The organism is Nocardia sp. NPDC127579, assembly GCF_042672005.1.
Lineage (GTDB): Bacteria > Actinomycetota > Actinomycetes > Mycobacteriales > Mycobacteriaceae > Nocardia.
This window is the reverse complement of record NZ_JBHXVZ010000010.1, coordinates 230,687-288,357: the sequence shown is the minus strand read 5'-3', so window position 1 is coordinate 288,357 and position 57,671 is coordinate 230,687. Positions and strand designations below refer to the sequence as shown.

The 57,671-nt window shown below is 66.9% G+C and carries 47 protein-coding genes (2 of these 47 running past the window's edge); 9 read left to right on the top strand and 38 right to left on the bottom strand.

Annotated features, from left to right (window positions below; all coding sequences use genetic code 11):
* A protein-coding gene (locus ACFVMC_RS29355) for a hypothetical protein (protein ID WP_379215597.1) crosses the window boundary here: on the top strand, positions 1–715 show its 3' portion. Its footprint begins 1,397 nt before the window's first position; the window shows 715 of its 2,112 coding nt (coding positions 1,398–2,112); its start codon lies beyond the left edge, outside the window; the stop codon is at positions 713–715.
* Between the two features lie 13 nt (positions 716–728).
* Here the strand turns inward: ACFVMC_RS29355 and ACFVMC_RS29350 are convergent, their stop codons facing one another.
* The 10 genes from ACFVMC_RS29350 to ACFVMC_RS29305 all read right to left on the bottom strand — a co-directional run bounded on the left by ACFVMC_RS29350 (position 729) and on the right by ACFVMC_RS29305 (position 12,484).
* Positions 729–2,135, bottom strand: a complete 1,407-nt coding sequence (locus tag ACFVMC_RS29350) for a C40 family peptidase (protein ID WP_379215595.1) — start codon at positions 2,133–2,135, stop codon at positions 729–731.
* Complete coding sequence (locus tag ACFVMC_RS29345) at positions 2,132–2,989, bottom strand: hypothetical protein (RefSeq protein WP_379215594.1); 858 nt, start codon at positions 2,987–2,989, stop codon at positions 2,132–2,134. Before ACFVMC_RS29345 ends, ACFVMC_RS29350 begins: the two co-directional genes overlap by 4 nt.
* An 81-nt stretch (positions 2,990–3,070) precedes the next feature.
* Positions 3,071–5,554, bottom strand: a complete 2,484-nt coding sequence (locus ACFVMC_RS29340) for a hypothetical protein (protein ID WP_379215592.1) — start codon at positions 5,552–5,554, stop codon at positions 3,071–3,073.
* Positions 5,551–8,082 (bottom strand): ATP-binding protein, encoded by a 2,532-nt coding sequence (locus ACFVMC_RS29335; RefSeq protein ID WP_379215590.1) that lies wholly within the window; start codon positions 8,080–8,082, stop codon positions 5,551–5,553. Before ACFVMC_RS29335 ends, ACFVMC_RS29340 begins: the two co-directional genes overlap by 4 nt.
* On the bottom strand, positions 8,082–8,552 hold the full coding sequence (locus ACFVMC_RS29330) for a hypothetical protein (RefSeq protein WP_379215588.1): 471 nt from the start codon (positions 8,550–8,552) through the stop codon (positions 8,082–8,084). The genes ACFVMC_RS29335 and ACFVMC_RS29330 overlap by 1 nt, the downstream gene beginning before the upstream one ends.
* 5 nt (positions 8,553–8,557) lie before the next feature.
* Positions 8,558–8,737: a hypothetical protein gene (locus tag ACFVMC_RS29325; RefSeq protein WP_379215586.1), complete on the bottom strand. Its 180-nt coding sequence runs from the start codon at positions 8,735–8,737 to the stop codon at positions 8,558–8,560.
* 102 nt (positions 8,738–8,839) lie between these two features.
* Positions 8,840–9,844, bottom strand: a complete 1,005-nt coding sequence (locus ACFVMC_RS29320; protein ID WP_379215584.1) for a conjugal transfer protein — start codon at positions 9,842–9,844, stop codon at positions 8,840–8,842.
* Positions 9,845–9,919: 75 nt separating this feature from the next.
* A complete protein-coding gene (locus ACFVMC_RS29315) occupies positions 9,920–11,038 on the bottom strand; it encodes a GAF domain-containing protein (protein WP_379215583.1) in 1,119 nt (372 codons plus the stop codon).
* A 108-nt stretch (positions 11,039–11,146) separates the two neighbouring features.
* Positions 11,147–12,061: an ROK family protein gene (locus ACFVMC_RS29310; protein ID WP_379215581.1), complete on the bottom strand. Its 915-nt coding sequence runs from the start codon at positions 12,059–12,061 to the stop codon at positions 11,147–11,149.
* Positions 12,062–12,094: 33 nt separating this feature from the next.
* Positions 12,095–12,484 carry a hypothetical protein gene (locus ACFVMC_RS29305; protein ID WP_379215579.1) on the bottom strand — a complete coding sequence of 130 codons (390 nt, stop codon included), beginning with the start codon at positions 12,482–12,484 and terminating at the stop codon, positions 12,095–12,097.
* A gap of 317 nt (positions 12,485–12,801) precedes the next feature.
* Here ACFVMC_RS29305 and ACFVMC_RS29300 point away from each other — a divergent pair, with 317 nt between their 5' ends.
* On the top strand, positions 12,802–13,482 hold the full coding sequence (locus ACFVMC_RS29300; RefSeq protein ID WP_379215577.1) for a MerR family transcriptional regulator: 681 nt from the start codon (positions 12,802–12,804) through the stop codon (positions 13,480–13,482).
* Between the two features lie 42 nt (positions 13,483–13,524).
* Here ACFVMC_RS29300 and ACFVMC_RS29295 read toward each other — a convergent pair whose 3' ends face one another.
* From ACFVMC_RS29295 to ACFVMC_RS29280, 4 genes are all read right to left on the bottom strand, one after another.
* Positions 13,525–16,140, bottom strand: a complete 2,616-nt coding sequence (locus tag ACFVMC_RS29295) for an AAA family ATPase (protein WP_379215575.1) — start codon at positions 16,138–16,140, stop codon at positions 13,525–13,527.
* 290 nt (positions 16,141–16,430) lie between these two features.
* A complete protein-coding gene (locus tag ACFVMC_RS29290) occupies positions 16,431–16,607 on the bottom strand; it encodes a hypothetical protein (protein ID WP_379215573.1) in 177 nt (58 codons plus the stop codon).
* A gap of 180 nt (positions 16,608–16,787) precedes the next feature.
* The gene (locus ACFVMC_RS29285; RefSeq protein WP_379215572.1) at positions 16,788–17,525 is read right to left on the bottom strand and encodes a MerR family transcriptional regulator; all 738 of its coding nucleotides are present in this window, start codon (positions 17,523–17,525) and stop codon (positions 16,788–16,790) included.
* A 69-nt stretch (positions 17,526–17,594) separates the two neighbouring features.
* Positions 17,595–17,837 carry a WhiB family transcriptional regulator gene (locus tag ACFVMC_RS29280; RefSeq protein ID WP_379215704.1) on the bottom strand — a complete coding sequence of 81 codons (243 nt, stop codon included), beginning with the start codon at positions 17,835–17,837 and terminating at the stop codon, positions 17,595–17,597.
* Positions 17,838–17,985: 148 nt separating this feature from the next.
* Here ACFVMC_RS29280 and ACFVMC_RS29275 point away from each other — a divergent pair, with 148 nt between their 5' ends.
* A complete protein-coding gene (locus tag ACFVMC_RS29275; RefSeq protein WP_379215570.1) occupies positions 17,986–18,342 on the top strand; it encodes a DUF1707 domain-containing protein in 357 nt (118 codons plus the stop codon).
* A gap of 4 nt (positions 18,343–18,346) precedes the next feature.
* Here the strand turns inward: ACFVMC_RS29275 and ACFVMC_RS29270 are convergent, their stop codons facing one another.
* Entirely contained in the window at positions 18,347–20,752 is a 2,406-nt protein-coding gene (locus ACFVMC_RS29270; protein WP_379215569.1) for a tetratricopeptide repeat protein, read from the bottom strand.
* A 192-nt stretch (positions 20,753–20,944) separates the two neighbouring features.
* The gene (locus tag ACFVMC_RS29265; RefSeq protein WP_379215567.1) at positions 20,945–22,456 is read right to left on the bottom strand and encodes an amino acid permease; all 1,512 of its coding nucleotides are present in this window, start codon (positions 22,454–22,456) and stop codon (positions 20,945–20,947) included.
* Between the two features lie 89 nt (positions 22,457–22,545).
* Between ACFVMC_RS29265 and ACFVMC_RS29260 the strand changes: the two genes are divergently transcribed.
* Positions 22,546–23,574, top strand: a complete 1,029-nt coding sequence (locus ACFVMC_RS29260) for an SPFH domain-containing protein (RefSeq protein ID WP_379215565.1) — start codon at positions 22,546–22,548, stop codon at positions 23,572–23,574.
* Here the strand turns inward: ACFVMC_RS29260 and ACFVMC_RS29255 are convergent.
* From ACFVMC_RS29255 to eccA, 16 genes are all read right to left on the bottom strand, one after another.
* A complete protein-coding gene (locus tag ACFVMC_RS29255) occupies positions 23,566–28,482 on the bottom strand; it encodes an NAD-glutamate dehydrogenase (protein ID WP_379215563.1) in 4,917 nt (1,638 codons plus the stop codon). The genes ACFVMC_RS29260 and ACFVMC_RS29255 overlap by 9 nt on opposite strands.
* A 26-nt stretch (positions 28,483–28,508) precedes the next feature.
* The gene (locus tag ACFVMC_RS29250; protein ID WP_379215562.1) at positions 28,509–29,192 is read right to left on the bottom strand and encodes a hypothetical protein; all 684 of its coding nucleotides are present in this window, start codon (positions 29,190–29,192) and stop codon (positions 28,509–28,511) included.
* Between the two features lie 10 nt (positions 29,193–29,202).
* A complete protein-coding gene (locus tag ACFVMC_RS29245) occupies positions 29,203–30,231 on the bottom strand; it encodes a discoidin domain-containing protein (protein WP_379215560.1) in 1,029 nt (342 codons plus the stop codon).
* 74 nt (positions 30,232–30,305) lie between these two features.
* Complete coding sequence (locus tag ACFVMC_RS29240; protein ID WP_379215558.1) at positions 30,306–30,659, bottom strand: helix-turn-helix domain-containing protein; 354 nt, start codon at positions 30,657–30,659, stop codon at positions 30,306–30,308.
* Between the two features lie 14 nt (positions 30,660–30,673).
* Positions 30,674–32,296, bottom strand: coding sequence for a type VII secretion protein EccE (gene eccE / locus ACFVMC_RS29235; protein WP_379215557.1), 1,623 nt, complete (start codon positions 32,294–32,296; stop codon positions 30,674–30,676).
* The gene (gene mycP / locus ACFVMC_RS29230) at positions 32,293–33,651 is read right to left on the bottom strand and encodes a type VII secretion-associated serine protease mycosin (protein WP_379215555.1); all 1,359 of its coding nucleotides are present in this window, start codon (positions 33,649–33,651) and stop codon (positions 32,293–32,295) included. Before mycP ends, eccE begins: the two co-directional genes overlap by 4 nt.
* Complete coding sequence (gene eccD, locus ACFVMC_RS29225) at positions 33,651–35,150, bottom strand: type VII secretion integral membrane protein EccD (protein WP_379215553.1); 1,500 nt, start codon at positions 35,148–35,150, stop codon at positions 33,651–33,653. The genes mycP and eccD overlap by 1 nt, the downstream gene beginning before the upstream one ends.
* Entirely contained in the window at positions 35,147–36,163 is a 1,017-nt protein-coding gene (locus ACFVMC_RS29220; protein WP_379215551.1) for a MinD/ParA family protein, read from the bottom strand. The genes eccD and ACFVMC_RS29220 overlap by 4 nt, the downstream gene beginning before the upstream one ends.
* Positions 36,164–36,641: 478 nt before the next feature.
* Positions 36,642–37,475, bottom strand: coding sequence for an ESX secretion-associated protein EspG (locus tag ACFVMC_RS29215; RefSeq protein WP_379215550.1), 834 nt, complete (start codon positions 37,473–37,475; stop codon positions 36,642–36,644).
* Positions 37,472–38,635 (bottom strand): PPE family protein, encoded by a 1,164-nt coding sequence (locus tag ACFVMC_RS29210; RefSeq protein ID WP_379215548.1) that lies wholly within the window; start codon positions 38,633–38,635, stop codon positions 37,472–37,474. The genes ACFVMC_RS29215 and ACFVMC_RS29210 overlap by 4 nt, the downstream gene beginning before the upstream one ends.
* A 30-nt stretch (positions 38,636–38,665) precedes the next feature.
* A complete protein-coding gene (locus ACFVMC_RS29205) occupies positions 38,666–38,986 on the bottom strand; it encodes a PE domain-containing protein (protein WP_379215547.1) in 321 nt (106 codons plus the stop codon).
* A gap of 126 nt (positions 38,987–39,112) precedes the next feature.
* Complete coding sequence (locus tag ACFVMC_RS29200; protein WP_379215545.1) at positions 39,113–39,406, bottom strand: hypothetical protein; 294 nt, start codon at positions 39,404–39,406, stop codon at positions 39,113–39,115.
* Between the two features lie 39 nt (positions 39,407–39,445).
* The gene (locus tag ACFVMC_RS29195; RefSeq protein WP_379215543.1) at positions 39,446–39,757 is read right to left on the bottom strand and encodes a hypothetical protein; all 312 of its coding nucleotides are present in this window, start codon (positions 39,755–39,757) and stop codon (positions 39,446–39,448) included.
* A gap of 134 nt (positions 39,758–39,891) precedes the next feature.
* Positions 39,892–43,905 carry a type VII secretion protein EccCa gene (gene eccCa / locus ACFVMC_RS29190; protein ID WP_379215542.1) on the bottom strand — a complete coding sequence of 1,338 codons (4,014 nt, stop codon included), beginning with the start codon at positions 43,903–43,905 and terminating at the stop codon, positions 39,892–39,894.
* Positions 43,905–45,452 (bottom strand): type VII secretion protein EccB, encoded by a 1,548-nt coding sequence (gene eccB / locus ACFVMC_RS29185; RefSeq protein ID WP_379215540.1) that lies wholly within the window; start codon positions 45,450–45,452, stop codon positions 43,905–43,907. The genes eccCa and eccB overlap by 1 nt, the downstream gene beginning before the upstream one ends.
* A gap of 3 nt (positions 45,453–45,455) precedes the next feature.
* Positions 45,456–47,216 (bottom strand): type VII secretion AAA-ATPase EccA, encoded by a 1,761-nt coding sequence (gene eccA / locus ACFVMC_RS29180; protein ID WP_379215539.1) that lies wholly within the window; start codon positions 47,214–47,216, stop codon positions 45,456–45,458.
* 349 nt (positions 47,217–47,565) lie between these two features.
* Between eccA and ACFVMC_RS29175 the strand changes: the two genes are divergently transcribed.
* Together ACFVMC_RS29175 and ACFVMC_RS29170 are read left to right on the top strand one after the other, a co-directional pair.
* Positions 47,566–48,786 (top strand): fatty acid desaturase family protein, encoded by a 1,221-nt coding sequence (locus tag ACFVMC_RS29175; RefSeq protein WP_379215537.1) that lies wholly within the window; start codon positions 47,566–47,568, stop codon positions 48,784–48,786.
* Positions 48,783–49,727 carry a patatin-like phospholipase family protein gene (locus ACFVMC_RS29170; protein WP_379215535.1) on the top strand — a complete coding sequence of 315 codons (945 nt, stop codon included), beginning with the start codon at positions 48,783–48,785 and terminating at the stop codon, positions 49,725–49,727. Before ACFVMC_RS29175 ends, ACFVMC_RS29170 begins: the two co-directional genes overlap by 4 nt.
* Before the next feature lie 39 nt (positions 49,728–49,766).
* On the opposite strand, the gene ACFVMC_RS29165 is transcribed toward ACFVMC_RS29170, so the two are convergent.
* From ACFVMC_RS29165 to ACFVMC_RS29140, 6 genes are all read right to left on the bottom strand, one after another.
* Positions 49,767–51,122 carry an adenylosuccinate lyase family protein gene (locus ACFVMC_RS29165; RefSeq protein WP_379215533.1) on the bottom strand — a complete coding sequence of 452 codons (1,356 nt, stop codon included), beginning with the start codon at positions 51,120–51,122 and terminating at the stop codon, positions 49,767–49,769.
* Between the two features lie 15 nt (positions 51,123–51,137).
* Positions 51,138–52,856 carry an ABC transporter permease gene (locus tag ACFVMC_RS29160; RefSeq protein ID WP_379215531.1) on the bottom strand — a complete coding sequence of 573 codons (1,719 nt, stop codon included), beginning with the start codon at positions 52,854–52,856 and terminating at the stop codon, positions 51,138–51,140.
* Complete coding sequence (locus tag ACFVMC_RS29155; protein ID WP_379215529.1) at positions 52,853–53,908, bottom strand: ABC transporter ATP-binding protein; 1,056 nt, start codon at positions 53,906–53,908, stop codon at positions 52,853–52,855. The genes ACFVMC_RS29160 and ACFVMC_RS29155 overlap by 4 nt, the downstream gene beginning before the upstream one ends.
* 12 nt (positions 53,909–53,920) lie before the next feature.
* Positions 53,921–54,955, bottom strand: coding sequence for an extracellular solute-binding protein (locus ACFVMC_RS29150; protein ID WP_379215527.1), 1,035 nt, complete (start codon positions 54,953–54,955; stop codon positions 53,921–53,923).
* Positions 54,956–55,067: 112 nt separating this feature from the next.
* Positions 55,068–55,667 (bottom strand): hypothetical protein, encoded by a 600-nt coding sequence (locus tag ACFVMC_RS29145; RefSeq protein ID WP_379215526.1) that lies wholly within the window; start codon positions 55,665–55,667, stop codon positions 55,068–55,070.
* A 269-nt stretch (positions 55,668–55,936) separates the two neighbouring features.
* Complete coding sequence (locus ACFVMC_RS29140; RefSeq protein ID WP_379215525.1) at positions 55,937–56,086, bottom strand: hypothetical protein; 150 nt, start codon at positions 56,084–56,086, stop codon at positions 55,937–55,939.
* Between ACFVMC_RS29140 and ACFVMC_RS29135 the strand changes: the two genes are divergently transcribed.
* The 3 genes from ACFVMC_RS29135 to ACFVMC_RS29125 all read left to right on the top strand — a co-directional run.
* Entirely contained in the window at positions 56,085–56,501 is a 417-nt protein-coding gene (locus ACFVMC_RS29135; RefSeq protein ID WP_379215523.1) for a hypothetical protein, read from the top strand. The genes ACFVMC_RS29140 and ACFVMC_RS29135 overlap by 2 nt on opposite strands.
* Before the next feature lie 120 nt (positions 56,502–56,621).
* Complete coding sequence (locus ACFVMC_RS29130) at positions 56,622–57,482, top strand: MHYT domain-containing protein (protein WP_379215522.1); 861 nt, start codon at positions 56,622–56,624, stop codon at positions 57,480–57,482.
* 91 nt (positions 57,483–57,573) lie between these two features.
* A protein-coding gene (locus ACFVMC_RS29125) for a cytochrome P450 (RefSeq protein ID WP_379215520.1) crosses the window boundary here: on the top strand, positions 57,574–57,671 show its 5' end (the start). Its footprint extends 1,228 nt past the window's final position; the window shows 98 of its 1,326 coding nt (coding positions 1–98); the start codon lies at positions 57,574–57,576; its stop codon lies beyond the right edge, outside the window.

The following is a 57,671-nucleotide window of genomic DNA, read 5'->3' as shown; positions in this document are numbered from 1 at the left end:
CGATGACATCGCTTCCTCGCGGATGCGACGGGACATGCACGAATGGAATCAGATCGCCCGAACCAACTATCTGGCGAAGGGACGCAGCCGCCTGGGCGGACGGTCGCGCATCGAGTCCGCCTGGGACGTCGCGAATGTGCTCGACGGTCTCCTCGACAACCAGGTGCCGCCGATCTTCATCCCGGGTGTGATGTACAAGCTGGGGGCGAGCCACGACCAGATCAACGATGGGTTCCATGCGCTGTCGGTACAGAAGGCCACCACCATGGTGGCTCAGCACGCGTTCCCGCCGCTACAGAAGGCCGTGGCCGCGGCTCGGGCTGCCGCCCACTATCGTGACAACCCACTGAAATCAGAGGCGCTGGCCGCCCAGGCAGCGGTCGCGGCGGACAACTTCCTCACGCACACCGACGAGAACGCCGCGAAGATAGTCCATGCGAATATCGACCGGAACTTCGTCCAGCGGATCACCAACGTCTGGGACGACGAGGACGCCATGAAGGGCCGCGGTCCGAACGCGGTCCAGCTGACGGATTGGGAAGCGGCGAATCAAGACACACTGTGGGCGATCGGTATAGAGGCCGCGAATCGACACCGAGCGGCCGCCCACGCGTACCGCTCGAATACTCGCGACAAGCACTCCTACGACGAGTTCATGAAATCGACGAGACGGATCAACAACCTCGACCACGAGGGCCGGGATCCGTGGGATTGATCTACCCGGTGAACTACTCGCCGGTCCACCGGCGGGCTTCATAGCTGTCCGGCAGGTCGACAAGACCGATCGGCTTGTCCTGATTCGACGCGGCGATGCACTGACCGTTGCCGATATACATGATCACGTGCTCGGCCGTGCCGTTCACGATGCGGTCGCTCGGGAAGATCAGATCACCGGGCTGGAGTGTGCCGGTCACCGGGTCCAGCGATTTGTACTGCGCATCGGCATTGTGCGGCAACATGACTCCCGCTTGCGCGGCCGCGTACCGCACCAGTCCGGAACAGTCGAATGCGTTCGGCCCGTCCTCGCCCCACACATAGGGCTTCCCCTGCTGGGCCATCGCCGCATCGATGGCGACCTGCGCCTTCGGTGACATCGGGCTGGTGTACTCCTGACCGGAGATATTGGCGATCCACTGGTTGGTGAGATTCTCGATCGCGGCCGCGGTCTCCTCGCTGCCGGCGGCGCTTCCGCCGACGATCTCCTGTGCCTTGGTCAGAGCCTGCGTGAGGATCTCGCGGGCCTTCTGCTGCCCGGCTTTGGTGTAGACCTCCTCCCCCAGCGCCGCCAGCGCGACATTGGTTTCCCGGAGCAGACTATTGATCGCTTCCCGGCTCACATTGTTGGCACCGGCGAGGGTGGAGATGTAGAAGTCCAGATCGGCGTCGAGATTGTTGAATGCCTTGGGCGCGTAGGTCTGCCACCGCTGACGATCCTCGATCGCCGCGGCGCCCTCGCCCGACCCGGCATCGGTCAGACCCAGTTCCTCCCGCAATGCGATCACGTCCGGGTCCGTCGAAGCACCGTCACCGTAGACCTCGGCGAGCAGCTTCAACGCTTCCAGCGCGCGCTGCGACTCCGGCGACAACCCCGCGGCCGCGCCGGTGTCCCCTCCACCGCCGCCCGCCAAACCCGACAGCGCCGACGACAGCATCGGCAGCACCGACGAGGCCAGCATCGCCGCCATCGGTGCCATCTCGATCAGGTTTTCCACGTCGAACGGCGACTCGCCCTCCTCCCCGTTCTCGGTGGGCGGGACCGTACCCACACCGGTCGGCGCGGGTGGCGGTTCGGCGGCCGGATCAGGCTGCGGCGCCGGAGGTTCCGGGGCCGCAGCCGGCGGCGCCGGATTCGGCGTCCCGGCGGGGTCGGCCGCCGCATGCTCGGTTTCGGCTTCCGTACCCGCCTGCTCTGCCTCCGATTCGGCCGCAGGCCCGGGTTCCGGCTCGGTGAGCCCATCGGAGTTCGTGCCCGGCGGCGTACCCGACGCGGGCGCCACAGCTCCCGAACCCGACCGCAGTGGATTACGTTGCCCCGACCACGGAGTCGTGCCGCCGCCGGATGCCGAATCGCCCTCCGGCGCGGCCGCGTCCTCCTCCGGCTCGGCCCCGACCTGCCACAGTTCCGCACTAGTCATGACGCACCACCCAATACACGTTTGACCCGGACGTCGCTGCCGGTCGGCATCGCCTCCTGGGTAATCCGGTCGGTTGTCGGATCACTGCTCACGATCTGGCCCGAGCCGAGAGCGACGCCCACCCGGGTGGGCGCGTGGTCGCGGTAGTCCCAGAAGACGAGATCTCCGGCCGAGACCGCCGAGAGGTCGACACGCTGCCCACAGATACCTTGTCCAGCAACCGTTTTCGGCAGCAGGACCGGCTCTGTCAGTGCGCAGGACCCCGCCGTCTCGGGGGCCACCACCGGAATCGTCGCTCCCTCGCTCGCGCTCGTTCCCCCGGCGGTGGCCCCTTCACAACGTCCCGTCATCGCGACCGCCGACGCCCGATAGATCACATACCTCGACAATGTGGCCGCCGCCCCGGTCCCCGACCCGACGGACGCCTGCGCCAGATCGCGCGCGCACAGCGCCGTCGCCCCACCGTTGATCACCAGCAGGCTCGGATGCTGGTACGGCGCGGACTTCATCGCGGCCGCACACGCCCGGTACCAGTCGGAGACGTCGGTGTCGTCCGGCGCGATCGTCAACTCCGCGTAGGGATTCGCCGTCGGCGCGGTGAGCGGGCGCTCCGCGCTGGTTCGGGGTGACGCGTTCGGACCGGTCGTCATCGTCGCGGACGGATCCGGCCCCACGGCACTGTCACACTGCTCATGCAGATCCTGGGTCACCGCCGATGTCGTACTCGCGATCATCAACCCCAGGAACGTGACGCATGCGCCGACCCCGCCGAACGCACCGATGAAGAGCACCGGCAGCACCGCCCACTGCGGAAGCAGGGAGAAGAAGATCAATTGCCCGAGCCAATTACGCACTTCTCACTCGCTATCGATAGTCCGGCGGAAGACACCGACCCCGCCGGCGAGCGGCATCGGCTACGTCCTGATCGATGATCGTCACGGCAGACTCTGGTTCCGTGGGTGCGGGGAATTGAGACCCGATCTATTGCTGCCGGACTGCCAGAAGTCGTTGTCCGCGGCGCTCGCCAGTGCTTTACGCACCGCCGCGACATGTTGGTCGCCCAGCTTCTGGCCCAATTCCAATTGGTCGGGGCGCAGGCCCATGAGCGAATCCAGTGCTGTAACAGTCTCTTTCGCATGCTCGTTGGAGATCCACGTCAACATGCGCCCAGCGTCTTCCTTGGAAATGGGCGTGCTGGTGCCGGGGTAGTGGTCCACCTTGCCTCCGGCGGCAATCTCCTGCAAATTGGTCAGCGTGCTCTTCTTCTGATCTGCCATATGTGCCCGGACGAATTTTTGTTGGTTGTCATCCAGCGTCACACCACCGTTGTGTGCCTTTCGATACCTGATGACACTCATCTCCAATTGCGACAGTGACGCCGCGTCTCGATTGTCCTGGAATCCGAGCATGGCGGCCTGCGCCTTGGCGATCGGCAGGAACACGTGCGGCTCGTCCTCACGGTTGTTGTCGACGAAGAGGCGTGCCGCCACACCTCTTTCCATGGCCGCGTAATCGGTATGACCGGCGCCCACAAGCGCCGCGAACGCGTCACCGGCGCCGCCGCCGCCGTCCTCGAAGAACGAGTCGAGCGATGCCTGGATACCTCGCGCGGTGTTCAGGCCACCGATTCCGGCCGCGGACGATTCGTGAAGTCGACCCACCAACTTCGGCTCCGTCACGTTGGGGTGCGTGGATTTCAGCCGGAAGACATCGGGATTATCGATGGCCCGCCGGGCGAACACACTGCCCTGCCGCAGCTTCAGATACTGGATCTTGCTCTCTTCGGCGAACTCGACCTGGTTACGCATCTGCAACAGCTGGGACTTCTTCCGCAGCCGCGAGTACGGCGAGAACGGCATCGGTGTCTTGCCCATGATCCATTCGGTGATCGGTGAATGGCCGATGGTATTGATCGCGCCCAACGCGGCGAGCGCGGCGAATCCGGCACCACCACCGCCGACAGCACCTCCCGCGCGCCCCATGGTCGCGGACCCCATTCCGATCGCGGCCTGGAATCCGCCGGGTCCCGCACCCCGGAGATTCGGTGTGCCCTGCATGGTGAGCGCGACCCGGTTCGAGATCCAGTCGTTGGCGCCGTCGATGCTCAGGCTGAGCCGCTTCAGCTGGGAAATGGCGACCAGTTCCACGATCGCGCCGATGATGAAGACCGCCATCACCTGCCCGCGCGCCTGCTCGAACAGATTCGCCACGAACAGCAGGTAGCCACCCAGAAAGACTGTGAACGCGGCCATCTTGAACCCCGCGACGATACCGTCGATCACATTGCGGACCAGGAACGTCTGGGTCGGCCCGTAGATGAATCCACCTGCCGCGAAACCGAATATCGACATGAATCCGTGGTAGATGGTGTCGAGTGCGGCATGCATGACCTTCAGGGAAAGATAGACGGCGAACAGCACCAGGACGGTTCCGGACGCCAGCACGACGAGCCCGGCCCCGATCTGTCCGACGGTGGGGTTCTCCGCGGCCGAATAGGCGCTGGCGTCACCGCACATCCGCAACCCGTTGCGTACCTGATCCGCATTCCCCGCGTTGGTGCCCGCCGACCAGGCCATCGCGCACGCGGGGCGCTCGTCGATCACATGCCCGAAATTCCAGACCTGTAGTGGGCGGCGCGCGAAGTTGTCGGCCAGATCGCCCTGCATGGTGATCACCAGCGTGGCGGGATCGGAGGTGGTGTCGCCGTTCATCCCGGCGGCCACGGCGATGCCGACGTTACGACCCTGGGCCAGTAGTCCGTCCGAGGACAGCACTTCTTCGAGCGGGTGTGCCAGGAACACCGGGCCGATAATCGCCAATCCCACCATCGTGACCACCTGCATGGTGGCCTTGACATGGAACCCCCGCACCACGAACCACCCGACGCAGAGCGCCCCGGCCGACACCGCGGTGGCGAGCACCATCGGCGTCGCGACCGAGCCGGTCATCCCTTCGGCTGCTCCCGCCAGCGCCGAACCGAACATGTCCAGCCAGCGAAAGCTCAAGGCGAAGCCGACCAGCCAGATCGCCGTCGTCACGATGACCATGTAGCCCGCGAATTCGAGGTTGAGTATCAGGGAGATGACCGTCTGGCCCGGGCTGAGCACGCTCCCGGGATCGGTGACGAATTGATAGTCGGAGAGTTCTACTCCTGAGGAGTCCTTAACGTCCATCCAGCCGAGCGCGCTGTTGGTGGAGGACACCACCGATTCCGGCTCCGACTGGGCTGTCGCGACCGCGCCGAGGATCCCCGGAAAGACGAACAACACCAGCACGGCAACCGACAGCCCAACCGTCCAGCGCCGGCGCCGGGTCGCCAGCACCCATGTCCGGCAGCGTTCGAACACCACCCGCAACTGCCACCGCCGCGGATTCCAGAATTCGAGGTCGCGCGTGGCGAACCCGCGAACGCTGTTCACCGAAGTGCCTGTCGGTCCGGAACCGCCGGTCGTGCAACGCTGTTCGTGCCGGGCGTGCTCGTAATAGCCGCCGCCCGATCGGCTCGTGCCGGCCCGAGCACCTTGCCCCGCCCGATCCGGCTCAGCGCGTCCCGCATGAACATCTCGCCGCGGCGCTCCTCTGGCACCTGCCGGCCTGCCCCGACCGGCGGCGAGGTCTCCTCACGCAGGATCTGCAACAGGAACGGCGCTTCGGCGAGATCGACTCCGAGCCACTCCAGGCTGTTGCGAGCCAATGTCTCGTCGCGCTGCCGGAAGACGAACCGGTTGGGGATCAGGCTGTGTGCCGCGCCCTGGAAGTCGGTCGCCGGATCGTGCGAGGCCAATCCGATGGCGGCCAGGTGTTTACGGCCGTCACGGCTGAAATCCGAGGTGACCGCAGCCCCTACCTGGGTCTGGGTGAAGTGATGCGCCTCATCACCGACCAGCAGGCCGAATCTGCCGTTGTCGCTGAGGAATGCCTCCCGCGCCGCGACACCGACCAACTCGTAGAGGGCGGTTCCGAGACGTTTGGTCAGCGGCAGACGGTTGTACAGATGCGGTGTGGTGAGTTCTTCGGCCGTCGGCAGTGCCAGGTTGTGACTACGGACGACGGTCGCCGCCGCGTCGAGGCGCAACGGAGCCAGCTGCGGATCGAACAGCACCGGAACCCGATCCACAATGGTGCCGAACCGGGCGGCCAGATCGGCGTATTCCTCGGCGCTCTCGCTGCCCTCGCGCAAACGGCGGATCACCTGATACAGATCGAGCATGCTTCGGATCCCGTGCGCGGCAATACCTTTGGGCGTCAGCAGATTGCTGATCGCCGCGCCGGCGCCCGAGGTCGGCGACAGGTCGAGCAGCGGCAGGATCGAATCCATGGCCCGTTCCCCGGCGATCCGCGGGTCGAAGAGCCGCAGGGGATCCAGCGAGACGGTCGGGTTGCTCAGATCGATGATGACGGCGTCATCGATCGAGGCGGCGAAATGCGCCCATTCGCCGACCTGACTGCGATCGATGGCCAGGAACTGGCCGCCCATGTCGTGCACCAGGACCGCCATGAGCTTCAGAAAATAGGACTTGCCCGAGCCGAGTTCACCGGTCACGGCGAACGAGGCCGACAGGTCGTGCAGCGCCGCCTCCATGATGCCGAAATGGATCGGCTCGAAATGTCCGGACAGCAGATTGACCCCGATGATCGGCCCGCTGTCGTCGCCGATCTGGCTGGTAGTGAACGGCACGAAACCGGCCCACATATCCGAGGGCACGATGTGCGCGAAATCGTCGAAGGCGCGGCGCGGCGCGCTGCCCGGAATCAGCATGGACCACAGGTCGACCTGTGCGCCGATCGGCGCTGTCATCTCCACCTGGAACCGCTTGTACCGGCGCTTGAGGGTATTGACGGCGTCCATGGTGACCTCGCGCGCGGATCCGCCGATGGCGATCACCGTCGTGAACGAGACCTCCGATTCACCGGAATTCACCTCGTAGTGCTGGTTGTATTCGCCCAGCATCTGGGCCTTCGCCGTCAAAGTGTTCTGCGCGAAGGACACCTCTTGATCGCGCTGGTCCATCTGCTCGCCCAAGCGCCGCAGGCTCAGTTCATTGTTCTTGAGCACGAGATCCGCGGATTTGGTCGAGATCCGCATGCCCCAGTCGACCGTGACATCGCCCAAACCTTCCAGCACATTGAGGAATTCGCTGCCGCCGGGAAAGGTCATGCCCGCGTACGGGAAAGAATGTGGGGTGAGCATCGACTGGTAGGAGGGGCGGTGCTCGAAGTCGGGCTGGACCACCTTGATCACCGGCACGAACGACGGCCGGACACGCCGGTTGCTGTCGGCCTGGGCTCCCTCGTCCAACGCGGCCGACCGGAACACCGCTGCTGTCGCGTCATCGAGCGCACCCGCCTGGGTGGGCGCCACGGGGTCGCCTGCCGCACCACGCGACAGGTAGTGCTCCCACAGCCATTGGAACAGCGCGGCGGGCACCGGGATCGGTTCGAAGTCACCGCCGATGCGCGAGAGCACCTCGCTCGCCTTCTCGTCGTAACCCTCCAGATCGGCCCGGGAGATCGCGGTGGCATCGATCGTGGTGGTGCTGCCGCGCCAGATCCGCGACAGTGCCGAGATACCACCCGGATTGGCCGAACCCACCGGAAACGACAGCAGAAAGATCCGCGTCTGCGGCATGATCGCGCGAACCCGCTCGAAGGACGCGACCACCTCGTCCGCGTAGTCCTCACATTCGTCGAGGTCGACGCCCTCGACCATCTTCGTCAGCACGTCGATCGTATTGAGCCGTGCTTGGATGCCCAGCAGCAGTGACCCATTGGGCAGACTGTTGATCAGCGCGTGGTGGGCCATCTTCACATCGAACTTGTCGCCCGCTTTGCGCAGACCGTAGCCGAGCGGATTGATGAAGTAGGTCGCGGTCACCAGGCCGCCGTGGGTGAATTGCAGATTTCCGCGAATCGCGGCGGTGGGCTGTAGATCTCGGCCGAACGCCATCAGCCGTCACCTCCCGGCCCCAGCATGCGCATCAGTTGGCCGCCGATCGAGGACGGCGCGGGTGCGGTGGCTACGATCGCGCGCGGATCAGGGAATACGAGCACGATCGATTCCTCGACGAACAGCGCGTGGCGAGCAGAATCCGGGGTCACCGGCATTCCCGAGGCGGAGATCGGCTTGCGGTAGCAGATGAGTCGCCCGAACCACCACACCCGGGAGGTCATCCGCACTCCGGTGTAGGGCACCAGGCCGAGTGCGAAGACCGCGGCCACGGTCACGGCCAGACCCGTCAGGAAGGTGACCGCGGGATTGACCGGAAAGGTCAGTGCGCACGCGGAAGTGATCAGCATCAGCACCGCCCCGCCGCCGACCTGCGGCAGGGTGTAAGGCCCGAATGGCAGCTTCTGGCCGTTCTGCGCCTTGCCGACCATGGTCGGCACCCGCTTGATCGGTGTGAAGACCTTGATCACCTGGGTCACCTATACCCCCCGACCGGGTGATCGGGCACGATGATGCCCGAGTCGGAGCGCGCGTAGTTGACCAGACTCGGCAGTACCCAGAACAGCACCGCCGCGAGCACCGCCGACGCGGCGACCGTGAGTATCTTGGCCGGGGACAGCCGGGATTTGGCCGCCTCGGAAATCAGTACCGCCATGCTGAGAATGGTGATTACGATCAGTCCCGCCCAGCGTATGAAGATAAGGATTCCGTATAGGATATTGCTCAGGTTGCCCATGAGAGACCGCCTCTTCTCGTATCAGTTCTGGGTCGCCGGCGGTATCTGCGCGGCGCTCGAGGTGGGCGAGGGTGTGCTGCTCGGCCCGGTACCGCGCGGATCCTGCTCGGCCACGGCGACCAGCGGATTCGCCAGTGCCGGAACCGAATCGATCGAGCGCACCTGCCACTGGCCGTCGCCGCTGCGGACCATCGTGAGCGGATAGGCCAGCGTCGGCGCGGCTTCGGCCTCCCCCTTGGGATTCACGGTGGCGAGTACTCGCGCCTGTGCCCCCTCGGCTCCGCAGCTCCGGTCGTCGGCAACGATCGCCACCGACTCCAGCGCGGTATAGGGCGCCGGATGCAACGCGGTGAGACCGGCATCGACAGTGCTGTATCGGCCCACTTCGCCGGAGCCGGTGAGAAAAGCGGCCAGGAAACCGGAGGCCACCTGTGCCAGCACCGTTTCGGTCCCGCACGGCGACGGGTATCCCGTCGCCAGTTCGATTCCCCGGCTGGGCGGTTGCACGACGGCCGGCAGGGACAGAGCGCGCCAGGTGCCTTCCGCGATCGTTACTCCGACGCGGTAGAACTGCCGGGACGGAGCGACTTTCGTCCCCGTCTTCCCCACCACCACCGAGACCGTCACCGCCCAGACATCGAGCGTGCCACTGGACACCTCCCGCGAGACATGGACGACTATCGGGTCCGATACCTGACGAGCGGTCGTAGGCAATGTCACTCGCTGCCCGGCGCCGGTGTACTCCCCGATCCGGTCCTGCTGTCCCGCGACCGCGGACAGATAGGTGAGGACGAACTGCTCGGCGAACGCGCCGGCCAGTTGTGCCCGGCCGACGATCGCGGTGGTCGACTCCTCGGACGGACCAGGCGGATCGGAGCGGAACAGGTCGAGTATCGCGTGACCACCGCCCAGCACCGCCAGCACCGCCAGCACCGCGACCATGATGTTGTCCCGGCGGCGGCGGGCAGCCATCCTGCGAAGCAATTCTCCGCCGGAATCCCCTTGCCCGTTGACAACTCTCCGCACTCTCGAAATGGTAGAGATGGCAGCTGTTCTCGAACGTTTGCGCTGTTCCCAACGATGGGGGGGATCGCCACGCTATTACACCGAACTGCGTTTCCGCCGACCCGCCAGCCAATGCCGTAATTGGTCGTCGTATCCGACCGGTGCGTCGGCCTGCCGGTCCGGGATATGTCGCTGCGGTTCCATGAGCGGCACATCGTCGGCAATTCGAACAAGTTGCGCTATCGACAACTGATGGTTCGCATAACCGGGATACGGATACAGCAAGAGCGAGGTCGCCGTGTATCCGCCCGTGTAGTCGAGGGTGCGGACGGTGCTGCCCATCGTGTCGCCGGATTGGAGCCGATGCCCCAGCTCCAGCAACTTGACTCGATCATCGGGGTGGAAAACGTCCACGGGCTGGAACAGATAGTCCCAGCGAATCCAGGGCGCCGGATCGGTGAGCCAGTGCGAAATACTCGCGCGCTCGAGCTGCACGATCGCCAGGTGGGTTCCGGCCCGGCGATGCGCCTCGCGCAGCCCCACCCGCTCCAGCGTCGGCCACACCACCGGCACGTCGTCGGAGGTGACGTCCTCGATCAACCACCACGCACCGCGCGCCCGACGGTCGTCGCGGGCGCGAATGGTGATCCGCCACCGACCGGGACGACCCGCACCGCAGAACACGGTCACATCGAACTGGAGTTTGTCCCCGGGCGTCGATGCGTACAGTAGGTCGAGCACCTCACCGTGACGGTCGAAAGCCTCCATGCGGTGGAACAATTCGGCGATGGACATTCTGGGCACGTATTCTTCGGCCGACATTCCGGTCAGTCTGGTGACACCACTGGGCAGCTGAATGGTCTGCGTCTCGAGATCCCAGATCGCACCTACCGCCGGTACCAGGTCGGGGGGTGGTTCTGCCGCCGGGCCCAGCCACAGGCGAACCGCGTGGACGTCACCAGCCGGTCCGAAAACCGGCCGGATACGCAACATGTGCGCATCCGACTCGGTGGGAATTCTGATGTCTATGTCTTCGGCCCGGTCCCGGGCCGAGCGCATGGCCTCGGTGATCACGCGACCGCTGAGTCCGTTGTAGCGGGCGGGGGCCTTCGCCAACAGGCGCTGCGCACCGCGTTGCCAGCCGGTGAAATCCCGGGGCTCGTGCCCGACCGACGCGATGGACATGACGTCCGGCGTCAGCGTTTCGACAGTCACCCAAGGAGTCATCGCACCACTTCGCATCGCGTTCACCCGAGCCGCTGACTGCACCCCCCGAAAAGCCTGTGACCTATTCAATGTACCGTTAAATGACGGTTCGATCAATTACTGGCGACCTTTCGGAGTCCGATCACCCTGTGTGGCCAACGCGAGCACACCGGCGCCGGCCAACACACCCACGTCACCGAGTTGTGACGGCACTACCCGCAACGCGGGGAGGTAACTGAGCCGGGCATGGGTGGCGACCGCCGCGCCCAGCGGATGAAACAGTGCCGGACCGCAATCGGCGAGCACCCCGCCGACCACGACGAGATCGAGATCCAGCAGTGCGGCGACCGAGGCGACCGCCTGCCCGAGCGCGGTACCGGCCCGGCCCACCGCGGCGACCGGCACCTGCGCACCGGATCGGACGGCCTCGACGAGTTCGGTCACCGTCGTTCCCGGCCAGCCGTTGGCCTGCGCCCAGGCGAGCACCGCAGGCACCCCGGCTACGGTCTCCAGACAGCCACGACCTCCGCATTCACACGGCTCGTCGAATCCAGGGACCAGGACGTGGCCGATATGCCCCGCATTCCCCGTCCGGCCCGCCGCGACCAGGCCACCCATCATCACCCCGCCGCTGACCCGATGTGAGACGGCGATCGACAGCGCGTCCAAAGTGGCATGCGTGGCACCGAAATTCCGCTCGGCCAGAGCCAGGCAGACACCGTCGAAGGCGAGCTGAACAGCAGCCTCCGGAAACAGCGTCCGCACCCGCTCGACGATACGGAATCCGGTGCGCCACTCCGCCACCTCCGCGGGTGCCACCACACCGGCCACCATGTCGATCGGCCCGGTTGCGGCGATGCCGACACTGGTGACCGCACCCCCTTCGGCAGCATCGAGCAGCAGTTCCCGACAGCTGTCCCAGGCGGCGCGCGCCGGCACCGGAATCCGCCGGATGTCGGCCGCGCCGACGTCGGACGCTACGCGACCGGCGGCGAATCTCGTCGGACCGAGCTCGAGCGCCAATACCGTCATCGAACACCTATCGCCAGGTCGGAATGGATTTCGCTACGCCTCGGTCCCGGTCGGCCGCAATGGTCGGCCGAGGACGAAATGCCTTCTGGGCGCAGAGGTCGGCGGCTCCGTGCACAGGGGGCGAGCGCCGTTGCGAATGATCCGCATGGGCCGCTTCCGATCGAGCGGTGCGGTACGGTGCCGATCCAGATCATCGATGACCTTGCCGGCGTTGTCATAGCCGATCCCAGCCCAGATCATTCCGCGCGGCACATCGCCGCTCGCGGTCAGCGTCTGAGCCAGCTGCTGACACCGCGCCAGCAGCGGGCAGCTCCGGCAGGTACTTACCGCCCCGCGCCAGGTGTCGGGCGTACCGACGTCGAGATCCCACGCATCGGGATCGCTCGCGCAGGGCGGGCGCGGGGCCGACCTGCTGTCGAGCACTGAAATCTTTTGCGGTGCAGAACAATCGATGTTCCACGCGGTTCCTCTGATCACACTCATGGCCGTCTCCGGGATGCCGGGACACGAGCATCCGTGTCCTCTGTCGGGCGGTCGTCAGGGCTGATCGACAGTCCCCGGTAGTCCAGCGATTTCCGCTGGTATTCGCACGGTAACCAACGAATGACGGCGGATCAATGACTCTTACCGTTGTGCAACGGTACATTGACTGTTCTTTGAGGTTGGCAGTATCGTCATTTGACGGCACACCTGGTTGCGGACCGTTTTCCTACGGGCCTGATTATGGTTTCCTTGGAGCTATGGTTACTGACGCGGAGTACACGATCGATCAGCTGGCACGGGCGGCCGAGACCACCGTGCGCAGCGTCCGCGTCTACCATGAGCGCGGCCTCCTGCCCTCGCCGGAGGTGCGGGGCCGGATCGGCTACTACGGACCCGATCACCTGAACCGCCTACAGACGATCAGCCGTCTGCTCGGTCGCGGGATGAAGCTGAACGGAATCCGGGAGTTACTGGAAGCCTGGGACCGCGGCGACGGGCTCGCCGATGTCCTGGGTGTTTCCGATGAACCACCCACGACCCCCAGCCAGCCGGCGCCGGAGCTACCCGACTACGTCAAACAGGCTCTGGCCGGCAGCGAGGATCCGCTCGATATCTACCGGGTCACCACGCCCCGTTGCTACGACCTCGCCACTCGCCTCGTCGACGCCGGGTTACCGACGACCGAGACCTTCCGGTTCATCGAACGCCTCAAGGCCGACTGCGATGAATTCGCCGGTCGATACGTCACCGAACTGTTCTTCGCCCTGGCGGGCAACGCCTATGAGCAATCGGAGCGCACCGCCAAGGACCGCAGCCGGCTCGAGACCGATCTCGCGATCGCGCGACTCATCGGCACCCGGGCCATCAACGAATTGATCGACCAGGTCTTCGCCCGCCACTCCGAACTGCCGCCGCAGCAGCCCGTCGACCCGGTCTGATTCCCGGACCTGGTGCGCCGCCCGATAGCGGCGCACCAGAATTCAAGCATTTCGCCGGCGAGACGGACGTGCGCCACCCCGGGGCGGCTGGCCGACCGGTGGCGGGCCGGTCTGATCCCGCAACTCCACCGGAACGAACCGGATCACCTCCTCCCGCGAGGTGATCACCAGCTTCTGCAGCACCGAGGCCATCTGCGCGTCGACCGTGCGCAGCGAACTGCCGCGCTGCGCGGCGATCGCGGAATTCGTCCACCCGGCCGCGGCGAACGCGGCGACCGCCTGCTCGGCCCTGGTCAGATCGTCCCAGCGGGAGGCGGTGCCGGTCTCGGCGGTGTGCCCGGCCGGCACCCGGTCCATCACCAGCGTTCCCAGTGCCAGGCGCTCGATCTCGTGCGCCTCGTAGCGCAACCGGAAGCCCTCGTTCTCGGCGACGGCGAACGTCTCCGCGCCCAGCACGCCGCGCGCGACGGCCGCGGCCCGATCGGTTTCGTCCGCGAACGGGCGCAAGGCTTCGATATTGGTGCCCAGTTCCGCGCGGACCCGGCGGGCGCCACCCAGCAACCGGGCGGTCTCCGTAGCCTGTGCGGTGAGCACTTCTGCGTCGGCATCGCCCGCGGCGATCGCCTCGGTAATGATCCGCGCCAACGCCCAGCACCGCACATGGATCGCCCAGCCCGCGCCCCACGGATCCCGGATCGAGACGAGGTGCCGCAGGGCCTGTCGGCCGACCGCCAGCGACGCGTTCGGATCACCGTGCTTGGCCAGCGCGAACGCCAGCATCACCTCGGCCCAGGATTTCAGCCACTGCGGCCCGGCCGCCGTGAACTCCTCGACATTGTGCCGCGCGATCTCCAGCGCCTGCTCCGCGGTGCCCAGGAAGGTGGCCGCCATGGCCTGGATCAGCCCGCCCATGGCCGCGCCACCGAGATCGCCGAGCCGACGGGACTTCTCCTTCGCACGGCCGAGCACGACGATGGCCGCGGGGTCGCGGTGCGCCAGCATCAACTCCTGGCCCCACACGAATTCGACTACATGCGGTAGACCGAGATCGATCTCGGCATTCTGTCGCCAGTCGGCGAGGATCTCGGGATCGTCCAGGCACGCGGCCGCGCACCCTTCCAGCATCCGCTCGGTGTCGGCGTTCTGCCCCTGCCAGGTCGCGATCCAGCCGATCAGACCCATACCGGTGACCTGGAGTTCGGTCGGCTGCGGCACCAACGAGCGACTGGCCTCCAGGGTGCGCTCGGCCCACTGCCGGGCTTCGCGCAGTGAGCCGTTGAAGAAGGGCAGCCGCAGCGCGATCAGACCGACCGAGATCGTCAATCCCAGGGCCGCCTCGTCCGGGACGGTGAGGCTGCCCTCGATCGCGACCAGGATGTTGTCCCACGACGCCCGCGCCCAGTTCAATCGTTCGAGCTCCGCGAGCCCGTACCAGTCGGCGTAGGCCTGCACGACTTTGTCGCGGTAGTACTGGCGATGCCGGGTAGCGATCCGCGCCGGCTCGTCGGTCTGCTCGTCCGAAAGCTCTTGCAGCCGTTGATAAGCGAACACTCGGATGGTTTCGAGCAGCGAGTACCGCACACTGGTCCCGGAACGGTGCGGGGTCACCAGCGACTGGTCGACCAGCCGTTCGAGCAGTCCCTCGATCTCTCCGCGCGTCAGACCGGTGGCACCGCCCCGGGTGCGTTCGAGATCATCGGGGTCGGCGCAGACGACTTCGATGGCTTCGAGATCGGCACCTACATCGGCAGCGGCGCCGTTCTCCTTCTCGGGGTTGGCGTCGTGCCCGGCCGCGAACACCGACATGCGCGCGAGCAGCAGCCGTTCCTGCTCCGTGCACAGGTCATAGGACCAGGCGATGACATCGGTCACCCGCTGGTGCCGCGTGTCCGTCCCCACCCGCCATGCCTGTGACCACCGCATGCGCTGATCGTTCGCACCCCCACTCAGTTCCCGCAGGATCGTCGCCAGGGGCTGGCGGCGCAGCCGGGCCGCGGCCAGCTGAAGATAGAGCGGATGGTTGTGCATGTGCTGACAGATCTGCTCGGCCGTCTGCATCTGTTCCGCACCGGTGATCGCGTGACCGGTGAGTTCGGCCCGCTGCAGGAACAGGGTCAGGGCCTGCTGACGGGAAAGCGGCGGTACCTCGACCAGATGTTCGTCGACCCAGCCGACCGGCTCCCGGCTGGTGGCCACGATCACCAGCCGCGGCGCTGCCTCCAGCAGCGCCGCGATGAACGAGGCGGCCGTGGCGAGCACATGCTCGCAGTTGTCCATCACCACGACAGCCCGGGAGCCCCGTCCCACCGAGTTCTCGGCCGTCAGCTTGTCGAGTAGCGCGTCCCAGGCGGAACGACCGGAGTAGTCCGCATCGAGCACGGCGTGCGCGACCTCGTCTTCGACCGCGTCGAAATCGGCCTCCTTCGCCAACCGTGCCAGCCGCACCCAGTGCACCGGCGCCCGGGTCGCCTTGCGGAACTGACCGATCGCCTCGGCCGCCAGTCGCGTCTTCCCGATGCCGCCCATACCGGTCAGGGTGATCAGCCGAGCCGGGCTCAGCAGCAGATTTCTGATTCGATCGAGTTCCGGACCGCGGCCGACGAACCCGTTGGTGATCTCCGGAAGCGCACCGGCAGGCTGGCGGTGCCTAGTAGGCATCGAGCTCGCGCTCCTTCTCCCCCACCGCGAACTCACGTAGCCCGGCCCCACCCCTCAGCATCGCCCGACCCGTGCCTAGCAGTGAAATGACGCCAGCTCCCAAGGCTTTTCCCTCAATCCGAACGACCGTAGGCCCACGACGTTACCGCAGGTCGGGAGCTGACCGGGCAGCAACGATCGAGCAGCCATCGGTCGCCGTTAGCGGCGCGGGTGGTCACGCAGGGCAGTCGGGCAATCAGTTCCCTTGTGCGCGTTACCTTCTCGGCCATCCAGGCGAATCGCGCGGGCGTCTATCGCGGACGTGACTCGCATCGGCAGTTCGGGAAGTGCGCGTGCTTGCTGAGACACAGTGGAACCTCGTCGGTCAGCAGGCGCGCTGAATCCACCAGTCCGTTGTGCACCAGGATGCTGTCGAAGTGATCCTGCGTCGCCGAGTCGAAGTTCTGACCGCCACCGGATACGTTCATGAGGATCTCCTTCCGGCGAATCACTCGATTGCACGCTGCCGAAAATTCTGCCATGCAGGGCTGCTTTACGGCGTCCGATCACCGGCGATTTGATGTTCCTTTGATATCGCCGGAAGAAACTCTCATCGAACTGTAAAGAATGTTTCCGCCAATGGCGATCCGAAAATTTGTCGCCTAAAATCAGGCCTGCGACAGCACTTCGGTGAATTCGGCATCCTGATCGAATTGGCGTGCGACGAAACGGTCGACGAGTTCGGCGATCACCTGCCCCGGCGCCGTTCTGGCCGCCGCCATCCGCTCAGCGAATTCGGCTACATCCCGGTCCGCGCGTTCGGACTGCTGGAACGACTGCCAGGCGGTCCTGCGGAACAGCTCGACATAGCGACGGGCGATGCGCTCGCTGTCGGCCTGTAGCCGCTCGAGCTCGCCGAGCAACTCGTCACCGGAGGAACCCAGGGCCGCGAGGCGCTCGGCGGTGTGCACCAATCGGGGATCCGCGACGCGATAGGTGGCGGCGTCGACCGGCTGGTAGAGACCGGCGGCCACCACACGTGCCAGGCCGTTGGGCACGTCCCGATAGCGCTGTGCGAGTTCGGTGGCGGGGATCGTCTCCTCGGCGATCGGCTCGGCGGGCCGGGTGGCGTCGGGCTCCGCGACACCCAGGACGTCACCGAGGTCCTCGCCCCGATCCCACGCTCCGAGCAGTTCCTTGATCCCGTTCAGCTTGATGCCGCGCTCCAGCAGCCGGCTGATCGTGCGCACCCGATTGAGGTGATCCGGCCCGTAATAGCCTGTCCGCCCTTTGACCTGCGGCGGCGGCAGCACGCCACGCTCGTGGTAGACCCGGACGCTGCGCACGGTCGTGCCAGCCTCGCGCGCCAGCTCATCGATCGTGTATGTCGCACCGGACGTTCCCATGCATCTAAGGAAACCACATGCCGGACAGCTGGATCCGGCGCAGGACCGCTGTCTCGCTGCCGGGCCGCTTCAGCAGGCCCGGGATCCGCGAAAGGTCCGCCCCAGCTGCTGTCGGCGGTCGGCCTCGGACAGCCCGCCCCAGACGCCGTGCGCCTCGCCCATCGTCAGCGCGAATTCACGGCATTGGGCCAGCACCGGGCACTCACGGCAGATCGCCTTGGCGCGCCGAATCCGATTGGCGCGAGACAGACCGCGTTCCCCATCCGGTGAGAAGAACACCGCCGAATCCACACCGCGACAAGCACCGCGCATTTGCCATTCCCATGCTTCACCGAACGGGTCCTGGGTACGTCGCACCGTAGCGTTCACCGCAGAGCTCCTCATCAATGCCTTTCGTCGCGACCAGACTAAGAGCTTCCCAGCACTGGGAATAGTGCGACGGGGTCATATCCTGGTCGATATGGCCGAGGAGATGAATTCGCGAATCGACGACGCGGATCGGGAACGCGCGCTGCGCGAACTCTCCGAACATCTCGGTACCGGCCGATTGTCACTGGCCGAATTCGACGAACGCAGCGCCGTCGCTTTCACCGCCACGTCCATGCCGCAACTGGCCGCGTTGTTCACCGATCTGCCGGGCCGCGTACCGATCGCGGCCGAAAGCCAGCCGCGAATCGGCGGACTCGAGCGATCGCTGTGTGCCGCTCTGCTATTGGTCGGCGCGGTAGTCGTCGCTCTGCTCACCGACAGTGCGCTATGGCTGATTCCGCTGGCCGGGATCGGGCCGGTACTGCTGCTCGGTCGCCGCGGCCGCTGACCGATCACCACCAGGTCTTGGGCCGGACCTGATTGGCCAGATCCACCAGTCGATAGCGGTGCAGCCGATCCGGCACGGTCCTGGCCAGCTCGCGCAGACTCGATTCGAGGCCGCGGCCCAATCCGGTCTCGGTGATCGGGAAACCCAGGATCCGGCTGCTCGGACCATCAGGACGGCCGCCACCGCGCAACCATTCCAGCGCCGCGCCCACGACGACCACCCGCAGCGGCAGCACCCTGGGCTCGTCGGGCAATTCCTGTAGCCGTGCGGCGGCGGTACACAGATCCGCCTGGGTCAGATCAGCGATCGGCTGGGAAACCAACAGCAGACAGCCGGTCGTCCGGGCGATACCGTGATGGCGGGACGCGGCGGGCACCTGGTCGAGAATCGCGACCGCCGCGAGCAATTCGCCGTCGGCCACCAGTCGGCGGGCCAAGCCGGTGGCCGCGCTCACCACACCGTGATTGGTCCGCCACACCGACCGGTAGTGATCGACCGCGGCCCGATGCCAGCGGTCACGGTCGTGCGCCTGATGGTCACGGCGCAACAGGAGTTCGGCGGTAGCCGCCAAAGCCAGCTCTGGTGCGATCTCGCCCGGCAGCATGGAGTGCACGATATCGAAACGCTCGTAGGCCAACTGGTAGCGGCCATCGAGCAACCCGGCGATCCCGCCGTACCACTCGAGTCGCCAGTCGGCTCCGTATCGGAGTCTGAGCTCGGCCAGCAGCGCGCACGCGGCCTGCGGATCGCCCAGATCCAGGTGCGCCCGCACGGCGGTCAACGCTCCCTCCAGCTCGAACGATTCCGGCTCGATGATCGTGCCCTCGGCGATCCGCTCGTGCGCCCGGCGCACGGCGTCGAGCGCATGTCGCGGATCCGCGTGCAGCAGCGTCCCGAGCAGATCCGCGCTCGGGTCGTCATTGTCGATCAAAGGAATCGGCAGTGCCTGGACGACCTCACGGGCGTCGAGGACCGGCTCGGTCGGCTCGCCGTACACCATGCCGTCGGTGCGCCCGATCAGCAGATCGACACCGAAATCCCTGCGCATGGCGCCGAATTCGACCGAAGCCTGTGGATGTTCGCGCCCGGTTTCGACCGCCAGGACGGCGCGCAGCACCCCGGCCAGCTGGCAGTACATCGAGTACGCGGAATGGAAGCGGCGCAGAGGATCCGGGTCGGTGGCCCGCAGCAGCAACCGCAGGAGATTCGGGTGCTGGCGCAATAGCGGCGACTCCTCGGCCGCGGGGATCCCCGGCAGGAAGTCGCCACCGGGCCCCTTGGGCAGATCCAGCACCAGCGCCGCCAGTGTCCGGCCGACGGTGTAGATGTCGGAGGCGACCGTCGGACCGGTTTCGGTGATCTCCGGCGCCTGGTATCCCGGCGTGCCGTAGATGCTGCCGTAGGACTCCATGGCCGCGACCGCGCCGAGATCGATGAGCTTGACCTCATCCTCGCTGACCATGATGTTGTCGGGTTTCAGGTCGTTGTAGGCGAGGCCGAACGAATGCAGATAGTCCAGTGCGGGAAGCACTTCCATCAGGTAGGCGATGGCCTCGGCGACAGGTAACCGGGCCGGTGCGCGCAGATCGAGCATGGCCTTGAGCGAGCGCCCGCCGACGTACTCCATGACGATGTAGCCATCCGCCACATCGCGAGCGGACTTGTGTTTGACGAAGTTGTAGATCTTGACGATACCGGGATACGCCACCTCGGAGAGGAATTGGCGCTCGGCGAGCGCGACGACATGGGCTTCGAAGTCCAGCGGATTCTGCAACCCCTTCAGCACCACCCAGCGGTCGCTGACATTGCGGTCGATGGCGAGGTAGATCCAGCCCAGCCCGCCGTGGGCCAGGCAGCCCTGAACTTCGTACTGCCCGGACACCAGTTCGCCCACCCGCAGCGCGGGCCGGAAATTGAACGGCGATCGGCAGCGCGCGCAGTCACCGGTCACGGCGCCCGGCGTCGCGGCGGACGAGCGGCCGACCGGGGCCGAACACTTCCAGCAGAATCGTTTGCGCTCCGGCACTTCCGGGGCGGCCAGCACCGCGGTCTGCGGATCCACCGGCACGACTTTCGGCATCGCGACCAGTCCCGCGCCGAGCCGGCGCACACTCGGTCGCGACCGGAGGTTGGGGCCCGACTCGGTGGGGATTTCCAGTCCGGGACCGAGATCGGGATCTGCCCCGGGGGCCTCGCCGGGATCCCGGGTCGATTCACTGGCTGCGGTTTCCACTACCCGTGGCACCGCTCGTGGAATCGTCCGGGGCGGCGGAAGACGTTGCGCCGCTTCGGTCCCCCAGGTCGGCCGCTGCGGCCTGGTGTCGGGAATCCGATGCGGCGGATCGGCCGTGGACCGGTGCCGACCGGCCCAGGGATGCGAGAGCTGTCGTGGCACCTCGGTGCCACGCATCCGCTTGTTCCCCCACGGGTGTGACAACGGCCGGTCGGGTCCGCTGGTTTGATCCGGCATCGAAACCTCTCGAGCCCGCTGACGTGTCGAGGCCTCATTCTGGTCCGCCCTCCTCGCGTGCCGCCCGATCGGTGTTCCCAGTAGCGGGAGCAGTCCGCCCCGGAGTGACAGGCTCCGGGGCGGATCTCGGCGCTATTCCACGCCGGCTTCTTCCGGCTCGTCGGTCTGGCGCTTCGGCCGTTCCGCTACGACCGGGAACTGTCCGGTGAATCCCTCCCGCGCCGTCGCGATGGCCAGCACTCGCTTGCGGGCCAGGAACCACCCGCCGACCATCATCGGGCCGAGCACGACCAGCGTCGCGATCACCGCTACCCGCTCCTCGCCGATCGCCATCAGCACCACGACCACCGCGAGGAAGATCAGTGTCGCCACGCTGGTGTAGGGCGTTCCGATCAACCGGAAGGCCGGACGTTGCACCCGGCCCTGCTTGGACCAGCGCCAGAGCTGGAGCTGGCAGAGCACGATCGCCGTCCACGAGGTGATGGTGCCGAGCGCCGACATGTTCAGCACGATCTCGAAGGCCTGCTCCGGCACCACCGCGTTGAGCCCGACGCCGACCAGGGCGACCATGCCGGTGGCGAGGATGCCGACGTAGGGCACGCCGGTGCTCGACATTCGCGAGGCGATCCCGGGGGCGCTACCGCTCATCGACATCGAGCGCAGGATGCGCCCGGTGGAGTACAGCCCCGCGTTCAAGCTGGAGAAAGCGGCGGTGAGCACCACCAGATTCATCACCGAACCGGCGCCGTCGACACCGAGTTTCGAGAAGAAGGTGACGAAGGGGCTCTCGCCGGCCTTGAAGACCGTGTACGGCAGCAGCAGCGCGAGCAGCACCAGCGAGCCGACGTAGAACAGCGCGATCCGGGCGATCACCGAGTTGATCGCGCGCGGCATGACCTTCTCCGGGTTCTCCGTCTCCCCCGCCGCGGTACCGACCAATTCCACTGCGGCGTAGGCGAAGACGACGCCGACGGTGACCAGCACCAGTGGCAGCAGCCCGTTCGGGAGCAGCCCGCCGGAATCGGTGATCACGCTGGGACCGGTGGCGTGCCCGTCGATCTCGAAGCGACCGGCCAGGAAGATCGTGCCGACGACCAGGAAGGTGACCAGCGCGACGACCTTGATGATCGAGGCCCAGAATTCGAGCTCGCCGAACCACTTCACCGAGATCATGTTGATGCTGATGACCACTGCCAGGGCAACCAGGGCGATCAGCCACTGTGGCGCCACCTCGAACGCTCCCCAGTAATGGACATAGGTCGCGATGGCGGTGATGTCTACGATCCCTGTCATACACCAGTGGAAGAAGTACATCCACCCGACGGCGAATGCGAGCTTCTCACCGTAGAACTCGCGAGCGTAGGAGACGAACGAGCCGGAGGACGGGCGATGCAGCACCAACTCGCCGAGCGCTCGCAGCACGAAGAAGACGAACACACCGCACACCGCGTAGACGATGAACAATCCCGGTCCGGCGTGCTCGAGCCGGCCACCGGCGCCGAGGAACAGTCCGGTGCCGATCGCACCGCCGATCGCGATCATCTGCAACTGACGCGGGCGCAGCGACTTGTGGTACCCCGCGTCTTCGGCGTGCAGCGCGTCATCGGGCGCTGCCACCTCTGCGGGAGGTCGAACTGTCGTCATTGGGGGACCTTTCACGTGACAGCGATCATATCGCTCAATAATGTACCGTCAATTAACGGCACGTTCAATAGGACGACAGGGGAGTTCTGATGGCTTGGTTCGATCGGGAGTTCATCGCGGTCCCCGAGGACCGCAAGAACCAGATGGTCTACAAGTGGCCGGACGTCAATATCCGCCGCTACTCACGGGCAATCGTGAACGCCGACGAGGTCGCCCTTTTCGTCAAGTCCGGTCAGGTCGTCGCGGCCATGGGTCCCGGGACGCATCGGATCGACGCCGACGAACTCCCCGTACTCGGCGCCCTGGTCGATTCGCTGACCGGCGCCAACTCCTATCGCGCCGAGTTGTATTTCATCGGCACCCGTGAGCACACCGGAATCAAGTTCGGCGGGCGACTGACCGACATCGTCGACCCGGTCAGCGAGCAGGTCGTCACGCTGCGGGCCTACGGCGAATTCGCGCTGTCGATCCGGGACCCGGCCACCCTGATCACCTCACTCGTCGGCTCCGCCGATCTGTCGAATCCGGCCGGGCCGCAGTCCTGGTGCGCCGAATTGCTGCTGAAGTCGATGAAAGTGGCCGTGTCCCAGGGGATCACACGCGGCGAGTGGCCCGTGATCGGCCTGTCGGGACAGCTACAGCCGATCGAGGAGGCGGTGGTGCGCCACACCAATCTCACGCTCTACGAGTACGGCCTACGGATCCCGCGGATGGGGAACTTCGACATCACCCTGGCCCCGGAGGACGCCGAACGGCTCAAGCGGCTCGCCAAGGACGTCACCTATATCCGCATGGCCGGCGATTTCCAGCGGTACGCCGCAGGCGAATTCGCGCTCGGTGCGAGCCAGGGCTTCGCCCACGGAACCGGCGGTCACGACGGATTCCTCAGCGCCGCTCTGGGTTTGAACGCGATGCAGCGACCTCCGTACCCGGATCAGCGCCCGGTCGAGGCCGAATCGATCTGCGCGGCCTGCCGCACCGGCAACCCGGAGCGGGCCCGGTTCTGCCTGCACTGCGGCGAGCGTCTGGCAGCTCCGCGCCCGCGGAGCTGCGGCGGCTGCGGCGCGGAGCTGGCCGCAGCCGCCCGGTTCTGCGGCGACTGCGGCGCGTCAGCGTGAAACCGCTACTCCCGGACCGGATTCCGCCCCGCTGACCAGACTGCGCACCTGTCTGGCGGCCACCGACAACGTAGCCAGGTCGTGCGCGCCGACGGCGAAGATCGCCGCCAGTGCCGCGCCCGCCCGGTCCAGCCTGGATCGGTTCATCGATTGCCAGTACCCGATCTTGTCCGCGACGCTGTCGTGTGCCTCGGTCACCGTCAGGACATCGAGGGTGAGCGCACGCAGCGAATCGTAGAGATCGTCGCGGATCGCGAGCCTGGCCAGGGTGCGCCACCGATCATCGCGGTCGAGATCGGCGACGGCGTCGAGTAGACGCTCGATCTCGAGATGTTCGTCGAGCTCGTAGTACAGCACGGCGACCTCCCGTGCGTCACGCTCGGCGATATCCGCGATATCGACCACGTCGAGCAGCGGGAAGGCGTGAATCAGGCCGAAAACCGTGAGCGCGAGCTCTTTCGGCGCACCGCGTTCGATCGTGTCCCGGGCTCGCGCACCGAGCTCGCCGAGCAGACGCTCGGGCAGCCACTGTGGCAGCACCGCCGCGAGAGCGCGCACCCCCGCGCGATACCGGACGATATCGGCCTCGATCGCGATGGGCTGCGGCCGATTCGCCAGCAGCCAGCGGGCCGCACGATCCAGGGTCCGTTTGGCTTCCAGCTCGAGTTCGTCGCGCACCGCGCTCGAGATCGCGGCGGTCCGGATCCGCTGCCACAGTGTCCGCAGATCGAAGATCTCGACCGCGGCGGTGAAGGCGCGCACCGCGTCCGCGGCGGTCGCGCCGACCTCCTCGGCGAGCCGGAACGCGAAGGTGATGCCGCCGAAGTCGACCATCTCGTTCACCGCCACGGTGGCCACGATCTCGCGCCGCAGCGAATGCCGACGAATGGCCGCCTCGAACGGCTCTCGCAGCGCGGTCGGGAAATAGTTCACCAGGGTGGACCCGAAAGCGGCGCTGTCCGGCAGCTCACCGGACAGCAGTTCATCCTTGAGCACCAGCTTCACGTGCGCCATCAGATTCGCCAGTTCCGGTGAGGTCAAGCCGTGCGCGGCGCGGGCGGCAAGGTCGGCATCGGAGGGCAGTGCCTGGAGGGCTCGGTCCAGACCGTGCCGCGATTCGAGTTCGGTGATCAGGCGGCGATGCACCCCCGACAGCGCGGCCGCCCGGGAACGAGCCAGGCCGATTCCGAAGTTCTGCGAAATATTGTTCCGCAGCACGAGTTCGGCAACCTCATCGGTCATCGAGGCGAGCAGCTCGTCACGATCGCCGGCCGCCAACCGGCCACCCGAGACGACCGCATCGAGCAGGATCTTGATATTGACCTCATGGTCGGAGCAGTCCACACCGGCCGAGTTGTCCAGCGCGTCGGTGTTCATCCGGCCACCGCCGCGACAGTATTCGATCCGCCCGAGCGCGGTCACGCCGAGATTGCCGCCCTCGCCGATCACCTTCACCCGGAGCCGGCCCGCGTCGACCCGTACCGCGTCGTTCGATTTGTCACCTACCTCGGCGTGGGTCTCGGTGCTCGCCTTGATGTAGGTGCCGATACCACCGTTCCACAGCAGGTCCACCGGTGCCGACAGGATGGCCTTGATCAGCTCCGGCGGCGACAACTCGACCACGCCGGGCCCGAGACCGAGCGCGGCACGCACCTGCGCGCTGATCGGCACGGCCTTGGCGGAACGGTCGTACACGCCGCCGCCCGCGCTGATCGCCGCCGCGTCGTAGTCCGCCCAGCTCGATCGTGGAAGTTCGAACAGGCGTCTGCGCTCCCGGAACGAGTCCGCCGCGTCGGGTGCGGGGTCGAGGAAGATGTGCCGGTGGTCGAACGCGGCGACCAGGCGGATGTGCTCGGACAGCAACATCCCGTTGCCGAACACGTCGCCGCTCATATCGCCGACGCCCACCACGGTGAAATCCTGCGATTGGGTATCCAGGTCCAGCTCCGCGAAATGCCGTCGGACACTCTCCCAGGCCCCCTTGGCGGTGATCCCCATCGCCTTGTGGTCGTAGCCGACCGAGCCGCCGGAGGCGAACGCGTCGTCGAGCCAGAAATCGTACTGGCGGGCAACATCGTTGGCGATATCGGAGAAGGTCGCGGTGCCCTTGTCGGCGGCGACCACCAGGTAGGTATCGGCACCGTCGCGCCGGACCACCCGATCCGGTGGCAGGACCGAACCACTGGCCCGATCGATATTGTCGGTCAGATCGAGCAGCCCCGAGATGAACGTGCGGTAGCACGCCACACCCTCGGCCAGCAGTGCCTGCCGATTCTCGACCGGATCCGGCGTCGGTGCCGGTGGCCGCTTCACCACGAAACCGCCCTTCGCGCCCACCGGCACGATCACCGCGTTCTTGACCGCCTGCGCCTTGACCAATCCGAGTACCTCGGTGCGGAAGTCCTCCAGTCGATCAGACCAGCGCAAGCCACCACGCGCCACCGACCCGAATCGCAGATGCACGCCCTCGACCCGAGGCGAATAGACGAAGATCTCGAACCGTGGTCGCGGACGCGGCAGTTCGGCGATCATGCTCGGATCGAATTTGAACGACAGGTAATCCAGCACACTGCCGTCGGGCTTCCGGCGGAAGTAGTTCGTGCGCAACGTCGCGGTGATCAAGCCGAGCAGGGCACGCAGGATCCGATCCGTGTCGAGACTGATCACCGCGTCGATCTCACCGCGCAATCGCGCCGCGATCGCCTCGGAGGCCGACTCGTCCGCAGCGTCGGGATCGAAGCAGGCCTCGAACAGCTCGGCAAACAGGCGTGCCATGGTGGGGTGGGCAACCAGCACACGGGTGATATTGCCGAAGGTGTAGGCGAAGCCCGCCTGCTGTAGATACTTCGCGTAGGCGCGCAGCATCGCGATCTGCCGCCATTCGAGTCCGGCGCACAGGATCAGTTCGTTGAGACCGTCGACCTCGCTGTGCCCGTGCCACATGGCCGCGACAGCGTCCGCCGCCAGGACGGCGGCGGATCGCGACTCCGGCTCCTCGGCAGCGGTGTCGAGGAGCAGTGTCGAGGGCACCCGCAGTCCGAAATCGTAAATCCACCTGTGGGATTCGTCGGGCAACTCGATCCGGCAGGGCTGCTCGTCCACCACCTCGACACCCAGGCTGTGCAGCACCGGCAGCACTCGGCTCAGCGAAACACCCGCTCCGGCGACGTACAACGTGAAACGCCACTCCCCCGCGGGCGCCCCGGCACGACGATAGAGATTCGTATCGATGCCGTCGGCACCGAGCCGTTCGAGTCGTCGCAGATCACTCACCGCCCGGCGCGGTGTGAACTCCTGCTGGTATGCCGCGGGAAAGGCATTCGCGTAATCCTGTGCGAGCGCCGGTGGTACGTCGGCGGCTCCGGCTGCTGCTTGCAGCACCCGGTCGGCCCAGGTCCGGGTGGCGGCGAACAACAGTTCCTGAATGTGCTCGCGATTCACCTCGGAGACGTCGGCGGGCTCGGCGCCGGGCCGGCGGTGCACGGTGAAATAGACGACCGCCAGTTCGGATTCGCTCGCCCGCGCGGAGTAGCTCACGTGTTCGCCGCCGAGTTCGTCACGCAGTATCTCCTCCATGTGTACCCGCACCGCGGTCGAGTAGCGATCACGTGGCAGGTAGACCAGGCAGAAGACCGACCCGTGGCGGCTGTCGCGGCGCAGGAAGAGCCGGACCTGCCGGCGCAGCCCGAGATTCATGACCGAGGAGACGGTTTCGAACAGACGCCGTGGCTCGGTCGAGAAGAGTTCGCCCCGGGGGAACGACTGCAATATCTCGAGCATCGCCTGACCCGAGAACGAATTCAGTTCGAAGCCCGCCCATTCGATGACCTGATGCACGTGCCGGCAGATCACCGGGATATCGAGGATGTCCTCGTGCAGCCCGGTGACCGTGAAGGTCCCGACGAAGACCTGTTCGCCCTGGACCGGCCCGGTGCGACCAACTCCCGCTTCCGCCGGATGTGGCAAGTCTGCACCGTAATCGAGGACGCTGACGACCACCAGGTCGCGCGCACCGGGCAGTGACGAGTCGACCGAACCGGTGGACAGCCGCAGGACCGGGCGTTTGATGCCGAGTACCGGCCCGCCGAAGTCGGCGCCGGCCCCATCGCCGAGGACGCCGAGCCCGGTGCCGGGAAGCTGGTGTCGCTCCATGGCGCCGCCGGCTTCCGGCGCGGATCGCTCGATTCGGTAGTAACCGGAACCCAGAACCGTGAAGTGGCCGTCGGCCAGCCAGCGCAGCAGCCGTGCCCAGTGCGGGATTTCGTTGTCGTCGGTGTATTTCGCCGCCGCGTCCAACCGCTCGGCCAGGGCGACCATTGCCGTCACCATGCCGGGGGTATCCCGGACGACGCGGCGCAGATCGCCGATCAGCGGCGGCAGCTCCTGACCGATCCGTTCGAGCAGCTCCGCACCGGTGTCGGGCCCGAGCTGCACATGGATCCACGATTCCGCGACGGCCTGCGCTCCGTCGAAGTCACCATCACCGTCTTTGGGCGCGAGCGCGCGCAGCCGTCCGCGATCGTCGCGTACCACCTCGAAGACCGGATGGACGACCTCGAGCACCGTGGCGCCCAGGCGATGCAGGGCGGAGGTGATCGAATCGACGAGCAGGGGCATATCGTCGTTGACGATCTGGATCGCCGCGCCCAGTTCGTCGTTCTCAGGCCGGTAGGTCCGGATGATCTGGGTCCCGGGCAGCCGGATCGCGGCGAGTTCGAGGTGATGCCGGAAGATTCGCTCGGCGCGGTCGGTGGTGGTCGGCGTCGTCGCTCCCGGCTGGATCCAGCGGAAGTAGGCCGCCTCCAGATCGGTGGGATCATCGCGGAACCGCTTGAATGAAATCGTCTGCTGCGTGGTTACCACGTCGAACCCGTGCCTTCCTGAAACCTGGCAATGATGTGCCGTCATTTAACGGTACATTATTCAGTGACTAATTACTGCTGTCCGAGCAACCCGGACCGGGCGAGAAACGCTTGCGCGCCGGCCCGGCCGGAGAACGCCGTGGTCTCCAGGCGGACCCCGCTCGCCGAATTCGCATACCAGACCGCGGAATCCGGTCCGATCGCGACGAAGACCGGACCGTCGACCAATACGACACCGGCCGCTGTCCGCCAATGAGCGACTGTCGCGGTCAGCTCCCCGGATTCCGGCTGTCGCACCGTGAAGGTCAGCTCCCGACCGCCACTGATCCCGCCGAGCAGCATCGGATGATCCGCCCGGATAGCGCAGTTCTCCACCAGGGGAGCGTCATTCGCCTGCCGGCAGGACGCAGCCGATTCCAGCGCACCCGGCAGTGCCCGTATCGAACCTGGCCGCGGAACCGACGGCAGCGACATCGAGCACGAGCGCGCGACCCAGAAGCCCAGCGCCGCCAGCACCACGATCGCGGCGGCCGCCGTCCGCCACTGCCACGGTGGATAGCGGTGTGCGAGCGCCTTTCCCACCGCCGCCACGTCTTTCTCCGCGGTGTCCACCACCGCCTGCTCGACCTGCACGGCCGTTTCGATCACCGACGACCGTCGCGGTTCTTCCGCTTCCAGCGGCGCGCCGCAGTGCGCGCAGCGCGGGTCCGCCCCGTGATTGCGGTGTGCGCAGTAGCGGCAGATCAGTGGCTGCATGGTCGGCCGTTCAATGCCCGGTGATCACGATGGAGGAGATCGCGACGATATTGATCCCGGGGCCGCCCTTGGATTCCTGCACGGTCAGCACAACTTTCGACGCGGTCACCGGAGTCTCGAACGTGGTCACCACCAGGGTGCGCTGGTCCAGTGTCTGCTGGGTGTAGGTGGTCGCGTTCGGATCGTCGAACCGATAGGACACCCGGCTCACCGTGCGATACCGCGCCCACTGGTCGGTGCCGTCGGCGCCGACGGAATCCCAGCCGGGCACGATGCCGATCGAATCGATCTGATAGGTCTGGCCCAGATCGATGGTCAGGATCTGGCCGTCGACCTTGAACGCCCGCGCACACGACCACGCTTTGCCCGGCTGCCCCGAGAAGGCGTCCATGCCGGGCGTACCGCCCGGTGGGCAATTCGCCGTCGCCGACTCGGCTTTGATGAGCGTGGTGGCGGAGGTAGCTGCCGATGTCGGGGGCGGGGTCGTCGACGGTGCAGCGGTCGCCGTCGCGATCTCGAGCGTGCGCCGCTCGTCCTCCGCACCGCCGCTGGTCATCAGTGCCAGCACCAGCAGGATCGCGACGCCGACACAGATCAGGCCCAGTACCTTGGGTTTTCGTGCTCGGTCCGCCAGTCGGCGCACTGTCTCCGCCAGGGGCGCGAGCCGCTGCGCCGCCGACGGATTCCGCTGCCCAGCAGCACCCGATCCTGGATCTGCGGGCTCGGCCGGGGCTTGCGAGGGCGCGGAGGCGGTGGCGAACTCCGCCGTGAAGTCGAGCCCGGAGCCGGGATCGTGTGCCTCGCCGTTGAGCAGCGCGATGATCCGCTCACTGGCCTTCGGGCCCTTCGACGCCCGGCGGCCACCTTCCTCCCGCACGCCCGGTAGCTCGGCCGGCATCCCGCCCTCCGGCTCGGCCGGCGCTACCGGAGTGCCGGCACCGGAACCCCGGACAGGCTCGAACGAGGGATCCGACAGCAGGGCCTCGACGACGGCACCGCGATGTCGGAGAAAGACATCCCCAGGGTCCTCGTCGGGCATGATCCGGATCGTAGCCAGCCGCGACGCTGTGCCGCATGGGCTCCATTCCCAGCGTCGGGGAGAACCCGAACCGGTCAGCGCTGAGCGTCGACAGTGACGAAATACTCTGGGGGCACGTCGAATACACGCGCCAGCGCGATGATCAGATCGAGGCGCGGTATCGCGTCGCCATGGATCAACCGGTACAGCCCGGACTGGGACACCGGAACATCCGGATACGCGAGTTCCAGATGCTGCGCCAGCGAATACAACGTCAGTGACCGAGTCGATCCGTCGTCGGTCGCGACGACCGATTCCGAGATGAGCTCCGAGAGCCGACTCGAGAAGATCGCCGCGGCAGCCTGTCTGGGCGTCGGCGCTTCCCCGCCGTCTCGCTGCGCGACCTCACCCTCGGACGATTGGGCGTCCGGTACCACTGTGGCAGACACTACCGCCTCCTCCATCAACTCTGCGGCCGCTCGAAATATCGAGCTTCCCCTCGTGGTTCGATCAAGTCCACTCGGACCGTGCGCATCGGTATACCTACGTCGACGGTCATCGCACCGACCTGGTCGATGACCAGATCAGGGGACCGATGCCGTGGACCACCCGGCTCACTGATGCTGACCGTCGTCGGTGCCGCCGACGCCTGCGGCGGCAGCTGGTCGAACACCGCTATCGTCGCTGTCCGCGAATCCGCTCCACCTTCGGTCGCCATACGCAGCGATTCGGGGTCGCCGACCTCCTCGACCAGACGCCGCCAATGCTGCGGTCGCGCCGAATGGACTTCGATATCCGCGCCGACCACCATGGCGCGCAACACGATCTGCTGGGCGACGGGAAGCGCGGCGTGCACGTCGATCACCCGGCGCCGAGGGTTGTAGCGGGCCGGATCGAAGAGCGGTAGAGCCAGCGCGTGCCGCGCCTGCCCGCTGATCGCACCGAGGATCTGACCATTGGGTCCGATGGCGATGGCCAGCTCATCGAGCGCGTCGGCGGGCGCGATATCGGCACCCGACCGCTCGCCCGGCAGCGCGCGGACCGAGCCGGCCATCGGCAGTGAAGCCATGAGCGCGGCGGATTGCCGACCACCCAGCGGGCACAGGTAGTCCGGCGTCGACGTCACTTCGGGACCGACGAAGCGCACCAGGGCGCGCGGGCTGCCGGTGGCACCGGTCAGGCTCACCACCAATGTGGTCCGGCCCCGGTTCCACGCCCAGCAGTCGTCGAGACCGGTCTCGCCGAGCCGGGACCAGTCGATCGAGAAGCTCGTCACGCAGCGTCCCGGGGCCGAGGATTCCAGCCGGCCCCAGGTCTCGCGCAGATCCGTGAGTTCGACACCGGCGTGCAGAATTCGGCTCGCCTCACGCAACGCGGCCGCGGGCAGCGCGTGCGCGGCGATACCGCGCTCACGCAGTCTGCCCGCGATCCGATGCGCCGCGCCCGCCAGCGCTTTGGGCCCGGCGACGGCGGCCGGCCCGCGCCGAGCCAGCGCCGCGAGGTTGTGCTCCAGGTCCAATCGGACGACCAGCCAGGTCAGCCGGTTGCCGACCAGCGGATGCGAACCGACCAGCTGGTCGTAGAGCATGCTGTAACCGCCGCTGGGGCGCACCCGCTGACCGGTGGTCACGATATCGATCTCGACGGCGAGACCGAACTGGTCCAGCATCGACAGCAACGCCCGGACCGGCACCGTGTCCTCGGTATAGAGCGACTTCTCGCTGATCACGGTCGGCAGATCCAGATTGGGGGCCAGCTGGATCATCGCGACCAACGTCGTGCCCGCGTCCCGGATCCCGCAGACACCGGCCGCGATCTCGACATCGATGATGTCGGCGGGCATCGCCCGCGCTCGGGCGCGCGCCGCCCGGCCGGCGCGGAACTCCCACCCGTCGAGTAACCATCGGGCCGCGGTACGACCGGCGATCCGCACCGTCACCGTCGACACCAGCACCACGGCGACAAGCACGGTGGCCCACAGCGGAATACGCGTGGACAGCCCGATCGAGAGTGGGAAGCCGACGATCACCACCGCGGCGATCGGCCCGCGTTCGATGTCGCCGGGGCGAACGCTGGAAGGATTCACCGCGGACCTCGAACCCACCGGCCCGCCCGGCTGGCGCCGAGACCGGCGAGGATCGCGATACCGGCGATGACGCCGGCCACGACGGCGGGCCGCCGGTCCTTCGCCCGTGGCGGTTCGGGAATGGCCAGTGCCGCAGAGCGATACAGCCCGGCCGGTCGGCTCGGTGGAGTGCGATAGCCGAGCGCCAGTGCCGGATCGATGACTCCGGCACCCACCACATTGTCGATGCCACGGGCCGGCGCGTGCGCGCTGGACTGCAATCGGGCGGCGATCTCCGCCGGTGTCTCGTTCGGGAAGCGGGACCGCAGCAGCGCGGCGACGCCGCTCACGTAGGCGGCGGCGAACGACGCGCCACCGACCGGCACCAGTTTGTCGGGTGCGCCGACCCCGTTGATCAGACCACCGCCGCCGGGGCCGAGTGATTCGATGCCGGTTCCCGGCGCCGCGACCGAGACCCACGGCCCGAGCAGCGAATCGGGCATCGGGGCACCGACGGCGGTCGTGAAGCCGACGGTCAGCACCTCGGGCACGAACCAGCCCGGGGTCGAAATCGTCTGTACGCCAGCCCAATTCCGGGAGTCGGCGGGACGGGTGGGATCGATCTCCGGATTCTGGGTGCAACTGTTGCCGCCGGAATCACCCGCGCCGGCGACGATCAGCGCACCACGGACGTGCACGGCGTACCCGATGGCCTCGGACAGCATCGACTGGTCCACATGCAGATCCGCGGGCACACAGATCGGCAGTGGGACGGCGATCACCCCGGCGCCCTGGTTCGCCGCGTGCGTTATCGCCCGGGCCAGAGTTCTGATCTGTACCGACAGTTGCTGTGCTGCATCGAAATTCGTGGGCTGATCGACGCTGAAGGCGCCTGAGCGGTAGCGGATGGCGATAATCCGCGCGTCCGGTGCGACGCCCAGGAAACCGTCCGCCGGATCACCGGCGCCGCCGATGATCCCGGCGACGAGCGTGCCGTGCGCGTCGCAGTCGGAGAGTCCGTCGCCTCCGGCGAGCACGTAATCACCACCCCCGACGAGGTTCGGCAGCCGGGGATGCGGGCTCACGCCGGTGTCCACGACGGCAACGGTGACACCTGCCCCCCGGCTCAACGAGCGGGCCCGGGTCAGGTCCAGGGCGATATCCGGCGGCGGCGCCTGCGCGAGATCGGTGCCGGCCAGCACACCGGCGGCCAGGCAGCCCTTGTCCTGTTTCGTCGGAAACTCCGGTCCGGGAGCGGCATCCGGCGGCGCGGCGCCGACCGCGACACTCGGTGGCTCGATGGCCGCGGCCGGGCCCGCGGCACCGGCCAATACCAACCCGGCGAAAAGCGCCGCGGCGACGCCGCCCCTCGCCATCAGAGCCCTCGTAACGCGGTGTAGACACCCATGACCCAGAAGGCGATGAGCGGAACCAGCAGGACCAGCCCGAACTCCAGCAGATCGATGACCCGGCGAGTGACCGGCGAGAGCCGCCGTCCCGGAAGACGCACGGCCGCACAGCATCCGGCGATGGCCAGCGCGACGATCGAGACGACGACGGTGAAGCGCGCGAACTGGGTGCCGTAGGCACCGACCAGCACGTACCCGACTCCGCTCACGGTGATCGCGGCCGCGGCAACCAAGGCGATCGCCTGGACTCGATCCGGATACCAGCGCGCCCGCAGGGCCATGATCCCGGCAACCGCCGCGGCCAGCACGATTTCCCGAATTCCGCCCGGGCTGACCGCAGCGGCGGTCACCGTCGCGGCCGCCAGCACCAGCGAGATCGCGGCGATCAGGCCACGCAGCGCGGTCACCGCCAGACGCGCGCGACCTTCGATATCGGGCACAGCAGGTTCCCGATCGGCGGGCTCGGCTGTCTCTCCGCGATCCTCGTCGCGCGCAGTCTCGGCGTCGAAGATATCGGCAAGTGTCGAGGGTGCGACCTCATTGCCCGGGTCGGGCAGATCCGGCGGGCGAATCCGCGCCACCACCACCGCCAGTCGCGGCGCCATGGTGAGCAGTACCAGCCCGACGAAAACGGCACCGCCCGCCACCTGCCGAACCGCCAGGTCCGAGTAGGTCAGCGGAATCGCCACCGCGGCGGCGAGCACACCGAGCACGCTGACTGTCATCAGTGTGGCGATACCGAGCCCGGTCAGGCGCATCAGGGTCGCGGCGGCGACCGCGGCGACCACGGCTCCGGCCGCCACGTTGGCGGCGGCGAACGGACCGGGCTCACCGTGAGCAGCCGGGACCAGCATCGCGCCGCCGGCGAACAGCAGCGGCAGCGCGGCCAGCGCCAACCCGAGACAGATCCGCGGTGCGGCATTGCGGTGGCGCGCCGCGACAGCCACACCGGCGCCGATCAGGCCGAGTAGCAACGCGGGGACGCCACACCACAGCAGGGAGCCGGTGTCGGTCCAGATCCACGACCACATCGCCGCGACGATCAGCGCACCGGCACCGAGCACGACCAGGCCGGCCACCGCCGCGGTGTCGGCGTCGAACTCGGCGAATTCGCGCTCGTTGATCAGCGCCAGCGCGTCGGTGATGTCCTCGACGACCGGGGTGAAAACCTCCGACGACTCGACCGCCGCCAGCATCAGCACGGCGCCGTCGACGACGCCGTGATCGGCGAGGCTGCGCCAGCGCGGCAGCGGGGCTTCCCCCGGACGGGCCAGACTCCACTGCCCGGCGGGCGGGGTGAAATCGACGCTCTCGTCGGATATCGCCTCGGCGAGCACCGTCAGCAGATCGTCGATGAAGGTCTCGATGGTGAACTTCGTCGGCACCACCACATCGACCTGATAGGTGGACACCATGACCGCGATCCGGGCGCGCGCCACCTCCGCGGTCGCGGCCGGGGCGCTCATCGCCATCCTCCGCGCGCACTCGTGCCGCCCGCGAGGTAGTCGGGAAAGCCGTCGGACAGCCACGCCGCCAGCTCCTCGAACGCCAGAAGTGCGTCCTTGCCGACCAATCGGAGATCGATCTCCGCGCCCTCGGCCAGGTGTGCGTCGTAGGGCACTACACAGGTCGGCCGCTGCACGGTCGCGAACAACTCCTCGATCCGCTCCACCTCCACGATCGGTTTCGCGGGCTGGTGGTGCACGATCGCCACGATCGCCTTGGCGACCAGATGCTGCAGACCGTGCGAGTTCAGCCAATTCAAGGTTGCCACAGCACCTTTCACGCCGCCGACGGTCGCCGGGGTGACGACGACCACGGCATCGCTGCTGTGCAGCGCACGGTTGGTCACCGAGTCGAGCACGCCCGTACCGCAATCGACGAGCAGCAGATTGTAATGGCGGCGCAGGATGTCGACCCCCGCCGCGAACTCGGCGCCGTGCAGCGGTTCGACCGCCTCGGTGGACCACGGCGAAGCAATGACGGCCAGGTCCGCGTCGGTGATCGAGGTGAACGACTGCACGGCGGAGAAGGCGTCCAGATCACGGGTCTGCGCGAGATCCCGGAGGGTGAGCCCGTAGGGATGGCGACTGGTGCGGGTGGCGAGGTCACCGAAGTCGGGATTCGCGTCGATGGCGGCGACCCGGTCCGGCCGCAGGCTCGAGAAGGTAGAGCCGAGGGTGGCGGCCGTGGTGGTCCGTCCGACACCGCCTTTCACACTCATCACCGCGATCTGATAGGTCGCGGTGAGCTGGCGGCGGATCCGCACCCGGCGTTCTTCGGTGCGGATTTCCTCCGGGGACAATCCCAGGCGGAAGCCCATCTTGTTCAGTGTCCCGCGTACACCGCTGGTCGACTGCAACCGGGCTCGCTTGGCCGCGGTGACTTGCGCGAAGAGGTCCAGCGAAGGTGACGCGGCGGGAAGGACTTCCACACGTGGCGCGACCTCGGCGGTGCCCTGCCGTGTTCGATCAGGCACCCAGTGGCCGGTGGTACTCGGCGCAGGCTGCTGCGGTGCGGGCTGCTGTAGCGCGGGGGCTTGCCCCGACATCGCCGAGGCGCCCGGCGGCGTGGACTCCGCCTGCCCGGTCGCGCCGCCATGATCTGCCCGGTACTGGCCCGTGTGCCCAGGTGAGACGGATTTGTTTGGCGCGCTACCGCTTTGGCTACTCCCAGCAGGTGCCCCAGCGTCCACCGCACCCCACGGTGGACCCGGCATGTCCGGCCGCGCCGGGGCAGGGGGTGGCGACGGCCTGCCGACTACCGGGGCGGCCTGTCCTTGCTCCGGGGTATTCCATTCGGCCGCTTGCGCATTCGCCGTCGGCTCCGCCGGTTCGGCCGACTGGGCGAACAGCGCCTCGTAACCTCCCCGGGCCGTGGCCGACCCCGACGCGTGCCCGTTCGTCTTCGGTGCTCGGTCCATCTTTCCTCATCCTTCTACTCCCCCGCCCGGGAGCTCAATCGATTCGACTGGTGCCGAACCAATTTCGCCCGGGAAGTAGTTCGACCAGCGCGGCGATGCCCGCCTGTAGCGCGGCATCGTCGCCCGGTGCGAACGTCGACCAGATCTGCCCGTCCAACGCCGCGCGGGGCGTCACGACGAGCCGCCCCGACTGTGTGTCGAGCACACTGACGCACGTCTGCGGTTCCCCTGTCACGCCGTCTCGGTGCTCGATCATCACCAGTTCGGCGCGCCGCACCACCTCGTCGAGAACCCGGCTGAGCACGCCGGCGGTATGCGGCTCCGCACCCAGCTCGAGCAGTGCGGCCCGCCGATCGGCGCGATCGGCGCCGATCTCCGCCAGCTGTGCTGCGTTCGCGGTGAACGGCTCGAAACGCAGTGCGGGACAGGGGCCGAGCGCGGCGGCCAGGGCCGCCGCCACCGGACGCAGGTCCCGATCCTGCTGGAAGACCGGCTGGATGACCACGTGGTCGTCGCAACGCACCGCCAGCACATGGGTGTCCGCGCACCGGACCAGCGACAACCGCAGCATCGCCGCCGGCTCGCCATCCTGGCCGGCATCCATGATGCGCGCCACCAGTTCCACATCGGGCCGGTACAGGCAGCGCAGCCAGTGCTCGACCTGCGGGTGCACCCGGCCGTCCTCGATGATGCCCGCCTCGCCGAGTTGCTCGAGCACGACCGCGCGTACCCGCCTGCTGTCCTCCTCGTCGTAGATATTCGGAAGCAGCACCAGCACCGGCGGGTAGCTCTCGATTCCCACCAGATCCTGCAGCGCCAGTGCGGCATCGACATTCAGATCTAGCGCGACCGGATCGGATTCGATCATTCCGTCCGACCCGAGTCCTCGGGGTCATCGTCGAAGTGTTCGAGCACCCCGATCGCGGGTGGACGCTCCAGCACCGGTACGTCCCCGGGTGTTCCGGGAGCGAACACGGTGCCGGTGCGATGCTCCTCGTCCCGGTCCCGGCGGCGGCCGGTGCGCGGGGCGATGGCACCCGTCGGAGGCTTGCGTGGGGCGACCGGCGCGAACGGTGCAGCTTGTGGAATCGCACCGAACGCCTTGGTCTGTGTTCCGAGCCGCCAGTTCGACGGCATCCGGAATCCGGTCGAGGCGCCGGACATCGTGCCGATTCCGCCACGCACCATGCCCAGCGCGACCATGCTGCCCGCTCCGCCGGACAGTGCGGCAAGCGTCGGCGAAGTCGGTGAGGTGCCCGGAAAACCCATCTGCTCGGTCGGTCCGTCCAGACTCTCCAGACCCTGAAAAGGGGCCTCCGCCAAGGGATCCGTGAGACCGGTGAGTTCCGATATCGGGGCCTCTGCCGCCTGCGCGACATCCGGCACTGTGTTGGCGGCGGCGTCGATTGCCTCGGCGCCCAGCGATTGCGGACCGGTCAGAGCCGAGTCCAATCCGCCTGCGATCGTCGGTGAGCCGATCGGCGCCATCTGCGGGTAAGGGGCCGAGGTGATCGGCGGTGCGGCCGGATTCAACGGCAGCACCGTATTGACCGCTGTCGCCGCGTCGTAGGTCTCCATGACGGCGGCGGCCTGCACCCACATCGCCAGATACAAGGTCTCGTTGGCGGCGATCGCCGGGGTGTTCTGCGCCAGCGAATTACTCGCGACCAAAGCGGTGGTCACCGCCCGATTGGCCAGGATCACCGCCAGCGGCGGCATGCTGGCCAAGGCCGTGGAATACGCCGTCGCCTGGGCGAATGCCTGACCCGCGACCTGCGCCGCGATCATCGCCTGGGAGTGCAACCAGACATTGTGTTCCCGGAACGCGCTCTGCGCGCGGTTCGCCGAATCGCCCTGCCAGGTCGCCGCCATGGCGGATGTCAACCCCTCGCTGCCACCCGCAGTGGCTTTCATTCCCGCGGCCACCGCGCCATATGCCTTGGCGGCGGCGAACATCGGTGCCGGACCCGGTCCGGCGGACAAGCGCCCGGAGTTCAATTCCGGCGGATACGCCCCGTAGAACGGCACGGCAGCACCTCTCCTCCCGCACCTCGCGTGCTAGTCGAAATTCGTGGCGTGGCTCTGGATGACAGCGCCATTGGCGGTGTCGGCGGCCTCGTACCCGACGGCGGCCGGGCCGAGAGCATCGGCACCGTCCTGCATTTTGAGCAGTCCGTCCGCCCAGATTTCCTGAATCTGCTTCGCATAGCCGGAGAATGCGGCCGCGGCCCGCATGCTCGGGTGGTCGAGCGCGGCCGGCAACGGCACCATCGCCGCTGCCACACCGGTGATGACGGCTCCGCAGGAGAACTGCTCGGCGCTCAGACCCGCGCTGGTGGTCTGCAAGTGTTCTGGAGTGACGTTCACGGGAAGCGGCATGGTCGGACTCCGTTCGAGCTGTGTCGGTCTAGGTGGAACAGTAGGCGCTTCCCAGGTGTGGGAAGAATGCGCTGGGCGGGCTCGCGCCTACTCGGGAGCCCGCCCAGGTGGGTATTCACGCACCGGCTAGATCGCCCGGAACAGCGCACCCATTGCGGCATCATTGCCCTGCCAGCTGCCGCCCGAGGCGAACGATGTCTGCATCGCCGAGTTGGCCGCCGCCTTCGTCCTGATCACCTCGTCCCAAGCGTTCTGGAACTTGAGTTGGTACTCGTAGTTCGCACTACCGGCGTCACCCTGAAAGATTTGCTCCATGGTCTTTACCAGGGCATTGAAATTGGCGGCTTCGTCCTGATCCGACGCATTGGCGGCGCGTTCACGGTCCGAAATGTCGTCCCACATACCATAGTTGTTCTGCATTTTGATCAACCTCTCTTTGTGCAGCTTGTGCGGATTCGCTCAGACCCAGTTGGCGTAGTTCAGGCCGGAAGCAGCTTCCTGGTCATGGGCATCCCGTTCCACAGCCGTCTTCTTCACTGCTTCGCTCCCCGCAATGCAGAGCTTGATCAGATTATTGAGCGCCGCAATGTAATTGTCGTACAACCCTTGAGAAGCCGTCGACGAGTATGAATTACTGGATGCGACAGCGACATCGCCCTGGGTTCCCTGCGCCTGCCCCTTCCTGGCCATCAGGGTCTCGGCAAAGTTGTTGATCTTGAGCGCGAAGTCGTTCAGCTCCTCCGGCGAGCCGGTGCAGACGAGAGCAGCCATGGGATCTTCCTTTCATTTCACACTGGCAGCCGAGGCGAGAGGCTCGGCGGAAGTGCCATGTCGGGCTCCGATCGAACTCGTCGGTAGCATTTTGAAGATTAAGCGATTCCCAAGATTGGGAACGTAGGCCGAGGTCAGAGCCGGGATGGCACCGAGGCGCCTTGGATCAAGTCCTTGCGCGACACCATGGGTTCGACCAGAATTCCACGGCCGATCGGCTGCTTCGCTGCCTTGACATCGCCGATAAGCGTGCCGTCGAGCCGCGAGCCGTCCATGATCAGGCCCGCCGAGTTCAGGTTCTTCATTTGGCCGATCACGTTGTCGTACAATGCCGTATCCGCCTGAGCGATATTGCGGGCCGCGATCACGTGCAGGCCGGTATCGCGGCTGTCCACCAGGACTTCCTTGAGCGGTTCGAGCGGATTGAGTGCACCGCGCTGCGCCACCATGTGATAGTCGTCGACGATCACGAATACCTCGGGCCCACTCCACCACGAACGTTCGGCGAGCTGACGGCTGGTGACCGACGCGGGTGGGCGACGTGCGCGCATCTTCTCCACAAGCGGGGGCAACGCGGCTTGTACGTCCCGTTCGCTGGTGACGTGGCCGATCAGCATCTCCGGAGGCACCGATTCCAGGTGCCGACGACGATAGTCGATGAGCAGCACGCGGGCCTGGGCAGCGTCGAACCGCCGCCCGATCGACTCGAGCAGCGCCGCCAGCACCGTGGACTTTCCACACCCGGAGGAACCGAGCACGATGAGATGGTTCGACACCCCGAAATCGACTGCGGCGACACTCAAATCGGATTCACGCACCCCGAAGGGCACTACCAGCCGTTGCGCCAGGTTCACCGGTTCCGGCTGCCCGGACAATACCTGTTCGAGTTCGATACGCGCCGGCAACAACTTCACCGGCGGCGCCGCCCGCCCCGGGTAGTGTGCGCGCACCTGATGGATCGCGGATTCCAGTCCGGCCGAGGCGGATTCGGCATCGGGGTCGCCGTCGACGCGCGGCAGCGCCGTGAACATGTGCAGGGCTTCGGCGGAGATGCAACGACCGGGCCGGTCGGCGGGTACCGCCGCGACCACATTGCGGTGGGCATTGAACACGGTGTCGGTCAGGTCGCCGAGCCGCATCTCGACCCTGGTCTGGATCATATCCTTGACCGCGGGCCGGATCGCCACCCAGCGCGAGCTCGCGACCACCAGGTGCACCCCGTAGTTCAACCCTTGCACCGCAATGGATTCCATGGTCGCGGAGTACTCGTCGAAGTACGGGCCGTTGGTCGCGAACCCGACATCCCAGCCATCGACCACCAGGAACACATCACCATAGGGATCGCGCTCCGCCCAGGGCGGTGGCCCGTCGGAGGAATTGCGGATGGCACGGAACTTGCGCACGGTATCGATACCGAACTCCGCGAACAGCGTCTGCCGGGTCTCGATCAGACTCGTGATCAGGGCGATCGTGCGCCGGATGCGGTCCACGTCGCGCGCGCCCGCGACCGAACCCACATGCGGTAGTTCCTTCAGCGCCGACAGCGCACCACCGGAGAAATCCAGGCAGTAGAACTGCGCCTGCTCCGGCGTGTGGGTCAGCGCGGCGGAGAGGATAAGGGATTGCAGCGCAGTCGATTTCCCGGATTGTGGGCCGCCTACGACAGCCATGTGGCCGCCTGCGCCGGACAGATCGACCGACCACACATCCTGACGCTGCTGGCGCGGCTTGTCCACCAGCGCCAGCGGCAGCTGTAGGGAACCCGGCGTCACCGCGGCGACCATCCGGTCCAGTGTCGGCGGAATATTCAATGGCGGCAACCACATTCGGTGGGCCGGTCGCCCCTGCCCGGCGAGCTGACGCAGCGTCTCCTCCATCACGGTCACGGTGTCCGTTTCCGCCCCGTCCGGTTCCGCAGCAATCGGCCGGGGTTCGACCGGTGCCGCCCGCACATCGATGATCGGCGCGGCGGTGAACCGCTGCGGCGGACGGTATCCACCGCCCGGGCGGCGAGCCCGCTGGGCACCGGTCGCGGAAACCTGAGTCGCCGGCACATACGGTGATCCGACATAGGCGGCCTGGAAGCGCTGTAGCTCGCCCGCGCCGATGCGCAGGTAGCCGGACCCCGGTTTCTTCGGCAGGTGGTAGGCGTCGGCGGTGCCGATGGCATCGCGGGAATCGCTGGTCTGGTTGGTGCGCAACGCGACTCGATAGGACAGGTGCGCTTCCAGTTCACCCATCCGGTTGGCGGGCACCTTCTGCGAGGACAGCAGCAGATGCACGCGCAGCGACCGGCCGAGCCGGCCGATGGCCACGAACAACTTCGAGAAGTTCGGGTATTGCTCGAGCAGTTCGGCGAACTCGTCCAGGATGATCAGCAGTGTGGGCAGTGGCGGCAGTTCCGCGCCCTGTTCCCGGGCGCGTTCGTAGTCGGCGACGCTGGCGAAGTTGCCCGCGTCGCGCAGAATCCGTTGCCGCCGTGCCATTTCGCCGTTGATCACGTCTTCCATGCGGGTGACGAGATCGGCTTCCTCCTCCATATTGGTGACCACGGCCGTCACGTGCGACAGCCGGTCGAACCCGAGGAAGGTCGCGCCGCCCTTGAAGTCGACGAGCAGCAGGTTCAGCGTGTCCGGAGAGTGCGTCGCGACCGCCGAAAGCACCAGTGTCCGAAGGAATTCCGATTTGCCGGAGCCGGTGGCCCCGATACACATGCCGTGCGGGCCCATCCCCTCCTCGGCCGACTCCTTGATATCGAGGTAGACGGTGCCGCCCGCGGGGTCGTAACCGAACGGGATGTTCAACCGCGACCGGTCCACATCCCGGCGCGACACCCACTGCCGATCCACGCGCAACGCTCCCGGGTCCGGGACGCCGATCAGATCGGCCCAGGTGGTGCCGCCGCTGGCCTGATCGGCAGCGACCGCCTCCACCACCGTCGACAGCCGGTACCGCGACAGCCCGCGGGCCAGGGCGGTGGCGGCCGATACCGACATCGTGTCAGCCACGCCGACCCGCCGCAGACCACGCGGGGTCACTTCGTTCAGCGACCGATCCTCGTTGACGATGAATCGCAGTGCGCGCGGTAGCGTCTGTTCCGTCGAGCCCAGCCGGATCCAAGTGCAGCTCTCGATACCGGAGATATCGCGTTCGGCATGCTGGCCGCCACCGTCGACGAGCAACACGAAATGCTTCTTGTCCAATGTGGATTGCGCGTTGGCGGAGAACGGTCCCCGGTTCAGCCCGGCCAGCACCTTCGTCCGGAGCTCCGCGACGGTCCGGTACATCATGCGGCCGGTCCCGATCGCATCGGTATCACTGGAATGCTGGGTGTGTGGCAGCCATTTCAGCCAGGACCACGCGGGCGCCTCGGGGTCGGCGACCACCGCCGCGATCGCCACCTGATCCGGACCGTGCAGTACCGCGATCTCGGCGATCATCGCCCGGACCAATCCGGCGACCGCTTCCTCGGCACCGTCGACCCCGACCAGTGGCGCCGAGAGCAGGTTGATCGCCACGGGCATACCGCCGACGGTGGAGTACGCCTTGGCGAACCTGGTCAGTTCGACGACGCCGACCGGGTCCAGATCCGACGTCGGCGCGGCCTCCGGAACGATCACCCGCACCTGATTGGCGATCCGGCCCCGCCCCATCCGCACTCGCAGGAACTGCGGGCCGGCGACCTGGACCTCCCACATGCGCTGACTGCCGATCAACTGGGAGATCTCGAACGGGCCCGGATGAGTGAAACGCAGATAGGTGTACAACTCCGCTTCCGCGGTGTGCACGGTCTTGCGGTTGTCGGTGATACTGCGCAGATAGTCCTTGCGCTCCTCGTTGAGGCCGGCCGACCCGCCCCCGGCGCCGGTACCGGCGAGACTGCCGCCCATCATGCCGAACATCGAGACCAGCATCATGAGCGGGAAGAACAGCATCATCGGCGAGGGCGTCCCGCCGCTGCGGAACATCATGACCATCATGCCCGCCATCGCCGACACCATGATGACCGGCATGATCATTCGAAGCCGGGACGGCGGAACGGGTTTGGGCAGTTCGGTCGGCGGTTGCAGGCGCAATTCGGTGACCGCGGGCGCCTTGGGGCCGCGCACCATGCGGGCGGGCCGGACGAAGCGGCGAGTGCTGGTCACTAGGGGGTACCGCCCAGGCCGGCGACGATCTTGTTCGGCGGCAGGCCGTCGTGCTGGATCCGCGCGTCTCGTTGCGAGAGCGCGGGCCCGACCGCGAACAGCGACACAATCGGCCAGGGTGCGGGCACCGGCGCGCGCAACCCGAGCGCGCGCAAGGTCGTGCCGGAGGTGTCGGTCCCGGTGTCGATGCCGTAGCGAACGCCGCTGTCGGAGATCCAGTACAGCGATTCACGCAGGGGCGATGCCGAATTCGCGCCCGTGACCTGGACGAAACGACCGGTGTCCTTCGGTACGTACGCGGCGTCGGCGGTCACGCCCTTCGCCCCGGCGGCGGTCACCAGATCGACGGCACGGTTCTGTTCGCTCGACGTCACCGGCAATCGGCCGGCGACCAGCAGCGCGGTAGCCGCGTTCGGTTCGCCGTCGCCCTTGGCCCAGCTGTAGCACGTCACCGCGAGCCGCTCGGCGTCGGCGAGGCGCACCGGCGCGGTCGGATAGGTCGCCGTCCCGGGCCATCCGCCGGGGCGCAGATTGTCCGCGATCACATCGGGCCCGACGGTTCTGGTGACCACGGCGCCGTGGGAGTCGGCGTTGCGGATCATCGAGGCGAGCACGGCGGTGATCCGAACGACGCCGCTCTGCGACACCAGATAGTTCATCGCCCCCTGATCGGTCCCGGCGACGGTCAGCACCGAACCCACCGGAGCGGTGAGACCGGAAGCGAGCGTGACGATGTCACCGGCGCCCGGCACGACCGGAACCCGAATCGGCGGCACTTCCGGAATCGCGTTGATCAGACCGGTGGAGGCCCCGAGTACCGGTGTGGTGGCATCGATTCCAAGCGCGAGCAGCACCGGCGAGTCCGCGAGATCGATCGCGGCCCGCACGACACCGTTGGGACCATCGCGATAGACCAGCCAGGTGGTCTTGTCGGCACGGAGCAGGCGGGCCTCACCCTCGGCCAGCTGCCGCGCCGCCGCGCCGTCCACCGTGAGCGGGCCGCCGATCACGGTGGTTCGCACCGCGGAACGACTGGTCGTCGGCAGTCCGGTCTTGGGGTCGACGAGCGCGGCCGCTTCGGTTCTCGATGAATCGCAGACGGCCCAGTCGGAGTGGCGGTCACCGGAATCGGTGATGCTGCCAGGCGCGCCCGGAATCCCCACCCACGGGCCACGGGGAAACTTCGCCAGTTCGTCCCGGCCGACGCGAACCGGATTGTCCGGCGATCCGATGATCAACCGTGCGGAGGTCAGATTCAGCGCCGGATACATCCGATCGCCGACCCGGACGAACAGCGCGCCGGAATCCTTGTCGGCGACGATCTTCGAATCCCCGATCTTCTTCGCCGGTTTGAAGAAAGCCAGTACGGCGGCCCCGGCGATCACGACACAGGTCAGGGCGATTCCGATCGCCAGGGCGGTGGACCGGCCGCGCTGCGGATCGTCGATCATCGACGCTTCCCGGCGCACCAGGGCGTGCTCGATGCGGCGCAGCAGAAATCGCCACCCCGACACCTGGTGCCTGGTCACCACCCGGAAGCGGGCCACGACTCACACCGCCGTGCTGGGCGCCAGGCCGCTGACCGCCGCGGTGATATCGGCGGCATCGATGGTCATCAGCTCTTCGTCGGTCAATACCGAGACATCGACGTTGTCCCGGACGAAGCGATAGTCCCGTTCGGCCTCGGCGGCCTCGACCACATTCCGGATGAAGCGGCCGTTGCCGGCCAGATCGATGAGCCGGCGACCGTTGCGGCTGTGCTCGGACAGCGCCGCACAGCGCGCGAGCAGCACCTCGCGGGCCGGTCCGGCGAGGATCGAATCCTTCTTGCGCGCAATGTGATCCGCGATAAGTACCAGCTCCTCGGGATCGTAGCTGGCAAATCGGATCCGCTTGGTGAACCGGGAGGCGAGCCCGTCGTTGGAGGCCAGGAACCGGTCGATCTCCTCCTCGTAGCCCGCGATGATCACGACCAGTTTGTCGCGATCGTTCTCCATCCGGGCCAGCAGCGTATCGACGGCTTCCTTGCCGAACGCGTCGCCGCCGGACAACCCCTCCTGGATCAGGGTGTAGGCCTCGTCGACGAACAACACACCGCCCAGCGCCGAGTCGATCAGCGCGTTCGTCTTCGGCGCGGTGTGGCCCAGGTGGGTTCCGACCATGTCGTTGCGTGAGGCTTCGATCACCTCGGCGTTCTGTACCACGCCGAGGCCGGCGAAGATCTTGGCGATCACGCGGGCGATGGTCGTCTTACCGGTGCCGGGTGGGCCGGAGAAGATCAAGTGCTGTGCGCGGGCGTCCACGGCCAGGCCGCGCTTGGCGCGCACCTGATCCATCTGCACCCCGGACTTGAGCCGGTCCACCTGCTCTTTGACCGAGTCCATGCCGATCTGCGCGTGCAGGAGGTCCGAGGCCTCGGTCAGCAGCGCGTCCCGCTCGGCGCGCGCGGTGCCCGCCGCGACTTCGGACGGGTCGTCGCCGGTCTTCGAGTCCCACGGGTCGGTCCGCGAACCGATCACCTCTGGTGTGGTCAGCTGCAACCGGTAGGCCTTGTCCCCTACCGCCCGTTGCCATTCCGCACGTTCGGACCACAGTCCCGATCCCGGCAGCCCGCCCAGGTATTTGTCGGCGGCGTCGTGATCGCCGGTGTGCCGCAGCACCATGCCGAGCAGGAAGTGCGCATCAGCCCACAGGTACGAGGTGCTGCCCGAAGAGCTTTCCTGCACGATCCGCTGTGTGCGCGGCAACGCCTCCTCGAATCGGCCGAGCCGGGCAAAGGATTCGGCAGCCATCAGCTCGGCCGCGATATCGAGCAGGTCGTCCTGCAATTGGGGCCTGCGGGCGCGCGCCGCGATCACCTCCGGCCACCGTCCGGTGCGGAAGTACAGCGACATCCGTACCCAGTCCGCGACGTCGTCGGCCGGAATCTCGTCGAGAATGGCCGCGGCTTCGCGCCATTCACCGCCGTCGGCGTAGGAGCAGGCCTGCGCGACCGCGATCTGATCGCGATCGGCCATCGCCACCCGCAGCCCGTACATCCCGGCATCGACCTGGCACCACAGCGCACGTTCGACCAGACCGGCCCGCTGCTGATCCCGATACAGGTTGTGGACCGAGCGATAGGCACCGTAGATCACCTCACCGGTCACCTCACCGGCCATGGCGCGACCCAGCCACGCATCGCACATATCGGGATCGAGGTCGGTCGCGGCCGTGAACGCCGCGGCCGCCTGGCGGTCGTCGCGCACACCCCCGGCGACCAGACCCAGTTTTTGCACACCTGTGTAGAACGCGTCCTCGGCCGCTGACACTCGGACTTCCTTCCGACGATCTCGCGTGGTCGACGATAGACACTCGGGGTCACACCTCGGCCCCGGTATTCCCAGCAGCGGGAAACCGGTCCACCGCCCAGCTCAACTAACCGTCAAATGTCGGCCACCTGTTGAATGCGCCGTTGTTTGACGGTACTGTCCTGTTCGGGTCAGCGGTACCTCATCCCTCGGGCCCACCTCGGATCCGCGCCACCCTCATCACGCGGATCCCACCTCACCCGCTGGGCGGTGGCTGTGAACCTGCAGCGCGCGGCCACCCCCAGCGGACGGACTCCCCGGACCGCCACGCCGGTTCCGATGCTCCCGGTCAGTTCCCGAAAGGACCCGCGTGGCGATCACCGATATCAAAGCTTTCGCCCACCTGACCGATTCCGATATCGACGCGCTGCGCACGGACCTGGACACCCTTCGGCGTGAGGTCGAGCAGTCCCGTGGCCATCGCGATCGTGAGTACATCCTGCGCGCGATCAGAATCCAGCGAACCCTGGAAATCGCCGGGCGCGCAACACTTCTGGCGAGCCGACAGCGCGGCGCCCGGTACCTGGGCATCGCCCTGCTGACCACCGCCAAGGTGATCGAGATGATGGAGCTCGGCCACAATATCTCGCACGGCCAGTGGGATTGGATGAATGATCCGGAAATCCATTCCACCACATGGGAATGGGATTTCGCCGGGCCGTCGGCACAGTGGAAGCGCTCGCACAATTATGTCCACCACACCTACACCAATGTCGTCGGCCTGGACGAGGACCTGAGCTTCGTCGTCCTGCGCATGACGCGTGACGAGCCGTGGCGTCCGATCCACCTCATCCAGCCGCTGGTGAGCGTGGTCGTCGCCGCCGGATTCGAATGGGCCATCTCCTTGCACGACTGGGGACTGGAGCGCAGGCATACGTCCGCGCCGCGCCGCCACCTCGTGTCGGCACCGAACACCGCCTTCCTCCGCAAACTGTCCCGGCAGCTCGGCAAGGATCTGCTGTTCTTCCCCGCTCTCTCGGGCCGAAGATTCAAATCCACCGTCCAGGCGAATGTCACCGCGCTGGTGCTGCGGAATCTTTGGGCCTATGTCGTGATCATGTGCGGCCACTTCCCGGACGGCGCCGAGAAATTCACCGTCGAGGAATTCGAGAACGAGAACCGAGGTGAGTGGTATCTCCGCCAATTGCTCGGCACCAGCAATTTCACCGCCGGTCCCGTACTGGCATTCCTGACCGGCAACCTCTGCTTCCAGATCGAACATCACCTGTTCCCCGACCTGCCCAGCAATCGCTACGCGGACATCGCGGTGCGGGTGCGCGAGGTGTGTGACAAGTACGACCTGCCGTACACCAGTGGCTCACTGCCACACCAGTTCTGGCAGTCCTATCGGACGGTGTTCAAGCTGGCGCTGCCGAATCGCTTGCTGCGCCGCACGGCAGACGACGCGCCCGAGACCCGGTCGGAACAGAAGTTCGCGAACCGCCTACCGCATCCGGTGACACCGACACGATATGGCCTTCGATCGGCGCTCGCTGCGGCGGCCCACAAGAGTCGAGGACAAAGGATATGACAGCGCAGCCCCCTGTGATCCGCATCCTGGCCGGGGTAGCCGGTCGCAGTCTCGCGTTCATGATCGGGATGACCAGCGGCGCGGTCGAGGCACTGTCGGCTCGGCTGGCGACCGCGCAGCGCAGCTCGTCGGTCACACCCCAGCCGATCGTGCTCGGGGTCAGCGCCGGTGCCTTCGCGGCCGCGGTGGTCGCGATGGGTATCAACGGTTCCGAAGCACGCCGGCTGGCGGCGGACTTTCCGGAAGTCGATGTGCTGGGAAAACGCAGTCTGCGCGGATTCTTGACCAAGCGTGAACTCTATCCCGACGCCCAGCTTCGGCGGCTGGCCGACGCGATCGTCGGCGACCGGACCTTCGCCGACTTCGCCCTGCCCCGGGAACTGAGCGGACTGGCGCCACGGGGGCTGGCGTCCGCGCTGATCATCCCGGTCTACTCCGCGACACACGGCACTCTGCTGCTGCCGAGAGACCTGCCGAAGCTCGGATTCGACGATCTCCCCGTCGCCGACGTGCTCGTCGCCGCGACTCGGTTCCCCGGGGCGCTGCCGGCGGCCGCCGGACTGGAGGACCTCTTCGACGGCGGACTCCAATACCGGGTTCCACATGAGGTTTTCGCGCCGGACCCGGCCTTGATCCTGGAGATGTCGACCCCGGAACCACACAACAGTCGCGGTGGGCTGGTCTTTCCGCTCATGCATCCGGCGCTACCTGTCATCACCGATCGCCCACGCCCGTACAACTACCCGACCGTGCGCGATTCGACAATATTCGGCAATCTGCCGTACGGCTCCGCGATGAAACCTCCGGCGCAGACGACCGTTCAGCAGTTCGATCGAGGCTACGTCGTCGCACAGACTTGGATCCGATCGCGGACGCACGACCAATTGCGCGCGCTCGGTATTCCGACCGCCGCACCGGTCGGTGACCGCCGTGCGGGCTGACCCGTCGCAGCGGCAGCGCGGCCGCACGGCGTCACCCGGTCATTGCTGGGCGTCGGCATCCCCGCGTTCACGGGCGCGAGCCGCCTGAACGCGGGCGATGGACGCGGCGGAGCCGAGGTGGGTTTCGTGCTCCAGCAGCCATTTCAGCTCCGCAGCGTCCAGCTCGTCGGTGAGCCGCCGGTCAGCGGCCAGCAGATCGGCGAACGATGTCCCGGTCGTAGCGGCCGTCTGGGCGGCGTCGTACACCACCTCGTGTGCTGTCTGCCGGCCGAGGATCAGCCCGAGCCGCAACATGATCGCCTCGGAGGAGATCATGCCCGCCGACAGCTCGAGGTTGCGCCGCATCCGCTCCGGGTTCAGCCGTAGATCCGCGAGGATCACCCGCACCCGGGCGAGCGACTCGGCGGTCAGCTCGCACACCCGTCGCTGGACCTCGAACATATCCGAGGGCGCGTTGTCGGCTTCGTGCTCACTCAGCGCGGATTCGAGGGCCAGCGGGACGAGTGCGCGAATCTCGTTGGTGCAGCCGATGATGTCCTGGCACAGTTGCGGATTGCGTTTGTGCGGCATGGTCGAGCTGCCGACCGTGCCGACCGGCATCGGCTCCTCGGCCTCCTGGTATTCGGTCTTCATCAGCTGATAGATCTCGCGGCCGATCTTCCCGCTGGTCGTGGCGATCAGTCCCAGCACGGTGACGAATTCGGCGTGGTGATCGGCGATGGCGCGGGACGGCACCGGCATCGGCGTCAGGTCGAGGTATCCGGCGACCACCCGCTGTAGCTTCCCGGGATCCGCACCGAATGACGCGCCGGTGCCCGCCGCGCCGCCGATTATCGCGACGAACAGCCGGGGCGCGAGCTCGTCGAGACGCCGGCGATGACGAAGGCACTCGTCGATCCACGCCGAGGTCTTGTAGCCGAAGGTGATGGGGACGGCGTGCTGGCCGTGTGTGCGCCCGGCCATGACCAGGTCGGCGGTGCGCTCGGTGAGATCGGCCAGCACTGCCAGGATGTCGCGCAGTTGAGCTTCGATGAGCGCGTGGGCACGCCGCAACAGCAGCGTGTCACCGGTCTGGGTGATGTTCTGGGTGGTGGCGCCCCAGTGCACCCATCCGCCGTGTGGTTCACCGGTCACCCGGCTCAGTTCGACGATGAGCGGCATGAGTGGATGGCTGGTGCGCTCGATCTCGGTCTCGACGTGCGCCACATCGAGCTGTCCGAGGTCACATGCCCGGGTGATCGCCGCGCCGGCCTCCGCCGGTATCAGGCCCAGTTCGGCCTGCGCGCGGGCCAGGGCGGCTTCGACGTCGAGCCAGCACTGCCAGCGCGCCGGGGTTGCGAACAGGGACTCCATCCCGGTCGCGGGTACCCGGCCAGAGGTGAATCTCTTTGCCATGCCGTCCTTTCCGAATCATGCCGGGCCACCCGAGCGCCCCCGCCGCAGCGCGTTGTCGGTGATCAGCACCGCGAGGATCAGCACGATCTGTACCGAACCATAGGCGGCGGCCGTGCCGAACTCCGAGGAGTAGATGCGGTTGTAGATCTCCACCGACAGCGGCGGATAGCTGGCCGGATAGATGACCACGGAGGCGACGTATTCCCCGACTCCGTCCACGAACGCCAGGAGCGCTCCGCCGATGATGCCGCGCGAGATCAAAGGAATCGTGACGGTGCGCAGGACCGTGAACGGTCCGGCACCGAGATTCCGGGCCGCCTCCTCCAGTGCCGGGTCGACGGTTTCCAACGCCGCCGAGGTGGAGCGGAACACCAGCGGAACGAACCGCACGAAGTAGGCGACCGGGAGGATCCACAGGGCACCGACCAGTGACAGACCCAGATTCGACGCGCGCGGCTCGTTGAACGCGTTCACCAGATTGACGCCGATGACCGTCCCGGGCAGTGCCCAGGGCAGCATGATCAAGAAGTCGACCGAGTTCCGGCCGGGCCCGCGCCAGCGGGCCACCACGTAGGATCCGGCGACACCGAACACGATGGCACCGATCGTCGCGACGAAGCTCATCTGGACACTCACCGAGATCGGCAGCAGGCTCCCGGGATCCGTGAACAGCGTGGCGTAATTGGCGAAGGTGTACTCCGGCGGCAGGATCTGCGAGGTCCAGGATCCGTCCACGGACAGCGACAGCAGGACAACGGTGAGCACAGGAGCCATGAGCGCGAGGGTCAGGATCGCCGAGCCCGCACCCGCGAACCAGCGGATGGGACCCCGGCCGACGGTACGATCGCGCTGGATTCCCTTGGACAAACTGCGGTGCAGGCGTCGTCCCTGATACCACTTCATCGCGATCAGGAACAGGATCGACACGGTCGCCAGCACGGTCGCCAGCGTGGCCGCGAGCTCCTGATTGCCGACCGTCTTGGTCGCGACTATCTGCATGGTGAGTGTCTGGACGTTGTAGAGCTGCGGCGCCGTGAACGACGCCATCGAGATCATGAAGGTCAGCAGCGCGCCCGAGGCCAGCGCCGGAGTGAGCATGGGCAGAATCACGGTGCGCCACACCCGCATCCGGCTCGCGCCGAGGTTGTAGGCCGCCGATTCCAAAGCGGAGTCCAGGCCCGCGAGCCCCGCGGCGACCGGCAGGTAGACGAACGGATACATGGTGAAGACGTGCACCAGCAGCACGCCACCGATGCCGTTCACCGAGACCACTCCGGCGTCGAAGCCGAACCATTGAGCCAGTGCTCGGGGCACGATCCCGGTCTCGCTGTAGAGCAGCACGAACGAGACCGCCCCGATCAGCGGCGGCAGCGCCATGGGCAGAATGGCCACCGTCTCCAGGATCCGGCGACCGGGAAAGTCGAAGCGGTTCAACAGGATCGCCAGCAGGGTGCCCACCAGCAAGCAGCCGAGGACCGAACCGAGCGCGATCCCGACCGACAACGTGAGCGCGGTCCTGGACGCACCATCGAGAAAGTTGCCGTAGTTCGCCGCGGCACCCGCACCACCGGTACTGGTGACCGCCGTGTAGGCCATCGGGACGACAACCAGGAAAACCAGTACCGCGAGCACCGGTGCCGCCAGGACATAGACGAAACGATCGCTGGACGTGGCCGGCACCCGCCGCCGTGGCGACGCGGCCACCGCCGCGACCTCGGCCACGGGAGCGGTCACGGCCGCACCAACCAGGGCCGGCCCGCGGTGATGCCGACGGACACGCTGTCGCCCAGCTGTGGTCGAGTACCGCTGTCGGACACGGTGACCTGGAGGCTCATCTCCTCCGATGCGACGGTGTAAGTACTTGTCGCACCGTTGAATTCGCGCACAGATACCCGCCCCTTGAACAGACCGTCCTCGGGGGTGGTGAATCCCAGCGTCTCCGGTCGGATCGACAGCGCCAGCTCGTCTCCGGCCGCGACCTCGAAGTTCGGCGGTGGCGGGGTGACGGCGGCACCGTCGGACAGACTCACCCGGACCGACTGCTCCTCCACATGCTCCACCCGCACCGGGACCACATTGCTGCGCCCGATGAACCTGGCGACGAATGCCGTTGCGGGACAGTGATAAACAGTGTCGGGGGTGTCGATCTGATGCACGCGCCCGGCGTCCAGCACGGCGATACGGTCGCTCATCGCCATCGCCTCCGCCTGATCGTGGGTGACATAGACCGCGGTGATACCGGCTTCGGTCTGCACCCGCCGGATCTCGGCGCGAGTCTCCTCACGCAGTTTCGCGTCCAGATTCGACAGTGGCTCGTCGAGCAGCAGCACCGTCGGCGCGATGACCACCGCGCGCGCCAGTGCCACCCGCTGTTGCTGCCCGCCCGACAGCTGGTCGATCCGGCGGGCGGCGTAACCGGCCAGGCCGACCTGTTCGAGCGCCGCCCGCACCCGTGGTTTGCGGTCCTTCCGCCCGATCCTGCGCGTCTTCAATCCGTAGGCCACGTTCTCGGCGACCGTCATATGCGGGAACAGCGCGTAGTTCTGGAACACCATCCCGGTATCCCGGCGGTTCGGGGCCATCCCGGTGACATCCTTGTCGCCGAACAGGATTCGGCCACTGGTCGGTGCCACGAATCCGGCGATCATGCGCAGCAGCGTCGATTTCCCGCAGCCGGAGGGCCCGAGCAGGGTGAACAGTTCACCGGCGCCGACGGTGGCGTCCAATCGGATATCGGTTCCGGAGTCGTACTGCTTCTGGACATGGTCGAGCGTTATCGAGGTCACCAGCACTCCCGGTCAGCCGCGGTTCTTGATGTGTTGCACCCAGTAGTCGATCCACCCGGTCTCCTCCCGGCTGACCGTTGTCCAGTCGACCGGCATCTCCCGCAGCGACACCTCGGTCAACCAGGCGGGCGGCGTCGGAATCGCCACGGTAGGTAGCTGAAAATACTTGTCGGCCAGCATTTGCTGCGTCGCCGGTCGCAACAGGAACTCCATGAAGGTGTCGGCCGCGTCGCCGTGCGGGCCGCCTTTGATCTTGCCGACGCCGTCGAGCAGCATCGGCGCGCCGGAAACCGGCATCACCGGCGTGAACGGCGCACCCTTGGCGCGCTGTACCAGGACATCCTGGAGATTCCAGACGCTGGCCGCGGCTTCCTGACGCTGAATGCGCAAGAACAGATCGCTGGGGTTGGCGGCATAGTCCTCGGTATTGCGATCCAGCGCACGCAGGAACTCGTACCCGTTGTTCGGATCACCGGTGCCGGCAAAAGATCGCCCGATCAGCGCGGAGTAGATGCTGCGCATTGTTCCCGATGCGGCCACATCGCGAATCATCAACTGTCCCCGCATATTCGACCCGATCAGGTCGTCCCAGTCCTTCGGCGCGCGCTCCGGGGACAGCATCGCGCTGTTGTAGAAGATTATCTGCGCCGCGCGCATCTCGGCCAGCCACAGGGTCCCGGAGCCACGGTACGGCTCGGGCACCCGGGCAATCACCTCCGCGTTCGCCGGACTCAGCAGCTGTGCGCCGACAGCCTGCCCGAACTGCTGCGACGTGCCGCCCCACCAGACATCCGCCTGTGGCCGATGCTTCTCGGCACGTACCCGGTGTACTACTTCGCTCGCCCCGAGGGTGAGCATCCGTACGCGCCCCTCGAATTCGGGATTCGCCTGCTCGAAAGCATCGAGCACACTCTGCGCAATCGGTTTCGGGCGAGAGGTGTAAATGGTCAGCGCCGTAGCATTCGGGCCCGACGTCAATCCACATGCCGCCACCGCGGACAACAACGCGATCAGTGCCAGGAATACGGTCGGCCGCCTGGTCCTCATGCCGCGAATTCCTCTCGCCCGAACCGATGCGAAATTACCGTAGCAACGGCGTTACTCCGGCCGAAATGTTTTGCAGGTCAAAGGAATGTAAGATCTCCCGGCACCGAGCGCCTCAGATCTGACCGGTGAGTACCGCGTTCATCGCATCCGCGAACGGTTGCCCGCCCATGATGTAGCCGCCGGCCACCGCGCCGATGAACGCACCGGCCGGTCCGGTGAGAATGCTGAAGAAACCCATGCCCAGGATGGCACCCAGCAAGCCGCCGATGAGCCCGCCGGCGACCACGCCCACCACATTCTTGTTGATCTCGGCCATCAGCCGATCGGATGAATTGACCGGCATCATCTCACCGATCTCCTTCGCGTCCGCTTTCGGCGTGAGCGCGAGTTCCCGACCGTCGCCGCTGATCTCGTGCGCCACCGGCAGGCGCTTGCCGGCGACATCGAAGGTCAGTGGCACCTCGGCCACGACGCCGCCGCTGTCGGACTTCAGCCGGACGACCGCGCCGTCGTCGGCGAGTTCGAACCTGCCGCCGTCGACGGCGGTGACCACCTTGGTGAGATCGGACAGTACGGTGCGGTAGGAGACCGACTGCTCGACACCGGAAGTCTCATAGTCGACTTCGATCGGCTCCGCATGCACCATCCCCGCGCGGATTCCGAGCGTGGCGACGCCGATGCAGGCGGTAGCGGCCACGGTGCCCAACTTCATTCCGAACTCCCTCTTACCCGACATCGGCCCGGGCGGCCGAATGGCGTGCGACTGTACCAACCGCGAACTCTATTGCCAGGGTTGGGAATTCGTCCGCCCGACGAGGTCGGGCGGATGCAGTATGCATGCCGTGTATTTGTCGAGTACCAGGAAGGATTACCGGTGCCCAAGCGATGGGTTCGAACCGCTACAACGTTGGCGGTCACAGTGATCGGATTCGCGGCGGTGGCCGCCGCCGTCATGGGGGCCACGTTGCTGGTCGTCGGGGGTCAGCCCGATGACTCCAGCGACACACGGGCAGCCGCCTCGACGGCGCCGATCCCGGTGCGGACCGGAATTCCCGAACCAGCGCCCGCGGTGGTGCCGTCCTCAGCGCCCCCCTCCGCGCCGTCCTCGCCCTCGACGACCGTGCCGGACATGAAGAGCGCCACGCAGTTTCGCGTGGCCGTCGGGGAATGCGTCAGCATTCCCGGCCCGAATCCCATCGAGAAATCCTCGTGCGGCGGTCCGACCTCGCAGTACCGGGTCACCGACAAGGTGTCCGCGAGCGCGCAATGCCCGGGCGACTCCGACCGCACGTACCACGAGACCTCGCTGAGCAGCGACCCCGACGCACTGTGCCTGGACATCGACTGGACGACCGGCGGATGCATGGACATCGCCGGTGGACCCCGGCACATCGACTGCGCCACCATCGCCGCCGCGGCCGACGGCGTGCGGGTGCTGGCGATCAAATCGGGCACGGTCGACGCGAATACCTGCGCGGCCGTCGGGAGCAAACGCGGATTCGTCTATCCCCAGCGCAGATTCGTGGTTTGCCTCGCGGAGCTGTGATGGCACGCGGTGCACTCTACTTTATTTAGAAGGATTTAACACCTCTAAATTGCCTACCTGCGAGTACGGTCGTAGCGTCCCTTGCTCGAAGTTAGCTGAATTCGAGCAGGAGGAGTCGAGGTGCTCGTTATCGACCACTTCAGTCAAGGCTGGTTGACGCCGGTCGCTGGATACATCATGTCGTGCATCGGCTCGTTGCTCGGCCTGCGGTGTGCCGCGCGGGCCGAGGGCACCCGCATCGGCTGGCTGCTCGCCGCGGCCGGCGCCATCGGCGGGACCGGGATCTGGGTAATGCACTTCATCGCCATGCTCGGTTTCGCGGTCGACGGTGCGTCGATCCGGTACGACGTCCCCCTCACCCTGCTGAGTGCCGCGCTCGCGGTGATGGTGGTGTTCATCGGCCTCTATGTCGTCAATCGGATGCATCCGCCGGTGATCGCGCTGCCACTCGGCGGCACGATCACCGGGCTGGGCGTCGCGGGCATGCACTACGCGGGCATGTACGCAATGAAGTCGGACGCCGTGTTCGTCTACGACCTGGCAACAGTCTCGGTGTCGATCGTGATCGCGGTCGTCGCGGCGACGGCAGCGCTCTGGTTCGCCCGCTATGTGCGCAGCGGGTTCGCGACGGCGTGCGCCGCGCTGGTCATGGGCGCCGCCGTCTGCGGCATGCACTACACCGGCATGTACGCCATCCACGCGGAGCACTCGGGTCACGCGCACATTCCGGCGGGTGCCAGTGCGATGGAGTTGCTCACCCCGCTGATCGTCGGCGTCAGCCTGGTGACGGGGCTGGTCCTGCTCCAAGTCGGCATGACCGAACTCGGTGAATCCACCACGGTTCCGATCGCCGCCTCCCGGACGAATCGATACTGGCCCACCGCCGCCCGCGACATCGACAGCGCGCCGAAAAACCTTGCAGGTCAAAGAAATGTAAGATCTGCGCCGGAGCACCACAGTACCCACCCGCGCGAACAATAATCTCCGGCGACAGGTTGTCGTACGGCCGCGGGCAGGCGCGGCAGCGACGACTCACGTCTCCGTTCGCGCTCAGAGAGATTCGACTATGACTGTGACCTGCCCTCCTCCCACCGCCACCCTGCGCCCCGGACAACTGCGGGATCCGTTCCGGCTGCTGATGGACGTCACCGCTCGACATGACGGACTGGT

Excerpts from the sequence above, each read along its gene's own strand:
- ACFVMC_RS29260 (WP_379215565.1), top strand. The coding sequence starts at position 22,546 with ATGGCTTGGTTCGATCGGGAGTTCATCGCGGTCCCCGAGGACCGCAAG.
- ACFVMC_RS29245 (WP_379215560.1), bottom strand. The coding sequence starts at position 30,231 with ATGCCCGACGAGGACCCTGGGGATGTCTTTCTCCGACATCGCGGTGCC.
- ACFVMC_RS29170 (WP_379215535.1), top strand. The coding sequence starts at position 48,783 with ATGACAGCGCAGCCCCCTGTGATCCGCATCCTGGCCGGGGTAGCCGGT.
- ACFVMC_RS29135 (WP_379215523.1), top strand. The coding sequence starts at position 56,085 with ATGAAGAGCGCCACGCAGTTTCGCGTGGCCGTCGGGGAATGCGTCAGC.
- eccD (WP_379215553.1), bottom strand. The coding sequence starts at position 35,150 with ATGAGCGCCCCGGCCGCGACCGCGGAGGTGGCGCGCGCCCGGATCGCG.
- ACFVMC_RS29205 (WP_379215547.1), bottom strand. The coding sequence starts at position 38,986 with ATGCCGCTTCCCGTGAACGTCACTCCAGAACACTTGCAGACCACCAGC.
- ACFVMC_RS29300 (WP_379215577.1), top strand. The coding sequence starts at position 12,802 with ATGGTTACTGACGCGGAGTACACGATCGATCAGCTGGCACGGGCGGCC.
- mycP (WP_379215555.1), bottom strand. The coding sequence starts at position 33,651 with ATGGCGAGGGGCGGCGTCGCCGCGGCGCTTTTCGCCGGGTTGGTATTG.
- ACFVMC_RS29165 (WP_379215533.1), bottom strand. The coding sequence starts at position 51,122 with ATGGCAAAGAGATTCACCTCTGGCCGGGTACCCGCGACCGGGATGGAG.
- ACFVMC_RS29200 (WP_379215545.1), bottom strand. The coding sequence starts at position 39,406 with ATGCAGAACAACTATGGTATGTGGGACGACATTTCGGACCGTGAACGC.
- ACFVMC_RS29140 (WP_379215525.1), bottom strand. The coding sequence starts at position 56,086 with ATGTCCGGCACGGTCGTCGAGGGCGAGGACGGCGCGGAGGGGGGCGCT.
- ACFVMC_RS29310 (WP_379215581.1), bottom strand. The coding sequence starts at position 12,061 with ATGACGGTATTGGCGCTCGAGCTCGGTCCGACGAGATTCGCCGCCGGT.
- ACFVMC_RS29215 (WP_379215550.1), bottom strand. The coding sequence starts at position 37,475 with ATGATCGAATCCGATCCGGTCGCGCTAGATCTGAATGTCGATGCCGCA.
- ACFVMC_RS29265 (WP_379215567.1), bottom strand. The coding sequence starts at position 22,456 with ATGACGACAGTTCGACCTCCCGCAGAGGTGGCAGCGCCCGATGACGCG.
- ACFVMC_RS29285 (WP_379215572.1), bottom strand. The coding sequence starts at position 17,525 with ATGGGAACGTCCGGTGCGACATACACGATCGATGAGCTGGCGCGCGAG.
- ACFVMC_RS29275 (WP_379215570.1), top strand. The coding sequence starts at position 17,986 with ATGGCCGAGGAGATGAATTCGCGAATCGACGACGCGGATCGGGAACGC.
- ACFVMC_RS29150 (WP_379215527.1), bottom strand. The coding sequence starts at position 54,955 with ATGAGGACCAGGCGGCCGACCGTATTCCTGGCACTGATCGCGTTGTTG.
- ACFVMC_RS29195 (WP_379215543.1), bottom strand. The coding sequence starts at position 39,757 with ATGGCTGCTCTCGTCTGCACCGGCTCGCCGGAGGAGCTGAACGACTTC.
- ACFVMC_RS29335 (WP_379215590.1), bottom strand. The coding sequence starts at position 8,082 with ATGGCGTTCGGCCGAGATCTACAGCCCACCGCCGCGATTCGCGGAAAT.
- ACFVMC_RS29255 (WP_379215563.1), bottom strand. The coding sequence starts at position 28,482 with ATGACGGCACATCATTGCCAGGTTTCAGGAAGGCACGGGTTCGACGTG.
- ACFVMC_RS29270 (WP_379215569.1), bottom strand. The coding sequence starts at position 20,752 with ATGCGTGGCACCGAGGTGCCACGACAGCTCTCGCATCCCTGGGCCGGT.
- ACFVMC_RS29280 (WP_379215704.1), bottom strand. The coding sequence starts at position 17,837 with ATGCGCGGTGCTTGTCGCGGTGTGGATTCGGCGGTGTTCTTCTCACCG.
- ACFVMC_RS29295 (WP_379215575.1), bottom strand. The coding sequence starts at position 16,140 with ATGCCTACTAGGCACCGCCAGCCTGCCGGTGCGCTTCCGGAGATCACC.
- ACFVMC_RS29350 (WP_379215595.1), bottom strand. The coding sequence starts at position 2,135 with ATGACTAGTGCGGAACTGTGGCAGGTCGGGGCCGAGCCGGAGGAGGAC.
- ACFVMC_RS29325 (WP_379215586.1), bottom strand. The coding sequence starts at position 8,737 with ATGGCGGTACTGATTTCCGAGGCGGCCAAATCCCGGCTGTCCCCGGCC.
- ACFVMC_RS29145 (WP_379215526.1), bottom strand. The coding sequence starts at position 55,667 with ATGAAGTTGGGCACCGTGGCCGCTACCGCCTGCATCGGCGTCGCCACG.
- ACFVMC_RS29250 (WP_379215562.1), bottom strand. The coding sequence starts at position 29,192 with ATGCAGCCACTGATCTGCCGCTACTGCGCACACCGCAATCACGGGGCG.
- ACFVMC_RS29290 (WP_379215573.1), bottom strand. The coding sequence starts at position 16,607 with ATGAACGTATCCGGTGGCGGTCAGAACTTCGACTCGGCGACGCAGGAT.